Source organism: Thalassovita litoralis (genome assembly GCF_900182725.1).
Lineage (GTDB): Bacteria > Pseudomonadota > Alphaproteobacteria > Rhodobacterales > Rhodobacteraceae > Thalassobius > Thalassobius litoralis.
Genome location: NZ_FXTO01000023.1, coordinates 1 through 53,959, shown reverse-complemented (window position 1 = coordinate 53,959; position 53,959 = coordinate 1). Strand labels below are relative to the sequence as shown.

Here is a 53,959-nt window from a genome sequence, read left to right as displayed (position 1 = left end):
GGCGGCGGGTCGCCACCCGATATGACCGCTGCCCCGAAGTCTTCCTCTCGGCCATCGCTCTCGCCGCAACAGTCATGTTTTGGTTATGAGTCCTGAGCCTAAAGCGTCACGCCTTTAACTGGGCCATCCTGATACACACGGGGTACTCTCGATATTGGAGGGTAGAGTGATCGCTCTACTTTTTTCTTGCACGAGGTAGAGTGATCGCTCTACCACTTGGCAATGACCAATACCAAACTCAGAATCGCCACCGAACTTGACCGCACCTTTGCCGAGGCCGGCTTTGCCGATCAGGGCGTCGAAGCCCTGCGCGCCGAGGCCGATGTCTCGCTGCGCACGCTTTACAAACATTTCCCCAGCCGCGAGGCGATGATCGTAGGGGCGCTGGAACACCGCGACGCCGCGTATTTCGAGTGGCTGGCAGGCGGGCCGAAAGAAGGGGTCGAGTATATTCTGCACCCCCTTGTGCGGCTGTGCGACTGGCTGGCCGAGGTGGCGAATACCGGCTGTCTGTTCCTGAACGCCTGGGCCGAATACCCCGAAAGCAAAGCGATTGCCGCCATCGTCACCGACCACAAAGCGCGGCTTGCTGATGAGTTCCGCCAGCGGCTTGCGCGGGTCGTGCCTGATCGTGACACCGCCGATCTGGCCGAAACGCTGTTTCTCTTGCACGAGGGCGTGACGCAGGCCGCCCGGCTGCAAGGCCGCGAGCGCGCGACCGAGGCCGCCATGCGCGCCGCCCGTGCTGCCCTTGCCGCCGAAGGCATTACCTGAATTCCACCGCAACCATCCAACAGGGCCGATCATGAAGATCACGGAAATTCATCTCTACTCCCACCAGCTTCCGGTCAAAAACGGCCCTTACAAAATGGCCAATGCCGAGGTCTGGTCGCTTGACACCACGCTTGTGCGCATCGTCACCGATACCGGCCTTGTGGGCTGGGGCGAGACCTGCCCGGTTGGCCCGACCTATCAGCCCCAACATGCGCTTGGTGCGCGCGCGGCGCTGATCGAGATGGCGCAAGGGCTGATCGGTGCGAACCCGCTGCACCCGCTTTTGCTGCGCCGTCGCATGGATGGCTTGCTGAACGGCCACCGCTACGCCAAGGCCGCCATCGACATTGCCGCCTATGACCTCTTGGGCAAGGCAACGGGGCTGCGCGTGGCCGATCTTTTGGGCGGCGCGGTCACCGAGCGCGTGCCCTCTTATTACGCCAGCGGCGTGGGCGCCCCCGACGAAATTGCCCGCATTGCCGCCGAGAAGATGGCCGAGGGCTACCCGCGTATGCAAGTCAAAATCGGTGGTCGCCCGGTGGAGGTAGACATCGAAGTGCTGCGCAAGGTCTGGGAGGTGATCCGGGACAGCGGTATGCGTTTGGCGGCCGATGGCAACCGTGGCCTGCCCACCCGCGACGCGCTGCGCCTGTCGCGCGAATGCCCGGATATTCCTTTCATCATGGAGCAGCCCTGCAACACGCTTGAGGAAATCGCCGCGATCCGGTCGCAGGTGCATCACGGCATCTACATGGACGAAAACGGCGAAGATCTGGCCACGGTCATTCGCGCCGTGGGGCAGGGGCTGGTTGATGGCTTTGGCATGAAGGTCACGCGCATTGGCGGATTGCACGCCATGGCCACCTTCCGCGATATTTGCGAGGCGCGCACCCTGCCGCATACCTGCGACGATGCCTGGGGGGGCGACATCATCAACGCCGCCTGCACCCATATCGGTGCCACCGTCTCACCGCGTCTGATGGAGGGCGTCTGGCTCGCCGCGCCTTACGTCGAGGGCAATTACGACAGCAAGAATGGCATCCGCATCGAGGGTGGCCATATCAAACTGCCCGAGGGGCCGGGTCTGGGCGTGGTGCCCGACGAAGGCATCTTCGGCGCGCCCATCGCATCGTTTGGCTGAGGAGACCAACATGAGATTTACAGGAAAAACCGCCCTCGTCACCGGGGCAGCGGGCGGGATTGGTGCGGCCGTTGTGCGGGCGCTCAGGGCCGAAGGCGCGCGCGTGGCGGTGGCGGATCGCGATACATCAGCCATTGAGGCCGAGGCGCATCTGGATGGCAATTTGCTTGATGCGGCCTATGCCGATGGCCTGCCCGCAGCGGCGGCCAAGGCCTTGGGGCGGCTTGATATTGTGGCGAACAACGCGGGCGTTATCACGCGGTTTATTGCATGACCAAGGCGGCGATTGCCTCGCTCACGCAATGCATGGGGATGGATCACGCGCATCAGGGCGTGCGGATCAACGCCGTTGCGCCGAACGAGGTGAACACGCCGATGCTGCGCACGGGCTTTGCCAAACGCGGGTTTGACCCCGATACCGCCGTGGCGGAACTGGGCAAAACCGTGCCTTTGGGGCGCATCGCCGAGCCTGAGGATATTACCGATGTGATCCTGTTCCTCGCCTCGGATGCGGCGCGCTACATGTGCGGTGCGGTGGTTGAGGTGAATGGCGGGAAGCCGGTCAAATGAGCCGCTACGGGGGAAAGGTTGCGCTCGTTACCGGCGGGCGCAGCGGCATCGGGCAGGCGATTGCCACCCGTCTGGCCGCCGAGGGCGCGCGGGTCTTCACCGCGCAACGGGGTGGTGATGCGGCGTTTGAGGGCATCGCGGCGGATTTCACCGATGACCTCGCCCCCGCGCAGGTGGTGGCCGAGGTCATCGCCAAGGCCGGACGGCTGGATTTGTTGGTGAACAACGCGGGCCTGATGCAAGAGGCGCTGGCCGAGGACATGAGCCTTGCCGATTGGGAGCGCACGATGCGGGTGAACCTGACGGCGCCCTTCCTGCTGATCAAGGCCGCTCTCCCGCATCTGCGTGCCACGCAAGGCGCAATCGTCAACATCGGCTCGATCGAGGGGCTGGGGGCGAACCCGCAGCACGCCGCCTATTGCGCCTCCAAGGCCGGACTGCACGGGCTGACGCGGGCGATTGCGGTCGATCACGGTGCCGAGGGTATCCGCTGCAACGCGGTCGCGCCCGGCTGGATTGACACGGAGTTGAACGAAGCGTTCATCGAAAACATGCCCGACCCAAGCGCGTTCCGGCAAAACATCGGCCGTATCCACCCCGTTGGCCGCACCGGAAAACCAGCCGAAGTCGCCGCGCTAGTGGCATGGCTTGGATCGGACGACGCGGGCTTCGTCACCGGACAGGTCTGGACTGTGGACGGCGGGCGCATGGCAAAGCTTAGCCTGCCGTAAAGCGTGATCCGGCTCACCCGAACCAGCGACAGGGTGGGCCAAGTCGTTTCCTGCAACAGAATTTCGCATTCCTACACGTCAAGGGGCCACCAGACAGGCAAATTCCCCCAGACTCAGGAGGAATCGAGATGTCTGATACCAACACACGCGCCCGGTCGCGCAGCGGTGGCCGCAGCGCCCGCCGTACATTGCGCAGCACCCGCGACATCACCATGCTGCCGGGGCTGACCCGCGCCATCCCCTATTGCGAGGTGATGGACGGCTCGCAGGTTGAAAAGATCGACGCCGCGTCGATGGATATTCTGGAAAACGTAGGCGTGCAGTTCCGCGACCCAATCGCGATAGAAGACTGGAAACGCGCCGGGGCCAAGGTTGTTGGCGAAATGGTCTATCTGGATCGCGGTCTGGTACGCGATCTGATTTCCACGATCCCGTCGGATTTCACCTATCACGCCCGCAACCCCGCCAATAACCTGCGTCTGGGTGGGCCGCATTCGGTCTTCGTGCCGATGACCGGCGCGCCGTTTCTGCGCGATCTGGATGACGTGCGGCGCAATCCCACACTGGACGATCTGGCGATGTTCCACAAGCTGTCGCACATGTCGCCCGCGCTGCATTCCACCGCGCATCATATCGTAGAACCCTATGATCACCCGATCAGCCAGCGGCATTTGCGCATCACCTATTCGTCGATGAAACATTCCGACAAGATGTTTATGGGCATGACCACCAGCCCCAAGAACGCCGAGGACGTGATGGACATGTGCGCCATCCTGTTCGGGGAAGATTTCATTGAAACCCACCCCGTCACCACCGGCAACTGTAACGGCAACTCGCCGTTGGTCTGGGATGAAACCATGCTGGGTGCGATGCGGGCGTTTTGCAAACGCAATCAGCCCGTGCTGTGTTCGCCCTTCGTGCTGGGCGGCGCGAATACCCCCGCGTCCGTCCCCGCAACCGTGGCCCAATTGAACGCCGAAGCCCTAAGCGCGTTGGCCTATACGCAGGTGATCCGGCGCGGCGCACCCGCGATTTACGGCCATTACCTGTCCACCGTCAGCATGAAATCCGGCGCACCGATGGCGGGAACGCCTGAAATCAGCCTGATGAATTTCATGATCGGGCAAATGGCGCGGTTCTATGGGGTGCCGTGGCGGACCTCGAACACGTTGGGCGGGGCCAAAACATTCGATGCGCAGGCCGGATATGAATCCGCAACCACCCTGTCTTCGGTGATCCATGCCGGGGCGAACTATATCTGGCATTCCGCTGGCTGGAACGAGGCCGGGATGCACTGTTCTGTCGCCAAGTTCGTGGTGGACGCGGAACAATGTGCGATGGCCTATAAAATGGCCCGCGGCCCGCAATGGCACGATTTCGATCAGGCATTGGCCGCAGTGCCGGATGTTGGCCCCGGCGGTCACTATCTGGGCCATCCGCACACGCAGGATAATTTCCAACAGGCGTTCTTTATGCCGGAACTGTTCGACAATAATTCCATCGAACAATGGATGGCCGAAGGGTCCAAGGAAATCACCCAGCGGGCGTTGGAATATGCCCGGAAAATGCTGGCCGATTACGAAGAACCAAAACTGGACGAGGCCAAAAACGAAGCCTTGCTGGACTACATCGCCCGCCGGGAACGCGAAATCCCCGCCGCGTCGGAACTGAACCAGACGTACTAAGATCATCCCCAACCTGACCCGCCGTTATGGCGGGTCTTTTTTGGTGGTGATGGACATGCAAAAGGGGGCATTGCGCCCCCTTTTCTTTGATATATGGACCTGTCAGCGCGGGATTATTCGTCGCGGGCTTTCCATTCTTTCCAACGCAGGACGGCATTCGCCCCGATTTCCAGAAACGGCTGCGGCGGCAGGCGTTTGGGCCGTGCCTCGGCGGTGAAATGGCGGGTGATCTGGCTGTCCACCCCACAGGCCAGTTCCGCCGCGCCGATCCCGGTCAGGGTGCCGCGTGCCGTTCCCAGCCCGTTTTGCACACAGCCCGCGAACAGCCCGTCGTCCAACTGGCGCATCACGGACACGCTGTTCAGGCTCAGGCACAGATGCCCCGCCCAAGCGTGTTCCATCCGCAGCCCCGACAATTGCGGAAAGCGTTGATCGAATTTCTGCTGCATCACGCGGGCGGCGCGGGCGACATGGCCCTTGGACAGGGCCAGGCCCGGTTTCAGCGTGGCACAGGTGCGGGTGACAATGCGATTACCGCCCTGCCCCGTATCAATCCGCCGCACCGTGGTGCCCATCGGATCGGACGGGGTGATCCCCCAGCGCGGTTGCCCGCCCAGCCGGGCCAGCGCATCGGCATCCAGTTCCGGAGTCATCACCGCATACAGGAACAGTTGCATCAACCGCCCCTCTTCAAAGCCAAAGCTTTCCAGATGGCCGTTGACCGTCAGGATTACGCGCCCGGCGCTGACCTGACCCCCGCGCGTTTCCACCCGCCAGGCATCGCCCTGCCGTTCCAGCGCGGTCACGGCCGAGTTTTCATAAACCCCAACGCCCTGCGCCCGCAGCCCAGCCGCCAGCCCCCGGATATACCCGGCGGGCTGCAACATCACCGTTCCCGGTGTATACAGGCCGGATATGTAATGCGCCGATCCGGTCATATCCTGCATCTGGCGCTGGTCCAGCATTTCACAGCGTTCCCCAAGCGAGGCCAGATGTTGCGCGTAGCTTTCGTTATGCGCCTGCGCGGTGGGACTGACCGCGCCGTTCACCTTACCTGCCTGATCGAAATAATTCGGATCAATCCCGTAATCTTCGACCGCAGCACGCCCAAAGGCCTGCGCCTGCCGGTTCAGTGCGATCACCACCCGGTCATCGCCCGCCCCCGCGTAATCCTCGGAGGTCAGTTCATGCGGCAGGTCGATCATGAAACCGGAATTGCGCCCGGCAGAGCTGTCGGCGATGCGTCCCGCCTCTAGCACCAGAACCCGTGCGGTGGGTTGCAATTGCCGGACCCGCCGCGCGGCGGACAGCCCGGCGAACCCGCCGCCAACGATCACAACGTCGGCGGTTTCCGATCCGGTCAGGTCCGGGGCCGCAGGTTGCGGCCCCAATAGTGTGTTCCACCCAGCCGGTCCCAACAGGGTCGGCAAACGGCGGGCCTGATAGCGTGTCAATCTACGGCCTCGTCGCTGTCATCGCTCAGGTCCACCCAGATGGTTTTCAACTGGGTATACTGATCATGGGCATGAATGCCATTGTCACGCCCGCCAAAGCCCGATTGCTTGAACCCGCCGAAGGGCGTGGAAATGTCGCCTTCGCCAAAGCTGTTGACGGTCACGGTTCCCGCCCGCACGGCACGCGCGCCACGGATCGCCCGTTTGACATTGGCGGTAAAGATCGACGCCGCCAGCCCGTATTCGGTATTGTTGGCCAGCGCGATTGCCTGATCAAAGCTGTCGACCGTCAGCACCGACAGAACCGGGCCAAAGATTTCCTCGCGCGCCTGTTTGGCGTTTTGATCGACTTCCAGAACCGTAGGTTCGACAAAGCCGTTTTCGGCAGCGCCCCCCATCAGGATTTTCGGGCCATCCTCCAGATACGAACAGACCTTGGCGAAATGGGCGGGGCTGACCAAGGCACCCACGCGGTTCACCGGGTCCAGCGGATCACCCATCGGCCATTCGCGGGCATGGGCGATAATCCGGTCAATCAGCGCATCCTTCACGCCCTTTTGCACGATCAGGCGCGACGCGGCGGAACAGTTTTCCCCCATGTTCCAAAACGCCCCGTTGACGATATGCGCGGCAACGCGGTCCAGATTTTCGGCGTCATCCAGAACGATGGCCGGATTTTTACCGCCCATTTCCAGCGTGATTTCCTTGAGGTTCGATTCCCCCGCATAGGACAGGAACCGCCGCCCGGTGGCCGTGGACCCGGTGAACGACACCATATCCACATCCATGTGACGGCCCAGCGGTTCGCCCACATCCGCACCGCCACCGGGCAGCACGTTGAACACGCCTGAGGGAATCCCCGCCTCCATCGCCAGTTCGGCCAGACGCAACGCGGTTAGCGATGTTTCCTGTGCCGGTTTCACGATCACCGAACAGCCAGCCGCCAGTGCCGGGCCGATTTTCCACGCCAGCATCAGCAGCGGGAAATTCCACGGCAGCACCAGACCGACAACGCCAACAGGTTCGCGCACGATCATGGCAATATGATCGTCCGAGGCCGGGGCCACCTGATCGTAAATCTTGTCGATCAGTTCGGCGTGCCACGTCAGGCAGTGGATGGTTTCAGGCACATCTACGGTTTCGCAGTCGTAAATGGTTTTGCCGGAATCAAGGCTTTCCATCACCGCCAGTTCACGCGCGTTACGCTTCATCAGCTTGGCCAGACGGATCAGCGCCTCTTTGCGTTCGGACGGGTGCAGGCGGGACCAGCGACCATCCTCGAACGCATCGCGGGCCTTTTGAACGGCAAAATCCACGTCTGCGCCATCACATGCTGCGATCTGGGCCAGAACCTCGCCGGTGGCGGGGTTGATGCTGTCAAAGGTCGCGCCAGAAATGGCCGGGCGGAATGCGCCGTCAATAAACGCCTGTGTCGGCAGGCTCAGGCCTTTGGCGATGGCCTTGTATTCCTCGGTCGTCAGAAGATCGGTCATGTCGCTTACTCCGCTTCGATTTCGGCCACGGTGCGTTTCAGTACGCGCACCACCTGTTCAAGCTGCCGCTTGTCGTCTTTGTTCAGCCCCTTCAGCGGCGGGCGGGGTGGCCCGGCGTAGTTGCCTGACATCTCACAGCCATGTTTGACGCATTGAATGAACTTGCCGCCCTGTTCCAGAACCCGCATCAGCGGCATCATTGCGGACATGATCCGGCGGCCCTTGTCAAAGTTGCCTTCGACGGCACAGGCCCGCCACAGCGCGATATGTTCGGTCGGCAGGAAATTCGACCCGGCGCAAACCCAGCTCCGCGCACCCCAGGCAAAAAATTCCAGCGCCTGATCGTCCATGCCACAGGACATCTGGATATGCGGATAATCCCGCGCCAGCAGGTGAACCCGGTTGATATCGCCCGAGCTTTCCTTGATCGCACAGAAATTGCGGCTGCGGCCCACGCGGTCCAGAAATTCCTCGCCCATGTTGATGCCCATCCGGCCCGGATAGTTATACAGCATGATCGGCAGATCGGCGGCGCGGTCGATAGCCAGCGCGTTCAGCGCATTTTCGCGTTCCGTCGGCACCGAATAGGGCGGCGAACCCAGAAGGATCGCATCCGCGCCAATCTTGGCGGCATGTTCGGCCATAGCAATCGAATCTTCCAGCCGGATAGCCACGGTGCCCACCATCAGCGGCACCCGATCCCCGATAACGTCCTTGGCGAAACTGGCCATGTCCTGACGTTCCTGCATGGATTGGGCATAATATTCGCCGGTGGACCCGCCGTTGATCAGCCCGTGAACGCCCGATGCAATCAGGTGTTCAATCATCGCGGCAAAGGCGTCGCGGTCGATGCTGCCATCTTCGCCATGCGGCGTGATGACAGGTGTATAGATACCTTCGAACTTCATGAGGCTCCTCTTTGCGTCATGGCGCCTGGCGCGGTGCCAAGCGGAATGGTCATTCCCTGGGGTGTTACGAAACTTTCGATTTCGGCGCGGGACAGTTCCCAATGCGCCACTGCCAGATCAGCGGCACCGTCGGCATTGCCTGCCTCGATCAGCGCAATGAATTGGTCGTGCTGATCGGCGGCCACGTTCCGTTGCGCGGCCAGCGTTTGATTACGCGGGTTATAAAAGGTCATGCCAATGCGCGTGTGGTCGATCAGCAGACGGCGCAGGCTGGGCGTCAGATATTCATTATCCGCCATTTCACCGATGATTTCGTGGAACCGCTGGTTCATCAAAGCGCGTTCTGCGGCGTTGCCATCACGAATCGCCTTGCGGAATAAAAGCTGCGTATCCTTGATTTGCATGATCTGGGCGGGGGTGGCATGTTCCGCCGCCAGCCGGGAAACCGCTGCATAAATCATGGGTGCCGCGACAAAGAAATTGCGCATGGTTTTATGGGTCATCGGGGCCACTTGCGCACCACGATTTTTGTGCAGCGTGATGTAATCCTCGCCCGCCAACTGGTTCAGGACCTCGCGCAGCGGGGTGCGGGAAATTTCATATTTTTCCGCCAGTTGCGCTTCTTCCAGATAGCTGCCCGGCTCGAATTCCTGCGTCAGGATTTTCCGGCGCAGATCTTCCAGGCAAATCGCTTTCTTTGATGTGGGCGCTTCGGTCACGGGGGTCTCCAATTTGAACAAGTTCGATTTCTGACTCGTTCGGTATTTCGTATCTTCTTTGTACTTTCAAAAAATACATGTTGTCTACAATAGAAATTTCTGCATTTTATATCGCCTCAAGGGAGGACCCTATGAACCAAAACACTGACGAGGCCGTGATCCGCTGCGAAGGCGTGTGGAAAATTTTCGGCAAACGCTCCAAAGAAGCGCTGGAAGCGATCAATAAAAACGAACTGACCAAAGAAGAGGTCCGCGACCGCTTTGATTGCGTGGTAGGCGTGCGCGATGCGTCCTTCGAGGTCGCCCGAGGCGAGATTTTCTGCATCATGGGCCTGTCCGGGTCCGGCAAATCGACCCTGATCCGCCATATCAACCGACTGATAGAACCGACCGCTGGCGCGATCTATATCGAAGGCCAGAACATCAACGAGCTTTCGCAAAAAGACCTGCGCGCCCTGCGGGCCGAAAAGATCGGCATGGTGTTTCAGAACATGGCCCTGATGCCGCACCGCACCGTTCTGGAAAACGTGGCCTTCAGCCAGGAAGTGCGCGGGCATGACGTCAAAGAACGCACCGCAAACGCAATGCGCGCCATCGAAGCGGTGGACCTGCAAGGCTGGGAAAGCAAATACCCCGATGAATTGTCGGGCGGGATGCAGCAGCGCGTGGGGCTGGCCCGTGCCATTGCTGCCGATCCGGCGATCCTGCTGATGGATGAACCGTTTTCCGCACTGGACCCGCTGATCCGGCGGCAGTTGCAGGATCAGTTCATGGCCCTGTCGGCGGAAATGCACAAAACCACACTGTTCATCACACACGATCTGGACGAAGCCATCCGCATCGGCGACCGCATCGCGATTATGAAAGACGGGGTTCTGGTGCAGATCGGCACGCCCGAAGAAATCGTGATGAACCCAGCAGATGAGTATGTGGCGGATTTCGTGGCTGGTATTTCAAAACTGGAACTGGTGTCCGCTGGCAAAATCATGGAACCGCTGGACGCCTATACACAACGTCGCGGCCCTGTTGACGTGGAAAACTGGCCCGAAGCCCAGCCCGAACATTCCCTGAACGATCTTGTGGACCTGTCCATCGCCACCCAGCACCCGATTGTCGTCAAGGTCGATGGCAAGCCGAAAGGCATCATCACCAAAAACGCTCTGCTGCGCGGCATCAAGGGCGAAGCCGACGATTCCGGTCAGGCCGCATAAGAAGGATCAAAGACATGGCAGAAGAAAAGACCTTCAATATCCTTGATCCGTTTTCCTCGGTTGATCTGGGAATTGCAGACAGCGCCGATGGCATCAAGCAATGGGCGATCTCCAATCGCGAGGTAATCCAGCCGATCAAGAGCGTCCTGAATGATCTGATCGTCGGCATTGATAAGGGGCTGAATGCGGTCCCGCCGCTGGTGATGCTGGCCCTTCTGGTTCTGATCGCATGGCAGGCCGCCGGACGGCGCACCGCGATTTTGGTGGGGCTGTGCATGTTCGGCCTTGGGTTCCTGTCGCCCCACGCATGGGGCTTGGCGATGACAACGCTGGCGATTGTGGTTTCGGCCGTGATCCTGTGCTTCTTCATCGGTCTGCCGCTTGGCGTGCTGGCGGGCAAGAACGACACGTTCGATAAATCAATCCGCCCCGTGCTGGACACGATGCAAACCATCCCGGCCTTTGTGTATCTGGTGCCGGTGGTGATGCTGGTGGGGATCGGCAACGTATCGGGCGTGATCGTGACCATCATCTTTGCCCTGCCGCCGCTGGTGCGCCTGACATCACTGGGCATTCGCGGCGTGAACCCTTCGGTCGTCGAAGCGGCGCGGGCTTTTGGTGCCAACCCCCGGCAAATCCTGTTCAAGGTGGAAATCCCGCTGGCGACCCCAACCATTCTGGCAGGCGTGAACCAAACCATCATGCTGTCGCTGTCGATGGTGGTAATTGCCTCGATGATTTCGGTCAAGGGGCTGGGCAACGAGGTGCTGCGCGCCATGGGCCGTCTGGATGCAGGCAAGGCCATCGTTGGCGGTCTGGGCATCGTCATTCTGGCCATCGTGCTGGACCGTATCACCCAAGGCATGGGCCAATCCGGCCGCGACCGCGGTCATCGTCATTGGTGGCAGGGCGGACCCGTTGGTCTGGTTCTGCGGCTGGCAGGCAAAAATCCATAACCATTGGAACGACATCTCAACAAGGAGGAACAACCATGAAACATCTGACTCTTGCTTCGGCACTGGCGCTTTCGGTGGCCGCTGGCCCGCTGCTGGCGAACGACACCCCCGGCAAAGGCCACACCGTTCGCCCCGTGATCGGCCTGATTGCCGAAGAATATTTCCAAAGCCGCATCCTGTTCCGTGCTTTGGAAGATCTGGGCTACACCGTCGAAGAACCGCTGGAAGCGGAAATTCAGACGGCGCACCTGGCTGTTGGCACTGGCGATGCAGATTTTTACCCGATCCACTGGGGCACCCTGCAACACGCATTCTTTGAAGAATCGGGCGGTGAGGACGTGTTGGAAAAGGTCGGCCCGTTCGTGGCAGGCACACTTCAGGGCTATCTGATCGACAAAGCCACCTATGACAGCGGCGTGACCAATCTGGGCGACCTGAAAGACCCGGCCATTGCGGCGAAATTCGACTCGGACGGTGACGGCACCGCCGATCTGGCGGGCTGTGTTCCCGGTTGGGGGTGCGAACGTGTGATCGAACATCAACTGACCGAATTCGGCCTGCGTGATACCGTGACCCACAACCAAGGCGCCTATAACGCGATCATGGCGGACACCATCGCCCGCAACGCAACCGGCAAACCAATCCTGTATTACACTTGGACCCCCTATTGGGTTTCCGGTGCATTGGTCCCCGGCAAGGACGTGGAATGGCTTTCGGTTCCTTACACCTCGCTGCCCGATGGCGTGAAAGCTGAAACCGAATTTGGTGGCAAGAATTTGGGCTTCGCGGTCGACAACATCTATATCATGGCAACAGACAGCTTTCTGGCGGACAACCCGGCTGCGGCCAAACTGTTCGAAGTTGCCAAGATTGACGTAAACGACGTTTCTGCTCAGAACAAAAAAATGTCCGACGGCGAGGACAGCTCGGCTGACATCGACCGTCACGTTGATCAGTGGATCGCGGACCACCGCGCAGCCTATGATAGCTGGCTGGCAGCGGCCCGCGCTGTGAAATAATCACCTGCGCAAATGCCGCGCAGGGGTATCTTGCGCGGCATATCCCCGTCGGAGCATGACGTTATGAAATCGAACGACCCGCAGCATTTCGTCTTTGCCCTTGTCGAGGATTTCACCCATCTGGCCTTTGCCTGTGCGGTTGATCCGCTGCGCATTGCCAACCTGATTTCCGGGCGACCGTTATATAAATGGTCCTATGCGTCACTGGACGGTGAAACCGCCACCAGTTCCGATGGCACCGTGATGCAAACCCACCACCGTTTCGATGACCTGCCTGCCTGTGACCGGATGTTTGTCATGTCCGGCATCAATATGCAGCGCAAGGATCATAAAACCCTGATCAACGCCATTCGGCGGCTGGATCGCAACAGCAACACCCGGATCGGCGCGTTGTGTTCCGGGGCCTATGTGCTGGCCAAGGCCGGGCTGATGGACGGGCGCGACATGGCAATTCACTGGGAATACCATGACAGCATCATGGAAGAATTCCCCGAGGTGGTTCTGCTGCGCAATGTGTTTGTCGCCGATGAAAAATACATCACCGCGTCCGGCGGAACCGCAACCGCTGACCTGATGCTGCACCTGATTGAACGCGACCACGGTTATGATCTGTCTGTCGCCGTGGCCGATCAGATGGTTTACAACGCCGTGCGGGAATCCTCGTCCGCGCAAAAGGTATCTCTGCAATCGCGGCATGGGATGCGCAATGCCTATTTGTCACGCGCCATTGACATCATGCGCACCCATCTGGATGATCCTGTCGCGCCTTCGCTTATGGCCCGCGATCTGGGCATTTCCACCCGCCAGCTAGAGCGGCTTTTTGGCAAATACCTGAACACATCACCCAAGAAATACTACATGGAAATGCGGCTGGAGCGGGCGCAACACCTGCTGTTGCAAACCGAGCTTTCCGTGACAGACATCGCTATGGCCTGTGGTTTCCAAAGCCCCGGCCATTTTTCGCGGGTTTATCGCCGTGCTTTCAGCGTTACCCCAATGATGCAACGGGGGCGGCTGAACTGAGTGGACGCGGTGCCGGTTTTCGACTGCGCAGCGTGACCAGTTTGACAGAAGGCCGGATTTCTGCATCTATTTCCCGCCAAATCCTGCAATGGTTTTTCCAACGCAGGGGGGCGGCCTTGGGCCGCTACAGTCAGGGGAATACTCAAAACTCGTGCCGCGGTCCGCTCGTCCTGTATTGCTACGCTCCAAGCTGGAACCCCCGCGGGTTTTTGGCGAAACTCTGGCGCGTCCGCGGTTTTTGACAACCTTTGCCGCCAATGCAATTTCCCGTGTCACCTTGGTTCATGCCCCTGCCGGGTTTGGCAAAACAACATTGCTGCGCGAGGGGTTTCTGTCCCGTGACCCGGAAAATGCAGCGTGGCTGACGCTTGATGCGGCGGATAACGATCCCGGTCGGCTGTTGTTTCATTTGTTGGCCGCCCTTGGCGATGCCGAAACAGAGCACCCCTTGGAAACCGTGGGGCTGGATAAAATCGTCACATCCTCGGACCAGATTTCCCGGCTCAGCGCCGTATTGCGGCGGTTGCGGGATGGGTTTTGCCTGTTTCTGGATGATCTGGACCAGTTGCATGACCCTGCGGCGTTGGGGATCATCAGCCGCATCATGAAAGAAATGCCTAACGGGTGTTCGCTGGTTCTGGGCGGGCGGACCTATCCTGATCTGCCATTCGGACGCCTGCGGATGCACGGGCAGTTTCTGGAACTGGGCGCGGGCGATCTGCGCTTTACCCCAGACGAAGTGGCACAAGTCCTGCGTCAGGAACTGCCGGGGCAGCGGATCGGTAAGCAAACCCTTGAATCGCTGTATTCCAGCACCGAAGGCTGGATCGGGTCCATTCAGATGGCCATTCTTAGCGCCAAGTCCAGCCGTGACATGGACAGCGTCCTGTCCAGCTTCAACGGCACCAATACCGAGCTGGCCGAATATCTGGCCGAGGATCTGTTTGAACGCCAAAGCCCCGGTATCCGCGAATTTCTTCTGGCCAGCGCGCTGCTGGATCAGTTTTCGCCTGAATTATGCGATACGATCCTTGGCCGTGATGACAGCGCCGCGCTGTTGCAGACCCTTGCCCGAAGCAACATGTTTCTGTCCGGCTATGAACAGGAAACCGATTGGTTTCGGTATCACAACCTGTTCCGGTCTTTCCTGTTGTCGCGTGTGGATAGCTTGGGCGCGGATCGGGTCAAACACCTGCGCAGCCGCGCGGCGCATTGGTTTTCCGAACAGGGGCGCCCATCCACGGCAATTTCATATGCGCTGGCGGCGGGGGACATGGATCTTGCCGCGCAGTTGATTGATGCCTCTGCGATGGATTTCTTCGCTGCCGGGCGGCTTTCGACGATTGAACATTGGGTGCGACCATTGCCTGCCCCCCTGCGGGACCAATATCCGCAGATCATGCTGGCCTATGCCTGGAGCCTGATCGCCCAGCAAAAACAGCCCGACACCGCAAAGACGCTGATCGACAGTCTGGAACGGCGCAACGATCTTAGCCGGGAATTGCGCAACGAAATTGCCTATTTGGGGCCGTTCCACGACGCGCTGACCGACAGATTAGAAGGGCTGGCAGACCATTGCGCCGCCGTGATCGCCGCGGATCATGAAATGTCGGCCTTTTCCAAGGGCGTGCTGTGGAACATCGCATCCTACGCCCGGCTTTGCGCACAGGATTATTCCGGCGCGGCGCAAACGGCACAAGCCGCCCGCGTGGAACACGGCAAAAGCGGGTCTTCCTATGGGCTGACCTATGCCGAGGGGTTCCTTAGCCGGTTGGAACTGGCGCAAGGCCGCGTGGAAAGCGCCCGGATGCACGCCGAAACCGTGGTGGCCGTAGCCGAAGAAGCCCATACCGAAACGATGGCCCGGATGGCGGCGGCCATGCTGTCGATGCGGCTTGCCTTTGAAACGGGGCGGGATCAGGACGCGCTGGATTTATGCGCCCCTTGGGCCGGGTTGGTGGAACAGCTTGCCCCGCCATACGAAGTGTTGGATTTTTTCCTGATACAGGCCGAACTGGCCTTTGATGGGGATGATTATGCGGGCGCGTGCCGGTTGTTGGGGCAATTGCGCAAAACCGGGCGGACCCGTGGAAATGGCCGGATCGAAGCCGCAGCTTGGGCCATGCAGGCACAAATGGCAGCGCGACGCGGTGATCTGGGGGCCGCGCAGGATTATCTGGAACGCGCGGGAACTGACGACCGTTTGGCGCATTACGATGGCGCGTTCGTGGCCGAAACCCGCGCCTTGGGGGAAATGATCGGCGGCAGGCAAGACGCCGCGCGCGTGATTTTGGATGCGGCCATAATCGCGGCCCGGAAGGCCGGGAATATTCTGGCGCTGTGCAGGCTGAATGTGCTGCTTGTCGAACTGGAAATGCAGGCGGGCAACACCACCGCCGCCGAAACCACAATGGCCGAGGTGCTGGTGCTGATCCGCCGCGAAGGGCTGACGCGTCCGGTATTACGCGCCCCCGATGCTGTGCGGCGGGCCTTTGTTCAGTGCGCCACCGCGCAACAAATCGACCTGCCCGCCGGGGGGCTGGACCGGCTGGACCCCAGCGGCCCGGCCCGTGATCTGCCCCCCTATCGTCAGCATCTTCCGCTGGAACCGCTAAGCCGCAGGGAACTGGCGGTGTTACAGGAAATGTCTAAGGGATGCAGCAATCAGGCCATTGCCGATGTGCTGTCCATTTCGCTGCCCACGGTGAAAACCCATCTGCGCAATATCAACGGCAAACTGATGGCCGCGAATCGTACCGAAGCCGCGGCAACGGCGCGGCGTCTGGGGCTGATCGGCACCGCCTGAGCGGATATTCATCCCCGCCAGCCCCGAAATTCATCCCTTTTCTCATCCCTTCGGACGAACCCCCCGTTCTGCGGCGGCGCTAATCTGTTTCTCACACGTGGAGGCGTGTGGGAGGAAAATATGGCACACCAAAAGACGATCCTCATCACGGGTGGGGGGTCTGGAATTGGTCGGGAAACGGCCCGGCTTTTTGCATCGAAAAACTGGCTTGTGGGCATTGCCGACGTGAACGGTGCTGCGGCCAAGGCCGCCGCCGACGAAATCGGCCCCAACGCGGTTCCCCTGACGGTGGATGTCCGCAATATCGAAAGCGTGCGCGACATGGTCGCGGCTTTCACAGACAGAACCGGCGGGCGACTGGATGTGCTGTTCAACAGCGCGGGCGTGGTGTTCATGGCACCCAACGAAACCATCCCCCAAGAACAGCAAGACCTGACAATCGACGTCAATATCAAGGGCGTGGTCAACTGCTGCAATGCGGCCTTCAAGGCGCTGAAATCCACACCGGGGGCGCATGTGATTTCGATGTCCTCCACCTCAGCCGAATATGGCACGCCGGATCACGCGATCTATTCGGGGACCAAGTTCTTTGTGCGCGGTTTTACCGAGGCGATGAATATCGAATGGGCACGTCATGACATCAACGTCAGCGCCATTCTGGTCGCCTATGTGCAAACGCCGATGATCCTTGAGGCCACGCAAAAGGCCGCGTCCGTCGACAAGCTGGGCGTCAAGGTCAAACCCACCAAGCTCGCCCAAGCGGTTTGGAAAGCGGCGCACAAGCGCGGCGTGTTGCACCGTGTCGGGCTTGATGCCGTGGCGCTGAATATCATCGTGCGGCTTTTGGGATCGTGGTCGCGCGGCATCTACAAACTTCTGACCGGCTATTGATCCGGCCCTCTCTGAACGAACAATCGAGGACACGATGTATATCAATGTCGATAACGGTGGCACGTTCACCGATTTCTGGGCCTTTGATGCGGAGCGTAAATTCCGCGTAAAAACCCGCACCACACCACACGATCTGTCGGAATGCCTGTTCGAAGGGCTGCGCCTGCTGTCCGAAGACATCTATCGCAAACCCGATATCGGGCGGCTTTTGGCGGATACGAAATATATCCGCTATTCCACCACCCAAGGCACCAATGCGCTGGTACAGCGCAAGGGGCCGCGCATTGGTCTGATCTTGGCCTCCAAAGCCACGGCAACCGAAATGCGCGAGGGCGACAGCGAAACCGCCGAGATGTTTGAAACCCTGATCGGCGACCGGATCGAGGTCATGGACCCCGTTGTTCTGGAAGAGGCCGCACAGGATGACGACCTGATCGGCGCACAGGTGATGGAGGTCGTGAACCGCCTGACCGCACGCGGGGCCAATCGGATCGTGGTCAGCTTTGGTTCGGGCCGGGCTGAAAAGGCGCTGCAACGGCTGGCAGCACGTCGTTTCCCGCAACATCTTCTGGGGACTGTGCCGATCCTGAAAACCTCGGACGTGACGGCAGACCCGGATCGCGCCCGCGCGACATGGACCGCCGTTTTGAACGCGTTCCTGCATCCGGCGATGGAACGGTTCCTGTTCAACACCGACAACCGACTGAAAGCGATGAACTTTTCCGCGCCGCTTTTGGTGTTCCGCAATGACGGGCTGGCCGGGCGCGTGGCGAAAACCCCGGCGATCAAGACCTATGGCTCCGGTCCCGAAGGCGGGGTTTGCGGTGCCGTGGCGCTGGCGGGGGCGCATGGCTATGACCATCTGGTGACGGTCGATGTGGGCGGCACGACCACCGACTTCGGCGTGGTGGACAAGGGGCAGGCGGTGCGCCATGCCTTTGGCAAACTGGAAACTGTCGGCGTGTCGATCCCGATGTCTGATCTGCGCTCGATCGGTGTGGGTGGCGGGTCCGTGATCCGGGCGGACAGCGGCGAAATCAAGGTCGGCCCGCAAAGCGTGGGCGCAGCCCCCGGCCCGGCCTGTTTCGGGTTCGGTGGCACGCAGGCCACCATCACCGATGTGAAACTGCTGAAAGGCGTGATTGATCCCGACCATTACTTCGGCGGGCGGATGCAGCTTGACCGCAAGCGGGCCGAGGCGGCAATCCTGCGCGATATTGCCGAACCTTTGGGGCTGGATCTGGCCGCAGCCGTTGACGCGGCTGAGGATGCCTGGGTCAAAGCCGTGGCCCAACACCTGAGCCGATATATGACACCGGAAACCGTTCTGGGTGCTTTTGGCGGGGCGGGACCGTTTTCGATCTGTGCCGTAGCCGAAGCCGTGGGTGCGAAGCGCATCATCGTGCCATCAATGGCGGCGGTGTTTTCTGCATCCGGCATTGGTGAAAGCGACATCGGCCACCGTTATGATGATCTGCTGACCGGGCCAGACAGCCCCGAAGCGGCACAGGCGCGCATTGCGGCCCTGTTGGCCCGCGCGCGGCAAGATATGTTCGCCGAAGGCTTCGCGCTGGACGATTGCACGCTGGCATGGACCCTCACCACGGGCGACGCCCCGGCGCAAAAAATCGCGGGCGACGACGTGGCCACGACCCTGACCAAACTGGCACCGGGATCATCCGTGCTGGAACTGGTCGCCAGCTATTCACTGGGTCACAACCACCGGACCAACGGCACCACCGCGTCGGAACCAATCAAACCGCGCGGCAAGCGCACGGTGCGGTTCAGCGGCGGCAAGGATGACACCGTACCGCTGTATCTGGTGGATGACCTGCGCGCAGGCATGACCGCCAGCGGCCCCGCAATCATCGAAGACGCCTATTTCACCCTGCCCGTTTTGCCCGGCTGGACCTTTGCGGTCACTCCGGCGGGCGACATTGAACTGACTTACAGGTGAGGGAAACAACCATGAAAATCCAGGTCACCGAATATCTGGTCATCGACCTTCAACATGAGCATTGGGAATGCAAATGCTGCGGGCACAAGCTGATCTCGGCGCATGAGAACTACAAAAAGGGCACTCTGATCCATGCCCGCGACCCGCGCGAGGTGCATCGCCCGCTGATCGACGACAAAAGCTTCGATTACACCTTCGCACCCGATCCTGAACTGTGCGTGATCTATGAATTCTACTGCCCCGGCTGCGGCACGATGATCGAAACCGAATATCAGGTGCCGGGCCATATGCCGGTGCATGACATCGAACTCGATATCGACGCGCTCAAGGCACAATGGGCCAAACGTGGCCCGCAGGTGTTGGACCGTGGATCAGACGCCGATTTCCCATCTGACCGCCCGCAATTCTGATAGGCCCGGAGGTATCACATGAACCGTATTGCAGTAGACATCGGCGGCACCTTCACCGATTGCCTTGTCATCCACAACAGCCAGATCGTGCAGTCCAAGGCCCTGACCACGCATTTCAACCTTGCGCTTGGCTTTAACGAGGCGGTGAAAAACGCCTGTGAAACGCTGAATATCGCGCCCGACACGCTGTATCGCAATGTTGACTCGATCCGTTATGCCACCACGCTTGGCACCAACGCGATTATCGAACGCACGGGACCGAAGATGGGCCTGCTTGTCACCCACGGGTTCGAGGCGACAACTGCCATTTCACGCGGGCGCGGCTATGGCGAAGGGCTGGATCTGGAAACCGTCCGCGACCTGACCAACGCCGACCGCCCCGAAGCACTGATCCCGCTGTCGCTGGTGCGCGGTGTGAACGAACGTATGGACGCCTCGGGCCACGTCATTCAGGCATTTGACGAAGACCGCCTGCGCCATCAGCTCAAGGATTTGATGGACGAGGGCATTCAGGTGCTTGTGGTGTGTCTGGCCCATGCCACATCCAACCCCGCGCATGAATTGCGGGTTCAGGAAATCGTGGCCGAAGAATACCCCTCGCATCTTTTGGGGGCGATCCCGGTGATCCTGTCGCATCAGGTTTCGGGGCGCAAAGGCGAATATGTCCGCGCATCGTCCACCATCATGGACGCTTATCTGCACGGCATCATGTATCACGCGATGGCCGATCTTGAGGTCAACCTGGGCGAGCAGGGCTATACCAAGCCGATGCTGCTGGTTCACAACACTGGCGGCATGGCCCAGCTTAATTCCACCGACGCGCTACAAACCGTGCATTCGGGGCCGGTGGCGGGCATTCATGCCTCTGAACACCTGTCGAAAACTTCGGAGCTGGGGAATGTGATAGCCACCGATATGGGCGGCACGTCCTTTGACATTGGCCTGATCACCGAAGGCGGGGTGAAGCATTACGACTTTCAGCCGGTCATTGGCCGCTGGCTGGTGACAACGCCGATGGTGCATCTTGTCACGCTGGGATCGGGGGGTGGGTCCATCGCCAGCTACGATCCGGTCTATAAGGCGATCAAGGTCGGCCCGAAATCCGCAGGCTCGCAGCCCGGCCCCGCCTGTTACGACCGGGGCGGCCTGAACCCCACGGTGACGGACGCCGACCTGCTGCTGGGCTATCTGGACGTGGATAACTATGCCTCGGGCAAGATCCCGCTGCGGCGGGTGCGGTCCCTGATGGCGATGGAGGACATCGCCGACGATATGGACATTGATGAGATCGAGGCAGCCAAGCTGATTAAATCCACCGCCGACCGCGACATGGCCACCGGGGTGCAGCGCGAATTGCGCACCAAGGGCTATCTGCCGCAGGATTTCACCATGCTGGCCTATGGCGGCAACGGTCCATTGCACGCCTGCGGCATTGCGCGGGTGGCCGGGATCGACAAGGTTCTGGTGCCGCCCTATTCGTCGGTGTTTTCCGCAGCGGGCGGCGCATCCATGAGCCCGCTGCATTTCCATGAACACACCCAGATGATCCCGATCTGCAACCTGCGCAAGATCGGTACCAAGCCCAAGAAAATGGTGTTCTGGCAGGACTTCGACGCGCTGAATAAGATCGTCGAAAAGCTGGAAACCCGTGGCCGGGATGAACTGGCGCGGCAGGGGATCGGTGCAGACAAAGCCCGCCATCGGCTTGAGGTCGACATGCGCTATGGCAGCCAAAAAATGGAAGCCGCCGTTATCGTCGACAAAAGCCGGTTTGAAGGTATTCGCGATCTGCTGGATCTGGTGGGCAAGCTGGCCACCAATTTTGAACAGCGGTTCGGCAAAGGCACCCCTGCCCCCGAAAGCGGTGTCTGGATCGTCAATTTCCGGGTCGCCACCTTTGTTGATGATGACGGCGTGGACATGGGCAACGTGATCCCGCCGCACAAGAAAATCGCCGCGCCAAAGCCGGTGAACATGCGCACCTGCCATTTTGTCGGCACCGAAGGCGCGGTTGAAACGCCCTGTTTCGACGGGCAGGCGCTGACCCCCGGCACGGTCATTCAAGGCCCGGCAATCATCAACCCCGGCAATACCACATATCTGGTTGAACCCGGCTGGCGCATGGAGGCCGCCGCCAATGGCGCGGTCTGGCTGATGCGCAATCATGGGCAAGGGTAAGGGAGGAAACACCAATGACACTTGATTTGCAAACCGGGCTGAATGGGGCCTTTGCGGATGAAAATGACTTTGGCTTCAACGCCGAAGAACAAAAACTGTTCGATGACTTCCTGACCACCAATTCAGGTTTCGTCGGGCCGGATTCGGACATCCTGTATGACCACCGCCTTGGCCCGCGCAGCGCACGGGAAGAGCGGGTTCTGTCTGGCGATATTGACCTGAACCTGTTTCAGGAAATCCGCGCGCGGCTGACTTCGGTTCTGGATGAAAATTTCGAAATCGCGGAACAGACCGTGGCCGCGCCTGCGGCCAAGGTCGCGGACCTGTCCACCGCTTATATGACGTCGATTGGCGATGTGGCGCTATTGGCGAACCGGGGCGTGGCGGCCTTTGCCGTGGTCATGCACTATCCGGTGCGCCACATCCTGAAGTACTGGCAAAACGATCCCACCGTCAGCATCCGCCCCGGCGATGCCTTCATCATGAACGACGCACGGTTTGGTGGCATTCATAACCCCGATCAGTCGATGGTCATGCCGCATTTTGTGGATGGCGAGCTAGTGTCATGGACCGTCTGCGCCATGCACGAAGGCGAAATCGGCGCCCGTGCGCCCGGTGGCATGGGGCCGTCCATCGAAAGCCCCTACGAGGAAGGCTTCCGCGGTTCACCCATCAAGATTGCCGAGAATTATCAACTTAAATCCGATCTGGTCACGCTGCTTCAAAACTCGGTCCGCGAAAAAGAGGTGATGCTGGTCGACCTGCGCGCCCGGTTGGCAACCTGTGTGCGACTGGCCGAAGAATACGACAAGGCGGTCGCCGATTACGGGCTGGACGCGGTCGTTGGCACCATGCGTCACACGATGGAACTGGTGGCCGACGAAACCAAGCGCCGTATTGCTGAACTGCCGCGCGGCACGGTGCGCAGCCAGTTTTATATCGATTCAACCTCGCGCGAAACGGCGATGCTAAAGGTCAACTTTGCCATCACCGTGACCCCGGATAACCGGATCGTGGTTGATCTGCGCGGCTCCTCGCCCGAATTGCACAACCGTTCGATCAACGCCACGATTGTCACCGCCAAACTGGGCACGATGGTGCCGCTGATGAACTTCTTTTGGCCGGACCTGCCCAAATCCCCGGCGATCATCGAACATGTGGAATTTGTCACCGATCCCAAAAGCCTGCTGGATTGTTCCTATGACGTGCCAAACTCACAAAACGTATCCACCGGGTTCAAGCTGATCACAGCGACCGAACTGGCGCTGACCAAGCTGATGTTTCAGGTGCCGCAGAAACACGCGACGATCAAGGCACCGTGGTATAACCAGCCCGCAGGCATGATGTACGGCGGCACAACCCAGCACGGCAACGAGGTGGGTAATGTCTGCGCCGACCTGAACGGCATGGCGGGCGGCGCGCGCTGGAACCGGGATGGTGAACATTCGATCTGTGCCAACTTTGCCCAGATGAACGACGTGGGCGAAACCGAACAGACCGAAGAAGACCTGCCGATCGTCATGTTTTCGTCGAAAAAGTTTAACCGTGACCTGTCCACATTCGGCAAATACCGCGGTGGCGCCGGGTATCAGACGATGCACGCACGCTATGGCAAATCGACGTTCGGCTTTCAGGCGATCACCAACGGGTCGCGTTTTCCGTCAACCTTTGGGATTTTTGGCGGCTATGGATCGCCTTGCTATCCGATCACGAAAATCAAAGGCTTAAACGTCTTCGAGGCCTTGGCCGAAGGCACCGCAGGATATGATGCGGATGTCGTTGATCTGCTGAACAAACGTCCCTTCAAAGGGGCCAGTTACGAAACCTGCGCCGGGGCGCTGGAATTTGAACTGGCGTTCGAGGGGGAACTATACGTCATCCATCAGGGTGCCGCCGGGGCCTATGGCGATTGTCTGGAACGCGAACCTGCGGCGATCATCAAGGATCTGCGCGAAGGGCTGATTTCCGACTGGACCGCCAGCCATATCTATCACATCGCCTATGACCCCAAAACGATGCTGGTAGACGAGGCAAAGACCCAAGAGGCCCGCCGCGCTGAACGCATGGCCCGCATCAAACGCGGTAAAACATGGGATCAGTTTGTTGCGGATCACGTCAAACCCTCGCCGCCCGTGGGGCTGCTGTATTTCGGGCGATGGAATGATGACCCGGAAATCTATGGCGGCATGTACAAGGAAATGCCCGGCGAATTCCCGCGTGAAATCATGCTACCCGACCCCAAAATGGTGTACGAGGCAGTCCTGAACCGCCGCGTGGTGTCGGGCGTTTCGACAGATGACGAGATCGAATACGATCCCATCGCCGAGGAAATGAAAAAACCGTGGACGCTGTCTTCGTTCCGCAAGTTCCTGCGCGTGCAAGGGCTTCTGGGGTGGATGCTGACGAAAGTCGCGGCGTCGGGGGCTACCTCGCTTCTGGCCAAGCGCGGCACCCGCATGGGGCGCTGGCAAGATAAAATCGGTAAGCATCTGGTCAGCTATCTGGTGGCCTGTGGCCCCACCTTTGTGAAGCTGGGGCAGGTGCTTTCGACCCGGCCAGACCTGTTGGGTGTGCGGGTGGCAGAACAGTTGCGCAACCTTCAGGACAACGTGCCGCCAATGAAACACGGGCTTGCCCGTCAGATCATCGAACGCAGCCTTGGCCGCAAGGTCGAGGAGATTTTCGACGACTTCCCAGATGCGCCTATCGCCTCGGCCTCGGTCGCGCAGGTGCATAAGGCACGGCTGAAAGACGGGCGCGAAGTGGCCGTGAAGGTCAAGCGCCCCAATCTGGAAGCAGGTGTGACCGACGACCTGAAGGCGCTTGGCACCATGACTGGCGTTCTGAGCGCCATCGTTCCGGGCTTCAAGGGCATGAACCCCCGCGAAATGCTGAGCGAACTGGGCGCGGCCGTGCGCGGGCAGATGGATTTCCGGCTGGAGATCGACAACAACCGCCGCTTTGCCCGCGACTTCGCCGAAAAGGACTGGCTGCGTCTGCCGGACGTCTATGACGCGTTTTCATCGGGCGAAGTGATCACGATGGAATTCATCAATGGCGACAAGGCGTTGGATTACGTGCGCAAGCGCGGCAAGCATGACCCGGACCTGGCCCGGAACATCTATTCGATGTATTTCGACATGGCCTTTTCCAACAAGTTCTTCCACGCCGATCTGCACTCGGGCAACATCCTGATCGAGGGCGAGGGCAAGGCGGTGCTGTTGGATACCGGGCTGGCCCATGAATTCCCCAACTATTACATCAAACGCCAGTTGCGCGCCTATCTGTGCGTGGCGGCTGTGGATGGCTGGTTACAGGGCGACAACTATCTTGGGGACCGTCCGTGGATGGCGGATGAAAAAACCAAGGAAGCCCTAAGCCACGATCTGCACAAGATGTATCAGCGTTGGGACAAAAACCGCGCCAAGGGCCACACCAAAGACCTGACCACACTCTGGCTCCAGATCATGATGAACCTGCGCAAACACCGTGTCCCGCTGGATCGTGAACTGGTGATGCTAATGGTGGGCGACATCACGATTTCCGGCCTCGTCCATGAAATCGACCCGGAATTTGATGTGGTGGAATACACACGGCACGAACTGCCGCGGCTGATTTTCCGCGATGGCAAGCTACCACTGAACGATCCCTTCCTGCTGGCGGCGTCGCGGCGCGACCTGCTGCGCGAAATCCGCCGCACGCTTGGGGTGGATGTGGATGACAGCGAATATGTTTGAGGGCAACACAATGACACGCGACCTGACCGAAAAATTCCCCGGATTGGAAAGCCCGCTGGTATGGCTGGACTTCTGGGACTACGCCCAAACCCTGTTCCTGAAAGGCGGCGAAGCCCCTTGGCTGACCCCCGGCGAATTTGATGGGTTTTACCGCCAAATTCTGGGCCTGCTGGACCCGGCGATTGCACCGATTGATCTGGACCGGGTGATTGCGGCCTATCTGCACCGCAACCCGCATATGAAGGATAAAATGACCTATCGGGCGCGGTCCAGCTATCCGCTCAAAACGCTGATGGGGGATCCCGGCCTGCGGGCATTGGTATCGGGGCTGTGTAATGTTACGGCAGATGCCCGCAAATCAAAGCCGCTGGCCTTGTCGGTGTCGTCGCCGCTGCGACTGCTGAATATGGCGCATGAATTCGCCTATGGCACCCCCCTGCCGCAGATTGGCGAAGACGATTGCGAACGTGCGGCGGTCTACCTGACCGATTTCCTTGGGTCGCTGGGGCAACCCGCCGGGGCGTTTATCATGATCGTTGATCCCGATGGCGAAGCGGCGGATGCGAATTACAAATGGGCGCTGAACCCGCTGTCAAACCTTGCCAGTCACATGCGCTGGCATCTGGCACTGGCAACGCAGGCGGATATCACAAGCCCCATGAGCGCCGACATCGTATTCACCCCCAAGGGGTTGGATGGCGTTTGGGCCGCGAACGGATTGCAGGCCGATCCGGTTGCTCAGGCGATCTATGCGACCATCCCCGCCGATGCGGAACCCGAAACAGTATTGGCCCGTTTGCGCCTGCATCGTGGCCTGTGAAGGAGAGACTGAAATGAACCTGATCGAACATTTTGACCGTGGCGTTCTGGCCAACCCCGATAAACCCGTCTTTATCTTTGACGGCACCGAAACCACCTATGCCCAGGCAGCCGACCAAAACAGCCGCATCGCCAACGCGCTGCGCAATAACGGGTTCGGGCTGGGCGACAAATGCGCGGTGATGAGCGATAACAACCCGCTGGCCTTTAACGCCTGTCTTGGCATCCTGCGGGCGGGCTGTATCTGGTTGCCGGTCAACGCCAAGAACGCGGTGCAGGCGCATTGCGATTTTCTGGGGCTGGTCGAAGCGCAGGTTCTGTTCTTTACCAAAGCGTACGAGGGCATTCTGGATCGCATCAAAGCCGAAGTGCCAAGCCTGAAACTGTTGGTCTGTCTGGACGACAACAGCGATCACGGCCCCACCCTTGCGGAATTCATCAAGGACGCAGGCACCGATCCCATCGCACTGCCGTGGGATGATGAACGCGCGCAGGTGATTGCAGGCACCGGCGGCACGACGGGCAAACCCAAGGGCGTGGTCATGCCGTGTCGGTCATGGGATTGCTTTATCGCCAATATGCTGTCGACGCTGACCTTTGACGCCGACACCGTGTATCTGGCCGCCGCACCGATGACCCACGCCGCAGGCGCCTACGCCTTTCCGGTGATGACGATGGGCGGCACGATCCTGTTCCACGACGGCATCAACCCACAGCTTTTCATCTCGGATATTGCGAAATACGGGGTGACGGAAACCTTCCTGCCGCCCACCGCCACGCTCGCGATCATGGCCCAGCCGAACGTGGCCGAAGCTGATTTTTCGTCGCTGCGCAGCTTCATTTCCACCGGCGCGCCGATGGCCCCCGACCGTGCCCGCGAAGTGGCCGAATTGCTTGGCCCGGTCTGGGTGCAGCTTTATGGCCAGACCGAGGCGCTGGCGATCCTGACGGTGCTGACCCCTGCCGATTGCTATGACGCGAATGGCACCTTGCGCGCGGATCGGATGGATACCGTGGGCCGCGCCTCGCCCTTTGCCAAGGTGGCGATCATGGACGAAGACGGGAACATCCTGCCCGCCGGGGAAAAGGGCGAGATCGTCTGCCGCTCGGCGCTGGTGATGTCTGAATATTACCAAAACCCCGAAGCCACCGCCGAAGTATCCACCCACGGCTGGCACCATACCGGCGATGTCGGCACGCTGGACGACCACGGATACCTGCGCATTCTGGACCGCACCAAGGACATGATCATCACCGGCGGGCTGAACGTGTTCCCGTCGGAAATCGAAAACTGGCTGATGCAGCACCCCGCAGTCCACGAAGCCGCCGTGATTGGTGTGCCGGATGACAAATGGGGCGAGGCGGTCAAAGCCGTGGTACAACTGAAAGCCGGGGCCGAGATCAGCGCGGATGATCTGATCGCCTATTGCAAAGGCGAACTGGGCAGCGTCAAATCCCCCAAAACGGTGGATTTCGTAGACACCCTGCCCAAAAGCCCGGTCGGCAAGCTGCTGAAAAAAGACCTGCGCCAACAATACTGGGAAGGCGCCGGGCGTCAGATTTAACATCTGGCGCCGCAAGGCCAAAAAAGGGAGGGATAACACATGACCAAGGTGGTTTTTGTCACCGGGGCGGCAACAGGTATCGGGCGGGCAACGGTTGAACGGCTGCACCGTAAGGGCTGCAAGCTGGCGCTGTTTGATATCAACAAACCGGAACTGGATGCTTTAGCCGCTCAATTAGGCGGCGACATTCTGACGATCGAAGGATCGGTGCGCGACATGGCCGGGCTTCAGGCCGCCGCCGACAAGACCGCGGCCCACTTCGGGCGGATTGATGTGGTTTGGGCCAACGCCGGAATCGCGCGGGCCAAGCCCCTGATGCTGGCCGAAGAGGACGAATGGCTTCAGGTGATCGACATCAACCTGAACGGCGTGTTTCGCACACTCAGGGCGACAGCCACCTATCTGCGCGACAGCGCCGGGTATGTGTTGATCACGTCCTCCATCAGTTCAACAGTGGCACTGCCTTTTGCTGGCTCCTATGTTGCCTCCAAAGCGGCGGTGCTGAATTTGGCGGAATCCTTTCGCGGCGAAATGTATGGCTGGGGGGTCGAGGTCGGCACGATCCACCCCACCTTTATCCGCACCCCACTGATTGACGGCGCGATCTACGAAGATACCTATGGCGGGCTGATCCAGTCGACTTCGAAACTGTTGTTCTTTGAATTCCCGCTGTCGTGGGCGGCATGGACGGCAGAACGCATGATCATGGGCCGCAAACGCCGCAACACGGTTCCGGCATGGACGCATATGCCGTTCATCTGGTTCCCACGTTTCGGCAACTGGTTCGCGCAGGTCTGGGGTTTTCGCCGCAAGGCCATGCGCCGGGTCATGGAAGCCGCAATCCGGCATCACGAAGGCCGGGGCTAAGGCATCCAAAATTGCGGTGGCGGGGCAGTTATGCCCCGCCGCATTCATTCAGGCGCGTTGATACAGCGTGACCACACAAGCCCCGCCAAGGCCCAGATTGTGCTGTAGCGCCACTTTGGCGCCTTCAACCTGCCGCTGCCCGGCGGTGCCGCGCAATTGACCTGTCAGTTCATAACACTGTGCCAGCCCGGTCGCGCCCAGCGGGTGCCCCTTGCTCAGCAGCCCGCCCGATGGGTTCGTCACATATTTCCCGCCATAGGTGTTGTCGCCATCGGCAATGAACTTCTGCGCCCCACCTTCGGGACACAGGCCCAGCCCTTCGTAGGTGATCAATTCGTTATGGGCGAAACAGTCATGCAGTTCGACCACATCCACATCCTCGGCCCCGATCCCGGCGGCTTCGTAAACCTGACGGGCGGCATCGGCAGTCATGTCGTAGCCAACCAATTGCATCATGTCCCGCGCGTCAAAGGTGGCGGGGGTGTCCGTGGTCATCGCCTGCGCGGTGATCTGAACCCGGCTGTCGATCCCGTGTTTGCGTGCGAAATCTTCGGAACACAGGATCGCCGCCGCGCCGCCACAGGTGGGCGGGCAGGCCATCAGGCGCGTCATCACGCCGGGCCACATCACCGGCGCCTGCATCACATCCTCGACCGAGACTTCCTTATCGAACAGCGCCAGCGGGTTGCGGGTGGCATGGCGGCTGGCCTTGGCGCGGATGCGGGCGAAATCTTCCAGCGTGGTGCCGTATTTGTCCATGTGGCTTTTGCCTGCGCCCCCGAAATAGCGCAACGCCAGCGGAATATCGGCATTGTCGACCAGCGCATCACAGGTGGTATCGAAATCCGCGAACGGGCTGGGCCGGTCAGTAAAGACCGATGCCAACGCGCCGGGCTGCATCTGTTCAAACCCTACAGCCAGCACGCAATCGGCAATCCCGTATTCAATCGCCTGTCGCGCCAGAAACAGCGCCGTCGATCCGGTGGAGCAGTTATTGTTCACATTGACCACCGGAATCCCGGTCATGCCAACGCGATAAATCGCTTTTTGCCCACAGGTGCTGTCGCCATAAACATACCCGGCATAGGCCTGTTGAATATCTTCGAACCCGATCCCGGCGTCCTTCAATGCCTGACGGATCGCATCCTCGGCCATCACGTCATAGGTTTCGGATGCGCCGGGTTTGGCGAATTTGGTCATGCCGACACCGGCAACAATAGTCTTGGTCATCGTGGCTCCTCCGTCTGGTGCGGGCGAATTCTGCGCTTGACCGATCAATTCAACAAATAGAATTTTGTCCAAAGATATCTAAGTTTGGAATAGCGCATGAATTTCACCAAGCTGAAATATGTTGTCGCGGTGGATCGCGCGCAATCGGTTTCGGTCGCTGCTAAAACGCTGAACATCAGCCAATCCGCGGTGACAAAGGCCGTTGCGGATATTGAAACCGAACTGGGCCTGACCCTGTTTGACCGTCGCGCCCGTGGGGTTGATACCACGCCGGATGGTCGTGCCTTTATCGACCGCGCCGCCCGTATCCTGTCTGATGTGGAAACGCTGGGCGCGGACATGGCCGCCGCCCGCCAGAAACGCGAGGCGCTGTTGCGCGTGGCTGTCACACCGGCGTCGCTTGAGGGGCTGATGAACCGGGCGGTGCTGGATGTGATCGCTTCGGACCCAGATTTGCGATTGCATCTGTTTGCCATGCCGCTGGATGTGTCGCTGCAACAGCTTCGGCAGGGGGATGTCGATGCCGTTGTCGGCCCCCGCCGCGTGCTGGACGAAGACCCCCGCACGGTTTGCACCCCCCTGCCCGATCTGAAACCGCTGCTTTATGTCCGCAAGGGCCACCCGCTGACGACACGGGGCGGGCTAAGCGTGGATGACATAACCCGCTATCCCATTGTCGCACCGGATACCCAAAACCCGATTGTCCCCCCATTGCTGGAGGTTCTGGCATCGCTTGGGGGTGATCCGATGCGACGATTGCATATCATTGGCAGCTATCAAATCGCCTCGCGGCTGGTTGAAACGGGTGACGCCATCGGCATTGTCCAAGACAATTTCGCGCGGACACAGGGGTTCAATCAACGGTTCGTGGCGCTGAATTTCAAACTAGGCACCCCGATCCCAATGGCCGTGGCGGTTCAGAAATCGCTGCGCAACACTGCCATCATGCGCAGGCTGGTGGCCGCGCTGATCCGGTTCCCACCCACAGGATGACAGCCGGTTGCCGGACATTATCAGATCGTAGTGACAAGGGTGCCGCTAGCGTTCCGTCGGGTTTGCAAAAGCACCAGAAGGAATATCCTGTGGCTGGATCGTCAGATAAGCCCGCCGTTCCGGCGGGACCAGATGATACAGCACCTCAAGGAAATGACGGATCGCAGTTTCGCCAACCTCGGCAAAGGCCTTGTCCAGCGTCGCCTTTTGCTCTGCAAAGGCGATGTCCAAAACTTTTATCGCTTTGTCAGTAACATAGTGATGGCGAAACCGCCGATCCTCGTTATCTGTGACCTGCTCAATCATGCCATCGCGAACCAGTTCCTTCATCACGCGATTCAGGCTGGCGGCGTTGATCATCAACAGTTCTTGCAGTTCGTTCGTGCGGATACCGCCGCGAAACCGCACGAAATACATCACGCGAAAATGCGACCGCGTCAGCCCCATTTCGGCCAGCTTTTCATTCGCGGCAACCATCGCAAAACGCGGCCCCCAGAACGCAAGTTCCGAAGCGCAAATATGCACGGCATCCGGGAGTTCGTGAAAATCTGTCATGTCGCGCATCAAGTTGTTTCCTGTTCCATCCGTTTTGCCGCGCCGCCGCATAAATAGCAACAATGCAGTACATAGTATATATGTCTTGCATATATATTCTGCAATGGATAGCTTTCTTGTGAGCTGCCAGATTCGGCGCCCGAACTCTTCAGGAGGAGTAAGAGACATGAAAACCGCACTGCTAATCGGCAGCGTTGCTGCCACGCTGACCGCAACCACCCTGTCCGCGCAGGATGTGAAATGGCGGGTGACATCGGACTATCCGTCGAAATCCCATGTCGGGGCGTCGTTCACCGCAATGGCCGAAGAACTGTCGCGTCTGACCGACGGCGGCTTTACCCTTGAACTGAACCTTGACGGTTCATTGGGCTTCAAAGCCGCAGACAATTTCGAAGTTGTGCGCGATGGTGTGGTCGAAGTGGCCGAAACCGGGGCAGCGGCGCTGATCGGGTATGAGCAGGTGTTCGGCGTTGTCGGTCTGCCCTTTGTCGCGCCGACGAATGACGATGTGCAGCGCATGATGGCCATCGTGACCCCTGAATTTCAGGCGGCGTTTGAAAATCACGATCAGATCATGATCGGCTGGGGGACGTTCCCCGCCGTCGGCATTTTCGGCAAGCACAAGATGACCAGCGTCGAGGATTTCGCCGGAGTGAAAATCCGCACCTACGATTCATTTTCCGCCAATGCCTTTAGCGAGGTTGGCGCGACCCCCGTGCAACTGGCCTGGAGCGATGTTGTACCTTCGCTGTCCTCGGGTGTCATTGACGCGGTTCTGACCTCGTCAGTTGGCGGCGCAACGATCAAGGCATGGGATCTGGGCATTACCGATTTCAGCGATATCGGGTATTCCACCCCTGTCACCCTGCTGCATGTGTCGCGGGATGCGTTTGACGATCTGCCTGAAAAATATCAGGACGCTCTGATTCAGGCCGGGAAGGTCTACACCGAAACCAACTGGACCGCAGCACAGGCCGCGATTGAAACCTTCAAGGCCGCGTTCCGTGAAAACGGGATCACCATCCACGAAACCGCAGATGATGCGCTGAAAGCCCGGTTCGGGGAAATTTCGCGCCAGTCGGCGGCGGAATGGGTGAAGCAGGCTGGCCCCAAAGGCGAAGCCCTGTTCAACCAGATCCAGAACAAATAATTCCCCGATCTTTCGACAACCGTTCGAAAACATCCGCAGGCGGCCCAACAGGCTGGCCGCCTGCCGCATTCCCTTTGCCCGGAGAATGACATGGCTTTTGTTCGACGCCTTTCCAACAGTATTTGTGCAATTTGCATGATCGGCGCGGCGACCGCAGTCGCCGGTCTGGTGATCCTGATCCTGACTGAGATCGTCCTGCGGTCCGTCTTTAGCAGTTCATTGCTCGTGACCGAGGAAGTCGCGGGGTATCTGGTGTCCGCAGCGATCCTTCTTGCGCTGGCCCCGACGTTCAAAGACGGGGCCATGATCCGGCTGACCCTGGTCAGCGACCGGCTGGGCAAACGCCAGCAACGGGCGCTGGAACTGTGCATGACGCTGGTTGCTCTTGGCTTTGCCCTGTTTTGGGCGCGCTACATCCTGCGCGCCACGCTGAAGCTGTTCGATCGGGGTGCCACATCTTATGGGGTGGTCCCCTTTCCGCTGTGGTTGCCCGAAGCGGTTGCCCTGTTCGGGGTTTCAGCATTGGCGCTGATCCTGCTGTTTCACGGGCTAAGCCTGCTGCTGCCCACCCCAAGCACCACCAAAGGGGCATCCGATCATGGAATTTGAAATCGCACTTATCCTGTTTGTCATCTTTATCGGCGGGCTGGCGCTGGGGCTTTGGGCCTTTGCCACACTGTTCGTCGTCGCCACGCTGATCATGGTGCTGGGCGGAGATTTTAGTTTTGACAAAGCGGGGATTCTGGCGGCCAAGGTATCTGTACGCGCATCCCGGTCATGGGAAATGTCAGCCATTCCGCTGTTTTTGCTGATGGGGGAAATGCTGTTTCGGGCCGATCTGTCCAAACGTCTGTTCGAGGGGCTGGTGCCGATATTCCGGCATTTTCCGGGCGGGTTGCTGCATGTGAACGTGGCGGGCTGCACCACCTTTGCCGCTGTGTCCGGGTCGTCTGCGGCGACAACGGCCACCATCGGGCGGATCAGTGTGCCGGAATTGCTGGGGCGTGGGTATGATCGCCGCCTTGTGTTGGGATCGCTGGCCGGGGCTGGGTCTTTTGGACTGCTGATCCCACCGTCGATTGCCATGATCGTGTACGGCGTAATCGGGGATGTTTCCATCCTGCGCCTGTTCGCGGCGGGGCTGGTGCCCGGTCTGGTGCTGGCGCTGATGTATTCCGCCTATATCGCCCTGCGCGGCGGCAAGGCCACGGTCGATCCCAAACCCGCGAATATGCGGGCGCTGTTCGGTCTGTTGCCGATCCTTGCGCTGGTGGTGGCCGTGCTGGGCAGTATCTACGGCGGTATCGCATCCCCGACCGAAGCGGCAGCCGTAGGCGTTGCCGGGGCGGCTGTGCTGATCCTGATCGAACGGCGCATGACGTGGGAACTGATCCGTGACTCGCTCATTGCAGCCACGCGGCTGACCTGTGTCATGGGGGCTGTGGTGATCGCGGCGTCCTTCATGTCCGCTGCGGCTGGGATCGTGGGCATCCCACAAGCCTTGGTGAACTGGGTCCTCAGCCTGAACCTGAGCATGACCATGCTGCTGATTGCCATTGCGATATTCTATATCTTTCTGGGTCTGTTTCTGGATGGCATTTCGATCATGGTGGTCTCTTTGCCGCTGGTCATGCCGATCATCATGGCCGCCGGAATTGATCCGATCTGGTTCGGCGTTTTCCTTGTGCTGATGATTGAACTGGGGCTGATGACGCCGCCGGTGGGGTTCAACCTGTTCATCGTGCAATCCATCTCGAATGCACCCATCGGGGAAATCGCCCGCGCCACTTTTCCCTTCTTCCTGATCATGTTGGGGGCGGTCGTCCTTTTCACGGTCTTTCCGCAAATCGTGCTTTGGCTGCCGGGGATGCTTTTCTAACCCCCCCCGCCGCCAAGGGCGCACCAACCATTCAACAGGAGCATACCCATGAAAGACGTTTACATCATCGGCGTCGGCATGACGAAGTTTGGCCGCCACCTGACCCGAAGCGTGAAATCACTGACCCAAGAAGCCGTCACCGACGCCCTGCAAGACGCGGGTGCAACGGTTGACGATATACAGGCCGCCTATTTCGGCAACACCGCACAAGGCATCATGGAGGGGCAATATATCATCCCCGGTCAGATCGCGCTGGGGGCGATGGGCATTCACAGCATTCCAGTGGTCAATGTCGAAAACGCCTGTGCCACCGCCAGCACCGCGCTGCATATGGCCGTCAATCATGTGCGCAGCGGCGCTGCCGATGTGGTGCTGGCCGTTGGCGCGGAAAAACTGCTGTCCGAGGACAAGGCCAAAAGCTTTGGGATTTTCAGCGCGGGCTGGGATGTTCACACGCCAGAGCAGAATATCGAAACCCTGATCGGTGGCTATTTCACCCCCGACACCCCGCCGGGTGCGGCGCAGAAACGTTCCATGTTTATGGATCTCTACAACCACATGGCGCGGCACCACATGGACGCCTTCGGCACCACGCAGCGCCAGATGGCCGCCGTGTCATCGAAAAACCATTTCCATTCCACGATGAACCCGAAATCCCAGTATCAGAAAGACATGAGCATCGAAGAGGTGCTGGCCGCGCCGGTCGTCACCGGGCCGCTGACAGTGCCAATGTGTTCCCCGGTCAGCGATGGGGCGGCGGCAGCCGTGGTTGTCAGCGCGGATATGCTGCCCCGGTTCACAGGTCAGCCCGTGAAAATTCTGGCCGCAATCATGCGGTCCAGCACGGTACGCGACCCACGCGATTACGCCAACCACATCACTGCGCTGGCCGCGAAAGCCGCCTATGAACAGGCCGGTGTCGGCCCGCAAGACATGAGCGTGGCCGAAGTTCACGATGCCGCCGCCTTTGGTGAGATCATCCAGTCCGAATGTCTGGGCTTCGCCCCCATCGGCGAAGGCGGTGCCTTGGCGGAAAGCGGCGCAACCCGGTTGGGCGGGCGCATCCCGATCAACCCGTCGGGCGGATTGGAAAGCAAGGGCCACCCGATCGGCGCAACGGGTTTGGGCCAGATTTATGAACTGACACATCAGCTACGCGGACAGGCCGGGGCGCGGCAGGTGGAAAACGCACGTTTCGGCATTGCCGAAAACGGCGGCGGCCTGCTGGGCGTGGAAGAGGCCAGCGCCTGCGTAACAATTCTTGGAACCAACTGAGGGGTAAGACAATGGACGCGATTTCTGCATTTGAAAAAGGTTTGGCAAACCACCCGGATCGGGCCTGCTTTATCTTTGGCGACCAAAGCTGGACCTACCAAGAGGTTGGCCGCCTGATCAACCGTATCGCCAACAAGCTGAACGCTTGTGGGTATCAGGATGGCGTACAAGGTGCGGTCCTCAGCCCCAATGACGCCATCGCCTTTACCTGTGTGTTTGGCATTCTGAAGGCGGGCATGACATGGGTGCCGCTGAACGCCAAGAACACACCGGACAACAACCGTTACCTGTGTGATGCGTTTGATGCGCAGGTGTTGTTCTATCACTCCAGCATGGCCGCCACGGTACAGGACATTCGCGATGGCCTGCCCAAAGTGGAAATCTTCGTGTGTGTGGATCAACCAATGAACGGGGACCCCAGTCTTGAAAACTGGCTGGGTGATGTTTCTGACATTGCCGCCCCCGCACAACAAGACCCCCACAGCTTGTCTATGATCCTGCCTACGGGTGGGACCACGGGTATGCCCAAGGGGGCCATGCTCAGCCGCCACAGCATCGCCGTCTTTTGCCGCACGGTCGTAGAACTTTGCCCGCATGATGAACCGCCCGTCTATCTGGCGGCAGCACCCTTGACCCATGCGGCGGGGCTGATCTGCTTTCCGATCATGGCGCAGGGGGGAACGACGGTGATCACCACCTCGCCCGATCCGCTGAACCTGATGCAGTTGATTGCGCGTCACCGCGTCACCGATCTGTTCCTGCCGCCGACCGTGATTTACATGATGCTGGCCCATCCGCAGGTCAGCCAGTTCGATTACAGTTCCCTGCGGTATTTCCTGTATGGCGCCGCCCCGATGTCTGTTGCCAAGCTGAAAGAGGCGATCACGGTCTTTGGCCCCGTCATGACCCAGTTCTTCGGTCAGTCCGAGGCCCCCTGTACCTGCACCCATTTGTCGCCCGCCGAACATATCCCCAACGGCGTTCCCGCCTCTGACTCGGTTCTGTCAAGCTGCGGAAAGGCCACGCCCTATGTGGAGCTGGCCATTCTGGACGGAGGTGGCAATCCTGTTCCCGATGGGGAACGGGGGGAACTGGCCGTGCGGTCCGATCTGGTGATGATGGGCTATTACAAAAACCCCGAGGCCACCGCAGCGGCAACCGTCAATGGCTGGCATCTGACCGGGGATATCGCGTTCAAGGATGCGGATGGCTACTACCACCTTGTTGACCGTATGAAAGACATGATCATCACCGGCGGGTTCAACGTGTTTTCCACCGAAGTGGAACAGGCGATGCTGTCACACCCCGCCGTTCAGGATTGCGCCGTGATCGGCGTTCCCGATGACAAATGGGGCGAGGCCGTCAAGGCCGTGGTGCAGCTACGCGGTGGTCAAACCACGACCGAAGCGACGCTGATTGACCACGCCAAGGCCCTGCTGGGCAGCGTCAAAGCCCCCAAAACGGTGGAAATCTGGGACGATCTGCCCCGCAGCACCGTTGGCAAAGTGCTGAAACGCGATATTCGCAGCAAGTTCTGGGAAAACCGCGACCGCGCGATCAACTGACCCTTATGAAATATGGCAGGCCGTTAGGTGCGGCCTGCCACAGGTGTGACGGCCCTGCCGTTAATCCGGGCGGGTGTCCTGCATCGACGCCCGCTTGGAAAAATCACCGAACCACCCGGACAGCGCAGGGCGGCCAGTGCGCCAATCGTGATCCGGGAACCGGAAATCCAGATACCCTAAAGCGCAGGCAATCGCGATCAGCCCGGCATCGACCCCCTGAAACCCTGCGGCTTCGGATTCCATCTGATCCAGCGAACTTTCGATCTTGTCCATCTGCCCGGTCAGCCATTCCTGCCACAGCATTTCCGCCGGACGCATGGCCGTTTCATAGCGCGCCAACAAAGCGGCATCCAGCAATCCGTCGGCCACAGCTTCGCGCCGCAAGACCGTCCAAAGCGCATCCCCATCCGGGTACATACGCGGGCCATCGTGCTGCGCATCCAGCCAACGGGTGATAACCCGGCTGTCATACAATGCGCTGCCATCATCCAGAATGGCGGTGGGGACTTTGCCCGTGGGATTTTTGGCCACGATCGTCTGGTCGCGTTGGATCGGGCTGGCGGCGGAATCCAGTTTTTCAACCGTTTGCCCGGTTTCAGCGGCCACCATCATGACCTTGCGCACATAGGGCGAAAAGGGCGAAAAATACACTTTCATTGGACAAGCTCCGTTGTTGAGGCTGAAACATCGGGCGCGGTTATGATCCGCCCGGTTTCGATACATTGCGCCAGATATTCCCCGGCGAAATTCACATGTTCCCGCATCAGATAATCCGCGCGGATCGGATCGCGGCGCTTCAGCGCCTCCAGTATCCGGTGATGGTCGTCATGGGTGCGATACATGATGTCAAAATCCTGCCAGACGATCATCCGGTTTGACGCAAAAGGGATCAATTGCGTTTGCCGCACCAGTTCAGAGATCCAGCGATTATCGGCACGCGCGATGATTTCATCATGGAAACAGACATTCATCCGTCGATAGGCATCAATGTCTTTTGGATCCAATTTTCCTTTTGCCAAAGCGGTGTCGCCAATGTCCAGCCAGCGTTCCATTTTCTCTAGCGTGCTAAAATCAATCCCCGCAGTGGCCACGCTGGAGGCGGCCAGACCTTCCAGAACGGCACGCGCGGCGTAGCCGTCAATAATGTCCTTACGGTCGAACGCCCGCACGGTATAACCGCGGTTCGCCTCGTATTGCAAAAGCCCTTCGTTCGCCAGATTCGCCAGCGCCGTGCGCAGCGGTGTGCGGGAAACCCCCAAGGCCCGCGCAAGCCGTTCTTGCTGCAATCGTTCGCCCGGATGTATCTGCCCGCACATGATATGTTCGCGCAAAATATTCGTGACTTCTTCGGTACTTGTTGCAGACATGTGGCCTGTTCCTCCTGTGGTTCGAAGGCGCTTGATACAACTTACAGACAATTTTTCCGAGCGCAAGATTTTATCCAATCTAGAACACATCTTAATTTTTTTGTTGACATATTAACGATTCGACACCCTTTTTGGATACAATTTTACGAGCGAGCAGAAGGAGGGGCCGGTGACTCGACGTATCTTGATAACGGGTGGCGCCCGTGGAATCGGATTAGGAATTGCGGCCAGACTGGCAGCCAGCGGCGACAGCATCGTAATCGCCGATCTGGACGCCGAACAGGCCCAGACAGCAGCGGCCACGTTGCCCGGACAGGGCCATATCGGCATTGCAATGGACGTGCGCCACGAAACAGACGTCACCGCTGGGTTCGATGCCGCCGAAGCGGACGGGCCACTGACCGCCGTTGTGTGCAACGCCGGTATCCTGCTGTTCGGACCAGACGGTGATCGCACCCCGATTATCGACATGGATATGGACGACTGGCAGCGCACGCATACCGTCAACCTGACCGGCACATTCCTGACGATCCGGGAATTTCTGCGGCGGCGGAAATCCAATCCTGTATCCAATGCCCGGATTGTGACCTTTACCTCCAGTGCCGCGCAACTGGGCGGGTTCCGCAGTTCGGCATCCTATATTTCATCCAAATCCGGCGTTATCGGCCTGACCAAGGCCACCGCCCGCGAAGCCGCGCCAATGGGTATCACCTGCAATGCCGTCGCGCCCGGCCTGATCGACGCCCCCATGCTGCGCCTGTCACTGGCCGAAGGTGACGAAGCCGCCGCCGCCAGCAACATCCCGCTGGGCCGGATCGGTCAGCCGCAGGACGTGGCTGCCGCCGTCGAATACCTGATTTCCAAAGATGCGTCTTATGTCACCGGCGGCGTGATTGACGTCAATGGCGGATACCGGATGCAATGACCACCCAACCGCGCCCAAATATTCTGGACTGGCTGTCCAATCGTTTGCTGGAAATCGGCGGGCTGTTGCTGTTGGTCATGATGCTGCATGTCACGCTGGACGTGGGCATGAAATACCTGTTCAACCAGCCCGTTCCCGGCACGCTAGAGGTCGTGTCCTATTACTACATGGTCGGGGCCGTCTTCCTGCCGATCGCCTTTGTGGAAATGACACGCGGATCGGTGGCGGTTGACCTGTTTTATGACAAGTTTTCCCGCCCCTTCCAAATCCTGTGCATGGGGCTGGTGCTGGCGCTTTGCACGGCGGTTTATGCCGGGTTGGGCTGGATCACCTATGGCGATGCCATCCGGTCCTTTAACAGTGGCGAGGTGGTGATGGGGCCTGTGACCGTTGTTGTCTGGCCCAGCCGTTTCGTGCTGCCGATCAGCTTTGCGCTGGGGGCGCTGGCCTGCGCCTATCATCTGATCCTGCTTATCACCAACGCCGATGCGCGCCGCCGCATTCTGGGCAATCATACGGACGGAGGAACGGTCTGATGGATCGTCTTGAAATCGGTTTTATCGGCATCGGTGCGGTGCTGACCCTGATCGGGCTGCGTATGCCCATTGGTGTCGTTCTTGCCCTTGTCAGCTTCGGCGGTATCTGGGCCAGCACGAACCTGACTGCCGCCTGGGGTCTGGTGCGCGCGGTTCCCTATCAATTCATCGCAACATGGTCTTTCAGCGCGGTGCCGATGTTTCTGCTGATGGGCTATATCGCCAGCCACGCGGGGCTGACCAACGGATTGTTCCGCGCCATGCGGGTGATGCTGGCGCGGGTGCCGGGCGGATTGGCCTGTTCTACCGTTGGCGCCTGCGCATTGTTTGCCGCCGCTTCGGGGTCATCCGTTGCCACGTCAGCCGCAATGGCCCGGATTGCCGTGCCGGAAATGATCAAATCCGGCTATGACAAGGCCTTGGCCACCGGCTGCGTTGCGGCGTCCGGGACGCTGGGATCGCTGATCCCGCCCTCGATCCTGATGGTGCTGTATGGCGTATTTACCCAGCAATCGGTGGGCCAGTTATTCATGGCGGGTTTCCTGCCCGGCGTGCTGTCGGCGGCGATCTATATGGGCATGATCGTGGCTCGGGTAAAATTCACCCCGTCGCTGGCCCCGCCAACCGACGTGCGGATTGAACCCGGTGAACTAAAGGCCGCATTGCGTGAAATCTGGCCGCTGCCCCTGCTGATTTTCGGCGTGCTTGGCGGTATCTTTCTGGGGATCATGACCCCAACCGAGGCCGGGGCTGTCGGTGCCTTCATCGCGGTGGGGATCGCCGCCATGCGCCGCACGCTGAACCTGCAAATGATGCGCAGCGCGCTGAAAGATGCAGCGGCGGGAACCTCGGTTATCTTCATCATTGCGATGGGGGCCAGCATGTTCACCAGCTTCATGGGGCTGACCGGCGTGCCAAAGGTGGTTGCCAACGCCATGCTAAGCGTTGGGGATGACCCGCTGACGCTGATCCTGATGATTGCCATCATTTATATCGTCATGGGCATGTTCATCGATTCAATCGGCCTGATGCTGCTGACCCTGCCGATCCTGATGCCACTGCTGAATGCTGCCGATGTGAACATGATCTGGTTCGGCATCATCGTCATCAAGCTGCTGGAAATCGGCCTGATCACGCCGCCGGTGGGGTTGAATGTCTATGTCATCAATTCCGCGCTGCGCGGACAGGTGGCGCTGCCCACGATCTTTCGCGGGGCGCTGTGGTTTATGGCGATGGATGTTCTGACCATCGCGATACTTGTGGCCTTTCCGGCCATCGTTCTGTGGCTTCCCGCCCAGATGCAATGAATCCAAACAAGGAGGAGACGTAAAATGAAACCTATGAAGACACTGGCGCTGGCGCTGACCAGTTCGGCCATCCTGACACTGGGCAGCCAGATCGCCAGCGCACAGCAAATGCTGTCCACATGGCTGGAACCCAATCACATCATCACGCTGGAAGCCCACCAAGGCTGGGCCAATCTGGTCAAAGAAGCCACCAAAGGCGAAATTGATTTCGAGGTCTTCGTGGGCGGCGCGCTGATCCCGGCGAAATCCACCATGCAAGGCACCGCTGACGGGCTGGCACAGGTCGGGTTCCATACCGCAACCTATACCCCGTCGGACCTGCCGGTCTCGAATGCGCTGGCCGACATGGGGTTTGAAACCCCCGATGCCTATGTCATGTCGCTGGCCTTTGGCGATTTCATGATGAACGACGCCGAAGGCTATAATGACTGGCGCAAAAACGGCGTGATCTTTGGCGGCAGCTATTCCACCCCGATCTATTATTTCATCTGCCGCGAACCCGTCAAAACGCTGGCTGACGTCAAAGGCAAACGCGTGCGGATGCCCGGCGGCGGTTGGGCGCGGTTCGGTCAGGAAATCGGCGTGGTTGGTGTGAACGTACCATCCTCGGAAATCTATACCGCATTTGAGCGTGGCTCTGTTGATTGCACCGCCTCGGACCCGACACACCTGACATCCGGCGCGACGCTGATGGAAGTGGCGAAATCCGTCACCCTGCTGAAGATGAGCCCCTTCTATGCCGGTGTGACCTATGCCTATAACCCAACCTTCTGGAAAGGCCTGACAGACGAACAGCGCCGGACCCTGTTCGATCAATCCGCCCGCGCGATGGCCCGGATGCAAATCCATTACGACAAAGAAGCCCAGGACGCGCTGGAAAAAGCCAAGGCCGCTGGCGTTACCCTGATCGAACCGGACGCAACCCTGCAAAAGGCCTATGACGATTGGGCCGCTGGCGGCGTGGGCGGCATGGCCGAGATTGCCAAATCCACCCACGGCATTGCAGACCCCGAAGCACTGTATGCCCGCTTCCGCCCCTATGTTGCCAAATGGCAGGGCCTGTTTGCGAATGTGGATCGGCACGACGAAGAAGCCGTGACCAAGGTGATCAAAGAAAACCTGTTCGATCAGATCAACGTGTCCACCTACGGCATGGAATAAGGCAAATCTGCACCGCCTGACCTTCCGTGGGCGGCTGCAAAACGGGCTGCGGGCAATTGGGTCCGCAGCCCACTGACGCAAGAGGCAAACATGACAGCAAGCAACGGAAAAACCGCAATCGTCACCGGCGCTGCCGGGGGTATGGGGCGGGCCATTTCAGCCCGCTTGGCCGAGGACGGATTTCACGTCCTGATGACAGATATGAACGAAGCGGCACTGGCCGAAGCGGCAGCAGGGATTTCCGGCTCGGTCGAGTATTTCACCGCCAATCTGGGCGATGCCGACGCCCGCACCGCCCTGATTGATCGCGCTGGGGATCTGTTCGCGCTGGTCAACAACGCCGGAATTTTCAACCCTGCCCCGATTGCCGACCTGACTGGCGCTGATTTTTCGCGCATGTATGACATCAACACGATCGCCCTGTTTGAGCTTAGCAAACTGGCGATGCAGCGGATGGCGCAATCGGGCGGGCGGATCGTGAATATCGCATCCCGCGCCTATCTGGGATCGCCCAACGTGGCGCATTATGCGGCATCCAAGGGTGCGGTCGTGTCCCTGACCCGCTGCATGGCGCTGGAACTGGCCCCGGACAATATCCTTGTGAACGCCATTGCGCCCGGTGTGATCGAAACCCCCATTCTGGCAGGTTGGAGCGACGAAGAGCGCGCGAAGCTTGCCTCGTATCAACCACTGGGCCGGATCGGGCAGCCCAAGGACGTGGCAAATGTGGCGTCCATGCTGGCCAGCCCGCGCACCGATTACATCACCGGACAAGTGATCATCGTAGACGGTGGCCGTTCTGTTGGGGGTGGCAATGTCTGATCGGATCACAGGGATTGCCGTTGTAACCGGCGCGGCCAGCGGCATTGGGCTGGCCACCGCCACGCTGCTATCCGAACGCGGGGCGCGGGTGTTGTTGGTTGACCGCGACGCGGCGGCATTGGATGCGCTGCCTGACAACCGTTTCAAAACCCCGCTGGCCGGGCGTCTGGCCTGTGACATCGCGGCCCCCGACAGCCCCGCCCGCATTGCGGATGCCGTGGCCGCAACCGGGCTGAACTGGGCGGTTCTGGTGAATAACGCAGGGGTTGCCGCCTCGCCGCCGATCATCACCACAACGGATGACGATCTGGCCCGGTTTCTGGACATCAACATCGCTGGCACCTTCCGTCTGTGTCGTACCGCGCTGCCGGTGATGGCAGCGCAGGGGCGCGGGGCGATTGTCAATGTCGCTTCTGTCTTTGGGCTGACGGGGGTCGGTGGCACCTCGGCTTATTCCATGTCCAAGGGCGCAGTGGCGGCCCTGACCACGCAACTGGCCTGTGAATTTGGCCGCGATGGGGTACGCATCAACGCCGTGGCGCCCGGCCTGATCCATACCCCGCTCACCGATGGCAGGATCAAATCCGGCGCATGGACACAGCGCGTCATGCTGGAAGGCACCCCGCTTGGCCGCACCGGTCAACCCGAAGAAGTCGCTGACGCCATTGCATTTTTGGCCTCGGATCGGGCCGGGTTCATCACCGGCGAAATCCTGAAGGTCGATGGCGGTTGGATGACGGGCCGTCTGGCCCCTGCCCCAAAGGAACCCGCGCAATGACCCAGCTTCCCACGCAGGCCGATGCCATCGTCGTCGGCACCGGCGCCGCCGGTATGAGCGCCGCAATCCGTCTGAAAAAACTGGGGCTGTCCCCGATCCTGTTGGAAAAAACCGATGCGTTTGGCGGTTCGACCGCTGTTTCGGGCGGGGCGGTCTGGATTCCCTGTAACCCCCATTCCGCCGAAGTGGGCCACGCCGACGACAGCAAAGAGGCGGCGCTCACCTATCTGTCCGCCGAAATGGGCAACCGCATGAACGCGCCGCTGGTCAATGCCTTTCTGGACACCGGCCCCGAAGTGGTGCGCTTTCTGGAAACCGAAACCGAAGCCCGCTTTGCCGCGCGGGCGCTTGGCCCGGATTATCACCCCGATTTGCCCGGAGGAACATTGGGCGGGCGGGTGATGGACCCGCTGGATTACGATGCCCGGAAACTGGGTTCGGCCCTGTCGCGCCTGCGCAAACCGATCCCCGAATTTACCGTGCTAAAGGGCATGATGGTGGGGCGCACCGATTTGGGGCAACTGCCGAATATGCACCGCTCGCTGTCGTCCTTCGTGTATACCACGCGCGTTGTGCTGCGGCATTTGAACGATTTGCTGCGGTTCGGGCGCGGCACCCGGTCGGTGATGGGCAACGCGCTGGCCGCCCGTCTGGGCAAAACTGTGCATGATCTGGGCATCCCGATTTACTATGAATCCGCCTTGGCCGGGTTGGAACAGGACGAAACAGGCCGTGTGCAGGGGGTCACTGTAGAACAAGGCGGGCAAACCCATCGCATTGCCACGCGCCATGGGGTGATCCTTGCCTCGGGCGGGTTTCCGCAATCCGACAGCCTGCGCCAGCAGGTCATGGATCACGCCCGCAACGGCGGGGAACATCATTCCATGTCACCCATGGGCAATACGGGTGACGGGCTGACCGCCGCCGAAGCCGCAGGCGCAATCCGTGGGCAAAATAACCTGAACGCTGCGTTCTGGACCCCGGTTTCCAAACTGCGCCGCCCGGATGGGACCAAGGTTCCCTTCCCGCATCTGTTTCTGGACCGTGCCAAGCCGGGACTGATTGCCGTGACTGCCGACGGCCAGCGGTTCGTGAACGAAAGCGCCTCGTACCACGATTTCGTGTCGGGGATGTTACGGGCGATGGAAACCGGGGCCAAGGATTTCTTCCTGATCTGTGACCACCGTTTTATCCGCCGCTACGGGCTGGGTGCGGTGCGTCCGTTCCCCGGTCGCCTGTCGCCGTTCATCCGCAACGGCTATGTCACGCAGGCGGCCTCGCTGGCCGATCTGGGTGGGGCGCTGTCGCTTCCGGCGGATACGTTCGCCCAAACCGTAACGCGCTATAACACCGATGCCGCCACCGGCACGGACACGGCCTTTGACAAGGGCGGCAGCGCCTATAACCGTTATTTGGGCGATCCGCAGAATACCCCCAACCCCTGCCTGCGCCCGATTGATCAGGGGCCGTTTTATGCGTTGCGGATTTATCCCGGCGATATTGGCACCAGTATCGGGATCGTGACCAATGAAAACGCGCAGGTTCTGGATGCCAACGGCACCCCGATCAGCGGGCTATATGCCGCCGGAAATGACATGAATTCGATTATGGCAGGCAGCTACCCCGGCCCCGGTATCACGCTTGGCCCGGCGCTGACCTTTGGCTATATCGCCGCGTCGCATCTGGCGCGGAACGCCTGATCCCCGGCGGGTAGGGCACGGATACCCGCATCTGTGCCTTACCCCGCGCCCCCAGTTTAGATATGCGACTTGTCCCGATACCGCAGCGCATCCAGCAGTCGGGCGAAAGCCGGTGAACCCAATTGCCGGTTGGGGTAATACAGGTGATACCCTTGCACCAGCGCGGACCAGTCGTTCAGAACGCTTTGCAGCCGTCCGGCTTGGATATGAGGCTGCGCCAGATCCTCTGGAATGAAGGCAAGGCCCAGCCCATCCAGCGCGGCCTGAACCACCAACATGATACTGTCATAGGCAAGCTGGCCACCAACCCGGACCTCTAATGCTCGCGCATCTTTTTCAAACTCCCACGCATACAGATGACCCGCCGCAGCCATGCGCAGGTTGATGCACTGGTGGTTGGTAAGATCCCGCGGATGTTCAGGGGCCGAGCGGCGGGCAAAATAGGACGGTGTACCGACAACAAGAAACCGAAAGTCCGGCCCGATCCGCACGGCGATCATGTCTTTGCTAACGGATTCCCCCAGCCGAACACCGGCATCGAAATGGTCGCGCACAATATCAACGAAACCATCATTGATGGACACCTCCACATTGATGTCCTGATAGCGCGGCAGGAATTCCGCCAATCTGGGTTGCAGGATCGTTTGCGCCGCATGTATCCCCGAACTGATCCGCAGCGAACCGGACGGTTTGTCCCGTAATTCGCTTAGCGCATCCAGTTCAGCATGAATCTGCTCGAAATGCGGTGCAATCGCGTGGAACAGACGCTCACCCGCCTCGGTCGTAGAGACCGAACGCGTCGTGCGTAACAACAGCCGCAATCCAAGCCGCTCTTCCAGCCTCCGGATCGTGTGGCTGAGCGCAGAAGCAGAAACCCCAAGCCGTGTCGCAGCCTTTGCAAAGCCTCGTTCCTGCACAACGGCGATGAATGCACGTAATTCGCTGAATTGATCACGCGCCATTACTGAATCCAACTCAATAGATCATGTCGATTATCGCATCTAATTGCATAGATGAATCTCCACTAAATTGCCAGCAGATGCAGCGAAACAGGAAAGGATATTCCATGGAAATTATCCGCTCGGAAAAACGGCCAACCATGCCCGGACCGACAGACTGGTTTACAGGCGCGGTGCAGGTCGAGATGCTTTTCAACGCCTTTGACAAGGAACGGGTGCAAGGCGCCAATGTAACGTTCGAGCCGGGGGCGCGCACCGCATGGCACACCCATCCGCTTGGACAGACCTTGGTTGTCATGGCCGGTACGGGCCGCGTGCAGCGTTGGGGCGGTCCAATCGAGGAAATCCGCACAGGTGACGTGGTCTGGTTCGCCCCCGGTGAAAAGCACTGGCACGGTGCCGCCCCCGACAGCGCGATGACCCACATGGCGATTCAGGAAGTACTCGATGGCAAGGCCGTTGATTGGATGGAGAAAGTCCCGGACGAAACCTACAACCGCTAACCCAATCCCCCATAGGGCAAACCCGCCCCCAACGATACCGAACCAATTTCAAAATACCGGAGACAGCAATGATCCTCGATGAAACCTATACCCTATCCAACGGCGTCGAAATCCCAAAGCTGGGGCTTGGCACTTGGATGATCCCCGACGACGACGCGGCACAGGCTGTCCGCGCCGCCGCCAAGATCGGTTATCGCCACATCGACACCGCCCAAGCCTATGGCAACGAACGTGGCGTCGGAGAAGGCGTGCGCACCTGCGGCGTTCCGCGCGGCGAAATCTTCGTCACCACCAAGCTTGACGCTGGCATCAAGGACTATGAAGGCGCGAAAGCAGCCATTGATGCCTCGCTTGCCGCGATGCAGCTTGACTACATAGATCTGATGATCATCCACAGCCCGACCCCTTGGCAGAACTTCCACGACGCGGATCGGTTTTTCGCAGGCAACCTTGCAGCGTGGAAAGCCCTTGAAGACGCTTATGACGCAGGAAAGCTGCGCGCCATCGGCGTTTCAAACTTCCTGCAAGCCGATCTCGACAATCTTATCGACAATGCCGCGGTCGCCCCAATGCTGAACCAGATCCTAGCGCATATCTCGAACACGCCGTTCGATCTGATCGACTATTCAAAAGCTAAGGGGTTGCTGGTCGAAGCCTATTCCCCGGTCGGCCACGGCGAGCTTTTGAAAAATGCCCAGATCGCAGCAATCGCCGAAAGCTACGGCGTGTCCGTGCCTCAGCTGGGTATCCGCTATTGTCTGCAACTGGGTCTTTTGCCCCTTCCGAAAACGGCCAACCCGGATCACATGCGCAACAATGCTGCGCTGGATTTCCAGATATCGGACACGGATATGGAAACGCTGAAATCAGTGGACCGCATCAAGGATTATGGCGAGGCCAGCATGTTCCCCGTCTATGGCGGACGTATTTGATAAACTTATGGATCGGGGACGACGGTTCCCCGGTCCTACCCCGTCTGTCATCCTCCAAGGGCAGTCTTGGGTTGCGCCGAATGTTTTGGCAAGACGGGCTTCGTTCGGGTGTTGTCAGGCTCTTAGCCGCTCAGGCTGCCAAGCCTCTTGGCCGTTTCGGGCATCCGTTTCAGTGAATTTGCAATGTGTTCACGCCAGCGTGGGCCAACCCCGATTGCCGTTTCATATGCTTCGGTCAGATCATCGGGGCGATCTTCGGCCAGCGCTTCGATCAAAAAGGCAGCCTGTTCCCGATCTTTGGATGCTTTCAGGGTTCCGTCCCCGTCCCGGCGGCGGTCTGCGACAATCAGCTTATGAATCGCGTACCGCTCGGGGCGGGGGATTTGCACCAGAACGCCCGACCGATAGAGCGCCGCCGCATAAATCGGGTCTGCTATCAGAAAATTCAGGAAATTCAGCGCCTGCGCATTCACCCCCAGCGCGGGCAAATCGCGGATGGTTTCTTCACCAAAGGCCGGTGTCAGAAATTCAACCAACTGGCCGCTTCCGCCCTGCGACCAGCGCCAGGTTTGTCGAGGGTTCAGGCCGGGAACAGGTTCAAACTTCAGCGCTGAAAAGGCGGCCGCCAGACTGGGTTCGACCTGATCCTCCAGCGCGACGCTCAGTTTTTCAAACTGTGCAATATCAATATCCCCGGTATTTGCCATCCCGCCCAAGGGCAGCCGAAGACCAAGCTCGCCCTCGTACAGGCGAAAGGCATTCGTTCCGACAATCGTGCCGCCCAAACGAAACGTACCCGCATCCGCCATTGCCGACAGGATCGCGCCGGTGGCCCGGTCGGTGGGCGTCATCCCCTCGGCGCGCAGTAACCGGACCAATCGGGATCGTTCGGACTGCCGGGCTTTGGCGGTGGCGCGCAATTCCTCGATCCGGTTAATCCGCGCCTGCGTTTCATCCGTATCTTCCCCGATATAGAAGAATTTCATTTCGGACCCGACCCGGCGCGCGGCGTACCAATACCCCCGTTTCCCACGCTGTTTCAGGATGGGTTTGCCCTTGATACCGGCTGCGGCCTCGTCCCGCAAAAGCCGGACCAGATCGGTATAGGCGCTCATCGCGATGCTGCTCAGGGGGATCATGCCTATCAATTTCCATTAATGCTTGGCACAACTATGCCTATCAAAAATATATATTGCTAGGCAAAACTGGATCGCCCCTCAATCATATCCCCGATGGCGCCGGTCTACTGCCCGAACCCCACGCAAAGGGCAACCATGCCACCAGACCGGTCATCATCAAGACCAGCCCGCCCAAAACCGGAACCACAGATTTGGGGGAGCCGCCGAGCAACACATCAAGGCGGCACGCGATTCAGGCGCTTTCTTCGCGCATGTCGCGGTCCAACAACTGTCCCGGTTTCTTTTGCGCCAGCAAGGCGCGGGCCTTGGCATACTCGGGGTCATTCCAGAACATCAGGCACCCGTTGCAGCCACGCCCACAGCAGCCTTCGGCCCCCTTGCGCGATGTGCGGGCACGTTTTTCCATTGTTTCGTCGCCGATCGCTTCTTGCAGCAAGCGAGTCTGTCGGCGATAGGCCGTTTCGCGCCCCACCTGCCCCAGTTCGATCTTCTGCGCGGTCTTATCCAGCTTCAGGCGACGCCATTCGTCTTCGGCCAGCAGGGATTCCTTGCGCACGATGGTATAGGGCGGGAACCGACGGCGCACGGAATCCGGTGTTTCGCGGTCAAAAGCGCTATAGGGAATAAACACCCGGTCCTGACGACTGCCAAAGGCCGCGTCGCGCTGTTCACCACCAATCTGGAACGCATACAGGCGCAGCAGCACCGGCTCGGCCAAGGGATCGGGCGGCAGGAATTCCAGCACCTCGCCTGCCTCTAGCTGGTTTTTCACCGCCAGCACCAACCCGTCCTCGTGCGTTTCTTCGATGATACCCGCGAATTCCCACGGGGCCATCGCCTTGGTGTGTTCATACCCGTGCGCGAAATTCTGCAACCGCCCCTGATGAAAGGCAATCGTATAGCCCCGGTTCGTGGCCGCATCCAATTCCTGCATATAGGTCGTGGCATCCCAGCCTTCGGGATCGGCATACCACGCGTCAATCGCCCGCCGATAGGCCCGCGCCACCGTCGCCACATAATAGGGGCTTTTGTTGCGGCCTTCGACCTTCAGGCTGTCGATACCCGCACGCAGCAGATCATCCAGTTTCGGCATCAGGCACATATCCTTGGAATTCAGGATATACGACCCGCGCATGTCTTCTTCGATGGGCATGAATTCACCGGGGCGCACGCCTTCCTCCAGCACGAATTCAAACAGTTCGGCGTTTTCTTCGGACAGGGGAAGTTCCTTGATCGTGCCGTCCTTCAGTTTCATGTGGACCTTGTATTGCCAGCGGCAAGAGTTAGCACAATTGCCCTGATTGGCCCCGCGTTCGGCCAGAAAGTTCGACAACAGGCAGCGCCCCGAATAGGTCATGCACATGGCCCCGTGAACAAAGCTTTCCAGCCGTATATCGGGGCATTTTTCGCGGATTTCCTGCATTTCCGGGAATGTCACCTCACGCGCCAGAACCACCAGTTCGGCCCCCTGATCGGCCCAGAAATCCACCGTCAGCCAAGAACAGACATTCGCCTGCGTGGATACATGCAGCGGCAATTCCGGCGCGTGTTTACGCAGGTAATGGAACACGCCGGGATCGGCCACGATCACCCCATCGGGACCAATTTCGCGCAGCGTCCCCAGATAGGCGTCCAGCTTTGGGACGTCCTTGTTATGGGTAAACAGGTTCAGCGTCAGATACACCCGCACCCCATGCGCATGGGCAAAAGCAACGCCTTCCTTGATATCCTCCAGCGAGAATTTGGATTTCGTCCGCAGCGACATGTCCGGCGTGCCCAGATACACCGCATCCGCCCCATACAACACCGCCACCTTTAGCCGTTCAAGGGAACCGGCAGGCATCAGCAATTCGGATTTACGGGGATTGGGATCAACAGCAGGCATCGGGCAGCACGCACTAAATAGCAAGGAAGGCTATCTTCTACATCGCAACACCGCCCCTGACCAGAGCCATCGCCGCAGGCGTCCGCAATCGAAAGGATGGGGTGGCAGGCAATTGCTGCGGCGGATCGGGTGAATCCGAAAAGCATTCACCCGACACAGCCCACGATCACAAACACTCTGCTCAGGCGTATCCCAGCTCTATCCTGATTTCGCGTTTCATGATCTTGCCATTCGCATTTCGCGGCAAAGGCGTTTCCTGCAAGGTAAAGCTTTCCGGGCATTTGTAATCCGAAAGCCGTTCAGCGCAGTGCTGGTTCAGCCCTTCTTCGTCGATCCCGCCTGCGGCCACGGACAGCACAGCATGAACGCGTTCCCCAAGGATCGGGCAGGGCTTGGCCACGACTGCGGCCTCGAACACACCGGGATAGGCGGTCAGGACGCTTTCCACTTCGGACGAGAAAATCTTGTGACCACCTCGGTTCACCATATCCTTTTTGCGGTCCTGAACGTGGACGAAACCCTGTTGGTCGATCATGCCCATATCCCCGGATTTCCAGAACCCGGCAACGAATTCGCGTTCGGTGGCTTCGGGGTTGTTCCAATACCCCGGCACCGTCATGGCCCCCCTGATCCACAGTTCGCCGGTTTCACCGGCAGGCAACTCGCGCCCGTCGTTGTCCATCACGCAAATTTCGGCCCCCGGCACGGGCAACCCGACCGACAGCCGCCGTTGCGCCGTTTCTGACACAGGCATCGCCGTCGCGGGCGAGCTAAGCTCTGTCGCGCCGTAGACATTCATCAGCCCCAGCCCCGGCAGGGCATCCGCCATGCGTTCGATCGTGGCCGCAGGCATGGGCGCACCGCCATACCCACCGATCCGCCACGCGGACAGATCGTAATCCGAAAGGGTCGCGCGATGCAGGCACAGGTTATACATGGCCGGAACCAGAACGCTGAACGTCAGCCCCTCGCGCGCGGCGGTTTCAAGGAAAGGCTGAACCGCGAATTCACGCATCACCACCAGCGTTCCCGCAGCCCGAAGGATCGTCAAAATCCCCGCCACCAGCCCCGTCACATGGTTCATCGGAACCACAAGGATCGTGCAATCATCCGGCCCCAGATCCATGATCTGAATAAAGTTCGTCGCGGAATGCACCACCCCAAGGCCCGTCAGCATGGCCCCCTTGGGAACCCCTGTCGTTCCCGATGTGTACAGGATAAAAGCCGGGTCTTCCTCTGCCACTTCTGCCACGCCAATCATGGGCTGCGCGGCAAGCAAGGCCTGATATTCCTCGAACCCGTCGGCGCCGCCAACAGACAGACGGATCACCAGATCGGGGGCATCGGCGGCATCCGGCACCAGATGGGTAAATTCATCGTCGGTGACAATCGCTTTGGCTCCCGAATTGGTCAGCGCATGAAGCAGCCCCGGACGCTGGTCGCGGGTGCTAAGCGGGACCGCCACCGCGCCGATCTGCGCCGCTGCATAAACCACCACCACAAAGGGAATCCCGTTGCCCAGCAGCAGCGCAATCCTGTCCCCCTGCCCCAGCCCGCGCGCGGCCAGCCCGGCGGCCACGCGGGCCACCTGATCGGACAGCATGGCATAGGTCAGCCTTTGATCCCCGAAAACGATCGCTGTGTTGTCGGGACATTTGGCAACGGCCTGCGCGAACATCGCATACACATTCGCCGGTCGGTCAGGATAGCACGCGACAACCCGGTTCCCATAATGACGTTCCCGCCGCAGCGGTGCCTCCCAACGCAAATTTTGATCTGTCAATTCCCCAACTCCCTTGTCCTCTCGGAACACCATCCACGATTTCAATCGGCGTCTTCAAGGGCATCTAATGCAGATTTTCACCCACCCACTTTTTGCTGAAAAACAACGGCCCGGATAAATCCGCGTAATGCACGGAAAACATGTTATTTATGCCCTCGCACCCCGCCAGATAATTTGGCGTCAGTACTGTTGTGCCTTGACGGCGAAACCATACGCCGCGCCGCAAACATGGCGTTCCGCAGGATCGTTCCCACCGGAAATGCCAGCCTGACCTGCACCGCATCTATCTCGGTTAGGCATTTTAATGTATTCTCAATTCATGATTTGGCCTTCAACAGAGGGATGAGTTATCGTGATGACTTATTTCAATCTCGGTTCGTTTGGGCGCCCGTTGAACAATACCTCTGCCGAAGCGCAAGTCTGGTTCGATAGGGGATTAGTTTGGCAATACGGTTTCAATCACGAGGAAGCGATTACCTGCTTCGAACGCGTGCTGACCCTAGGCTCAGGACTCATAACCAAAACATGACTGTTGCGGCGAGAGCGATGGCCGAGAGGAAGACTTCGGGGCAGCGGTCATATCGGGTGGCGACCCGCCGCC

General features: G+C 59.7%; 46 protein-coding genes and 2 pseudogenes. 35 read left to right on the top strand and 13 right to left on the bottom strand.

Translation table 11 applies throughout. From position 1 onward, the window contains the following. The 7 genes and pseudogenes from FN828_RS14905 to FN828_RS14880 all read left to right on the top strand — a co-directional run. Positions 1 to 89 (top strand): annotated as a pseudogene (locus FN828_RS14905) (IS5/IS1182 family transposase); the annotation flags it as partial. 133 nt (positions 90 to 222) lie between these two features. Further along, complete coding sequence (locus tag FN828_RS14900; RefSeq protein WP_142494273.1) at positions 223 to 774, top strand: TetR/AcrR family transcriptional regulator; 552 nt, start codon at positions 223 to 225, stop codon at positions 772 to 774. A gap of 31 nt (positions 775 to 805) precedes the next feature. Further along, complete coding sequence (locus FN828_RS14895; protein WP_142494272.1) at positions 806 to 1,915, top strand: mandelate racemase/muconate lactonizing enzyme family protein; 1,110 nt, start codon at positions 806 to 808, stop codon at positions 1,913 to 1,915. Positions 1,916 to 1,925: 10 nt separating this feature from the next. Continuing rightward, positions 1,926 to 2,189, top strand: a complete 264-nt coding sequence (locus tag FN828_RS20760) for an SDR family NAD(P)-dependent oxidoreductase (protein WP_221930557.1) — start codon at positions 1,926 to 1,928, stop codon at positions 2,187 to 2,189. Beyond that, positions 2,186 to 2,485, top strand: a complete 300-nt coding sequence (locus FN828_RS20755; RefSeq protein WP_235891495.1) for an SDR family oxidoreductase — start codon at positions 2,186 to 2,188, stop codon at positions 2,483 to 2,485. Before FN828_RS20760 ends, FN828_RS20755 begins: the two co-directional genes overlap by 4 nt. Continuing rightward, on the top strand, positions 2,482 to 3,216 hold the full coding sequence (locus FN828_RS14885) for an SDR family NAD(P)-dependent oxidoreductase (protein WP_142494271.1): 735 nt from the start codon (positions 2,482 to 2,484) through the stop codon (positions 3,214 to 3,216). The genes FN828_RS20755 and FN828_RS14885 overlap by 4 nt, the downstream gene beginning before the upstream one ends. Before the next feature lie 128 nt (positions 3,217 to 3,344). Then, on the top strand, positions 3,345 to 4,901 hold the full coding sequence (locus FN828_RS14880; RefSeq protein WP_142494270.1) for a trimethylamine methyltransferase family protein: 1,557 nt from the start codon (positions 3,345 to 3,347) through the stop codon (positions 4,899 to 4,901). Positions 4,902 to 5,014: 113 nt separating this feature from the next. Here the strand turns inward: FN828_RS14880 and FN828_RS14875 are convergent, their stop codons facing one another. Genes FN828_RS14875 through FN828_RS14860 form a run of 4 tightly spaced genes read right to left on the bottom strand, consistent with a single transcriptional unit; the run spans position 5,015 to position 9,475 of the window. Continuing rightward, the gene (locus FN828_RS14875) at positions 5,015 to 6,355 is read right to left on the bottom strand and encodes an NAD(P)/FAD-dependent oxidoreductase (protein WP_142494269.1); all 1,341 of its coding nucleotides are present in this window, start codon (positions 6,353 to 6,355) and stop codon (positions 5,015 to 5,017) included. Further along, positions 6,352 to 7,848: an aldehyde dehydrogenase gene (locus FN828_RS14870; protein ID WP_142494268.1), complete on the bottom strand. Its 1,497-nt coding sequence runs from the start codon at positions 7,846 to 7,848 to the stop codon at positions 6,352 to 6,354. Before FN828_RS14870 ends, FN828_RS14875 begins: the two co-directional genes overlap by 4 nt. Before the next feature lie 5 nt (positions 7,849 to 7,853). Beyond that, positions 7,854 to 8,756 carry a dihydrodipicolinate synthase family protein gene (locus FN828_RS14865; RefSeq protein ID WP_142494267.1) on the bottom strand — a complete coding sequence of 301 codons (903 nt, stop codon included), beginning with the start codon at positions 8,754 to 8,756 and terminating at the stop codon, positions 7,854 to 7,856. Beyond that, positions 8,753 to 9,475 carry a GntR family transcriptional regulator gene (locus tag FN828_RS14860; protein ID WP_142494266.1) on the bottom strand — a complete coding sequence of 241 codons (723 nt, stop codon included), beginning with the start codon at positions 9,473 to 9,475 and terminating at the stop codon, positions 8,753 to 8,755. Before FN828_RS14860 ends, FN828_RS14865 begins: the two co-directional genes overlap by 4 nt. 131 nt (positions 9,476 to 9,606) lie before the next feature. Here FN828_RS14860 and FN828_RS14855 point away from each other — a divergent pair, with 131 nt between their 5' ends. The 13 genes from FN828_RS14855 to FN828_RS14800 all read left to right on the top strand — a co-directional run bounded on the left by FN828_RS14855 (position 9,607) and on the right by FN828_RS14800 (position 28,914). Next, the gene (locus FN828_RS14855) at positions 9,607 to 10,686 is read left to right on the top strand and encodes a quaternary amine ABC transporter ATP-binding protein (protein WP_142494265.1); all 1,080 of its coding nucleotides are present in this window, start codon (positions 9,607 to 9,609) and stop codon (positions 10,684 to 10,686) included. A gap of 14 nt (positions 10,687 to 10,700) precedes the next feature. Beyond that, positions 10,701 to 11,642: an ABC transporter permease gene (locus FN828_RS14850; RefSeq protein ID WP_142494264.1), complete on the top strand. Its 942-nt coding sequence runs from the start codon at positions 10,701 to 10,703 to the stop codon at positions 11,640 to 11,642. 35 nt (positions 11,643 to 11,677) lie between these two features. Beyond that, positions 11,678 to 12,661 (top strand): glycine betaine/L-proline ABC transporter substrate-binding protein ProX, encoded by a 984-nt coding sequence (gene proX, locus FN828_RS14845; RefSeq protein WP_142494263.1) that lies wholly within the window; start codon positions 11,678 to 11,680, stop codon positions 12,659 to 12,661. Positions 12,662 to 12,724: 63 nt separating this feature from the next. Next, positions 12,725 to 13,684, top strand: coding sequence for a GlxA family transcriptional regulator (locus tag FN828_RS14840; protein WP_142494262.1), 960 nt, complete (start codon positions 12,725 to 12,727; stop codon positions 13,682 to 13,684). 151 nt (positions 13,685 to 13,835) lie between these two features. Next, the gene (locus FN828_RS14835; protein ID WP_185959039.1) at positions 13,836 to 16,490 is read left to right on the top strand and encodes a LuxR C-terminal-related transcriptional regulator; all 2,655 of its coding nucleotides are present in this window, start codon (positions 13,836 to 13,838) and stop codon (positions 16,488 to 16,490) included. Positions 16,491 to 16,610: 120 nt separating this feature from the next. After that, complete coding sequence (locus FN828_RS14830) at positions 16,611 to 17,381, top strand: SDR family oxidoreductase (protein WP_142494260.1); 771 nt, start codon at positions 16,611 to 16,613, stop codon at positions 17,379 to 17,381. Between the two features lie 34 nt (positions 17,382 to 17,415). Continuing rightward, positions 17,416 to 19,338: a hydantoinase/oxoprolinase family protein gene (locus FN828_RS14825; RefSeq protein WP_142494259.1), complete on the top strand. Its 1,923-nt coding sequence runs from the start codon at positions 17,416 to 17,418 to the stop codon at positions 19,336 to 19,338. A gap of 11 nt (positions 19,339 to 19,349) precedes the next feature. After that, positions 19,350 to 19,748, top strand: coding sequence for an acetone carboxylase subunit gamma (locus FN828_RS14820; protein ID WP_142494258.1), 399 nt, complete (start codon positions 19,350 to 19,352; stop codon positions 19,746 to 19,748). Between the two features lie 18 nt (positions 19,749 to 19,766). After that, positions 19,767 to 21,926, top strand: coding sequence for a hydantoinase/oxoprolinase family protein (locus FN828_RS14815; RefSeq protein WP_142494257.1), 2,160 nt, complete (start codon positions 19,767 to 19,769; stop codon positions 21,924 to 21,926). Positions 21,927 to 21,940: 14 nt separating this feature from the next. Next, positions 21,941 to 25,663 (top strand): hydantoinase B/oxoprolinase family protein, encoded by a 3,723-nt coding sequence (locus tag FN828_RS14810; RefSeq protein WP_142494256.1) that lies wholly within the window; start codon positions 21,941 to 21,943, stop codon positions 25,661 to 25,663. A 10-nt stretch (positions 25,664 to 25,673) separates the two neighbouring features. After that, positions 25,674 to 26,483 carry a hypothetical protein gene (locus tag FN828_RS20590; RefSeq protein ID WP_185959038.1) on the top strand — a complete coding sequence of 270 codons (810 nt, stop codon included), beginning with the start codon at positions 25,674 to 25,676 and terminating at the stop codon, positions 26,481 to 26,483. 13 nt (positions 26,484 to 26,496) lie between these two features. Further along, a complete protein-coding gene (locus FN828_RS14805; RefSeq protein WP_185959037.1) occupies positions 26,497 to 28,047 on the top strand; it encodes a class I adenylate-forming enzyme family protein in 1,551 nt (516 codons plus the stop codon). Positions 28,048 to 28,086: 39 nt separating this feature from the next. Continuing rightward, positions 28,087 to 28,914, top strand: coding sequence for an SDR family oxidoreductase (locus tag FN828_RS14800; protein WP_142494254.1), 828 nt, complete (start codon positions 28,087 to 28,089; stop codon positions 28,912 to 28,914). 48 nt (positions 28,915 to 28,962) lie between these two features. Here FN828_RS14800 and FN828_RS14795 read toward each other — a convergent pair whose 3' ends face one another. Next, entirely contained in the window at positions 28,963 to 30,144 is a 1,182-nt protein-coding gene (locus FN828_RS14795; protein WP_142494253.1) for a lipid-transfer protein, read from the bottom strand. Between the two features lie 96 nt (positions 30,145 to 30,240). Here FN828_RS14795 and FN828_RS14790 point away from each other — a divergent pair, with 96 nt between their 5' ends. Beyond that, positions 30,241 to 31,137 (top strand): LysR family transcriptional regulator, encoded by an 897-nt coding sequence (locus FN828_RS14790; protein ID WP_142494252.1) that lies wholly within the window; start codon positions 30,241 to 30,243, stop codon positions 31,135 to 31,137. A 45-nt stretch (positions 31,138 to 31,182) separates the two neighbouring features. Here the strand turns inward: FN828_RS14790 and FN828_RS14785 are convergent, their stop codons facing one another. After that, a complete protein-coding gene (locus FN828_RS14785; protein ID WP_185959036.1) occupies positions 31,183 to 31,701 on the bottom strand; it encodes a MarR family winged helix-turn-helix transcriptional regulator in 519 nt (172 codons plus the stop codon). A 157-nt stretch (positions 31,702 to 31,858) separates the two neighbouring features. Here FN828_RS14785 and dctP point away from each other — a divergent pair, with 157 nt between their 5' ends. The 5 genes from dctP to FN828_RS14760 all read left to right on the top strand — a co-directional run bounded on the left by dctP (position 31,859) and on the right by FN828_RS14760 (position 37,561). Then, positions 31,859 to 32,842: a TRAP transporter substrate-binding protein DctP gene (gene dctP, locus FN828_RS14780; RefSeq protein ID WP_185959035.1), complete on the top strand. Its 984-nt coding sequence runs from the start codon at positions 31,859 to 31,861 to the stop codon at positions 32,840 to 32,842. Between the two features lie 90 nt (positions 32,843 to 32,932). Beyond that, positions 32,933 to 33,451, top strand: a complete 519-nt coding sequence (locus FN828_RS14775) for a TRAP transporter small permease (RefSeq protein WP_142494249.1) — start codon at positions 32,933 to 32,935, stop codon at positions 33,449 to 33,451. Beyond that, a complete protein-coding gene (locus FN828_RS14770) occupies positions 33,441 to 34,721 on the top strand; it encodes a TRAP transporter large permease (RefSeq protein WP_142494248.1) in 1,281 nt (426 codons plus the stop codon). Before FN828_RS14775 ends, FN828_RS14770 begins: the two co-directional genes overlap by 11 nt. Positions 34,722 to 34,769: 48 nt before the next feature. Beyond that, positions 34,770 to 35,996: a thiolase family protein gene (locus FN828_RS14765; protein ID WP_142494247.1), complete on the top strand. Its 1,227-nt coding sequence runs from the start codon at positions 34,770 to 34,772 to the stop codon at positions 35,994 to 35,996. A gap of 11 nt (positions 35,997 to 36,007) precedes the next feature. Next, the gene (locus FN828_RS14760) at positions 36,008 to 37,561 is read left to right on the top strand and encodes an AMP-binding protein (RefSeq protein ID WP_142494246.1); all 1,554 of its coding nucleotides are present in this window, start codon (positions 36,008 to 36,010) and stop codon (positions 37,559 to 37,561) included. Between the two features lie 60 nt (positions 37,562 to 37,621). Here FN828_RS14760 and FN828_RS14755 read toward each other — a convergent pair whose 3' ends face one another. Together FN828_RS14755 and FN828_RS14750 are read right to left on the bottom strand one after the other, a co-directional pair. Beyond that, positions 37,622 to 38,218, bottom strand: a complete 597-nt coding sequence (locus FN828_RS14755; RefSeq protein WP_142494245.1) for a glutathione S-transferase family protein — start codon at positions 38,216 to 38,218, stop codon at positions 37,622 to 37,624. Continuing rightward, positions 38,215 to 38,928, bottom strand: coding sequence for a GntR family transcriptional regulator (locus tag FN828_RS14750; RefSeq protein ID WP_185959034.1), 714 nt, complete (start codon positions 38,926 to 38,928; stop codon positions 38,215 to 38,217). Before FN828_RS14750 ends, FN828_RS14755 begins: the two co-directional genes overlap by 4 nt. 169 nt (positions 38,929 to 39,097) lie before the next feature. Between FN828_RS14750 and FN828_RS14745 the strand changes: the two genes are divergently transcribed. The 7 genes from FN828_RS14745 to FN828_RS14715 all read left to right on the top strand — a co-directional run bounded on the left by FN828_RS14745 (position 39,098) and on the right by FN828_RS14715 (position 46,157). Further along, entirely contained in the window at positions 39,098 to 39,853 is a 756-nt protein-coding gene (locus FN828_RS14745) for an SDR family NAD(P)-dependent oxidoreductase (protein ID WP_142494243.1), read from the top strand. Beyond that, the gene (locus FN828_RS14740; protein WP_142494242.1) at positions 39,850 to 40,389 is read left to right on the top strand and encodes a TRAP transporter small permease subunit; all 540 of its coding nucleotides are present in this window, start codon (positions 39,850 to 39,852) and stop codon (positions 40,387 to 40,389) included. The genes FN828_RS14745 and FN828_RS14740 overlap by 4 nt, the downstream gene beginning before the upstream one ends. Continuing rightward, a complete protein-coding gene (locus tag FN828_RS14735) occupies positions 40,389 to 41,696 on the top strand; it encodes a TRAP transporter large permease (RefSeq protein ID WP_142494241.1) in 1,308 nt (435 codons plus the stop codon). The genes FN828_RS14740 and FN828_RS14735 overlap by 1 nt, the downstream gene beginning before the upstream one ends. 24 nt (positions 41,697 to 41,720) lie before the next feature. Beyond that, a complete protein-coding gene (locus FN828_RS14730; protein WP_142494240.1) occupies positions 41,721 to 42,857 on the top strand; it encodes a C4-dicarboxylate TRAP transporter substrate-binding protein in 1,137 nt (378 codons plus the stop codon). 90 nt (positions 42,858 to 42,947) lie between these two features. Then, on the top strand, positions 42,948 to 43,679 hold the full coding sequence (locus FN828_RS14725; RefSeq protein ID WP_142494239.1) for an SDR family NAD(P)-dependent oxidoreductase: 732 nt from the start codon (positions 42,948 to 42,950) through the stop codon (positions 43,677 to 43,679). Continuing rightward, a complete protein-coding gene (locus FN828_RS14720) occupies positions 43,672 to 44,457 on the top strand; it encodes an SDR family NAD(P)-dependent oxidoreductase (protein WP_142494238.1) in 786 nt (261 codons plus the stop codon). Before FN828_RS14725 ends, FN828_RS14720 begins: the two co-directional genes overlap by 8 nt. Then, positions 44,454 to 46,157 (top strand): FAD-dependent oxidoreductase, encoded by a 1,704-nt coding sequence (locus FN828_RS14715; protein ID WP_142494237.1) that lies wholly within the window; start codon positions 44,454 to 44,456, stop codon positions 46,155 to 46,157. Before FN828_RS14720 ends, FN828_RS14715 begins: the two co-directional genes overlap by 4 nt. Positions 46,158 to 46,213: 56 nt before the next feature. Here FN828_RS14715 and FN828_RS14710 read toward each other — a convergent pair whose 3' ends face one another. Then, the gene (locus FN828_RS14710) at positions 46,214 to 47,119 is read right to left on the bottom strand and encodes a LysR family transcriptional regulator (RefSeq protein WP_142494236.1); all 906 of its coding nucleotides are present in this window, start codon (positions 47,117 to 47,119) and stop codon (positions 46,214 to 46,216) included. 104 nt (positions 47,120 to 47,223) lie between these two features. Here FN828_RS14710 and FN828_RS14705 point away from each other — a divergent pair, with 104 nt between their 5' ends. Together FN828_RS14705 and FN828_RS14700 are read left to right on the top strand one after the other, a co-directional pair. Next, the gene (locus tag FN828_RS14705; protein WP_142494235.1) at positions 47,224 to 47,619 is read left to right on the top strand and encodes a (R)-mandelonitrile lyase; all 396 of its coding nucleotides are present in this window, start codon (positions 47,224 to 47,226) and stop codon (positions 47,617 to 47,619) included. 68 nt (positions 47,620 to 47,687) lie between these two features. Further along, positions 47,688 to 48,551, top strand: a complete 864-nt coding sequence (locus tag FN828_RS14700; RefSeq protein ID WP_142494234.1) for an aldo/keto reductase — start codon at positions 47,688 to 47,690, stop codon at positions 48,549 to 48,551. Positions 48,552 to 48,673: 122 nt separating this feature from the next. On the opposite strand, the gene FN828_RS14695 is transcribed toward FN828_RS14700, so the two are convergent. The 4 genes and pseudogenes from FN828_RS14695 to FN828_RS14675 all read right to left on the bottom strand — a co-directional run. Continuing rightward, positions 48,674 to 49,690, bottom strand: coding sequence for a nucleotidyltransferase family protein (locus FN828_RS14695; RefSeq protein ID WP_185959033.1), 1,017 nt, complete (start codon positions 49,688 to 49,690; stop codon positions 48,674 to 48,676). Between the two features lie 232 nt (positions 49,691 to 49,922). Further along, positions 49,923 to 51,575 carry a U32 family peptidase gene (locus FN828_RS14690; RefSeq protein WP_142494232.1) on the bottom strand — a complete coding sequence of 551 codons (1,653 nt, stop codon included), beginning with the start codon at positions 51,573 to 51,575 and terminating at the stop codon, positions 49,923 to 49,925. Between the two features lie 181 nt (positions 51,576 to 51,756). Next, entirely contained in the window at positions 51,757 to 53,358 is a 1,602-nt protein-coding gene (locus FN828_RS14685; RefSeq protein WP_235891494.1) for a class I adenylate-forming enzyme family protein, read from the bottom strand. 512 nt (positions 53,359 to 53,870) lie between these two features. Beyond that, a pseudogene (locus FN828_RS14675) lies at positions 53,871 to 53,959 on the bottom strand (IS5/IS1182 family transposase); the annotation flags it as partial.

Bases quoted from the DNA above. Each gene is read 5' to 3' on its own strand.
- FN828_RS14900 (WP_142494273.1), top strand. From the start codon at position 223: ATGACCAATACCAAACTCAGAATCGCCACCGAACTTGACCGCACCTTT.
- FN828_RS14895 (WP_142494272.1), top strand. From the start codon at position 806: ATGAAGATCACGGAAATTCATCTCTACTCCCACCAGCTTCCGGTCAAA.
- FN828_RS20760 (WP_221930557.1), top strand. From the start codon at position 1,926: ATGAGATTTACAGGAAAAACCGCCCTCGTCACCGGGGCAGCGGGCGGG.
- FN828_RS20755 (WP_235891495.1), top strand. From the start codon at position 2,186: ATGACCAAGGCGGCGATTGCCTCGCTCACGCAATGCATGGGGATGGAT.
- FN828_RS14885 (WP_142494271.1), top strand. From the start codon at position 2,482: ATGAGCCGCTACGGGGGAAAGGTTGCGCTCGTTACCGGCGGGCGCAGC.
- FN828_RS14880 (WP_142494270.1), top strand. From the start codon at position 3,345: ATGTCTGATACCAACACACGCGCCCGGTCGCGCAGCGGTGGCCGCAGC.
- FN828_RS14870 (WP_142494268.1), bottom strand. From the start codon at position 7,848: ATGACCGATCTTCTGACGACCGAGGAATACAAGGCCATCGCCAAAGGC.
- FN828_RS14865 (WP_142494267.1), bottom strand. From the start codon at position 8,756: ATGAAGTTCGAAGGTATCTATACACCTGTCATCACGCCGCATGGCGAA.
- FN828_RS14855 (WP_142494265.1), top strand. From the start codon at position 9,607: ATGAACCAAAACACTGACGAGGCCGTGATCCGCTGCGAAGGCGTGTGG.
- FN828_RS14850 (WP_142494264.1), top strand. From the start codon at position 10,701: ATGGCAGAAGAAAAGACCTTCAATATCCTTGATCCGTTTTCCTCGGTT.
- proX (WP_142494263.1), top strand. From the start codon at position 11,678: ATGAAACATCTGACTCTTGCTTCGGCACTGGCGCTTTCGGTGGCCGCT.
- FN828_RS14840 (WP_142494262.1), top strand. From the start codon at position 12,725: ATGAAATCGAACGACCCGCAGCATTTCGTCTTTGCCCTTGTCGAGGAT.
- FN828_RS14830 (WP_142494260.1), top strand. From the start codon at position 16,611: ATGGCACACCAAAAGACGATCCTCATCACGGGTGGGGGGTCTGGAATT.
- FN828_RS14825 (WP_142494259.1), top strand. From the start codon at position 17,416: ATGTATATCAATGTCGATAACGGTGGCACGTTCACCGATTTCTGGGCC.
- FN828_RS14820 (WP_142494258.1), top strand. From the start codon at position 19,350: ATGAAAATCCAGGTCACCGAATATCTGGTCATCGACCTTCAACATGAG.
- FN828_RS14815 (WP_142494257.1), top strand. From the start codon at position 19,767: ATGAACCGTATTGCAGTAGACATCGGCGGCACCTTCACCGATTGCCTT.
- FN828_RS14810 (WP_142494256.1), top strand. From the start codon at position 21,941: ATGACACTTGATTTGCAAACCGGGCTGAATGGGGCCTTTGCGGATGAA.
- FN828_RS20590 (WP_185959038.1), top strand. From the start codon at position 25,674: ATGACACGCGACCTGACCGAAAAATTCCCCGGATTGGAAAGCCCGCTG.
- FN828_RS14805 (WP_185959037.1), top strand. From the start codon at position 26,497: ATGAACCTGATCGAACATTTTGACCGTGGCGTTCTGGCCAACCCCGAT.
- FN828_RS14800 (WP_142494254.1), top strand. From the start codon at position 28,087: ATGACCAAGGTGGTTTTTGTCACCGGGGCGGCAACAGGTATCGGGCGG.
- FN828_RS14795 (WP_142494253.1), bottom strand. From the start codon at position 30,144: ATGACCAAGACTATTGTTGCCGGTGTCGGCATGACCAAATTCGCCAAA.
- FN828_RS14790 (WP_142494252.1), top strand. From the start codon at position 30,241: ATGAATTTCACCAAGCTGAAATATGTTGTCGCGGTGGATCGCGCGCAA.
- FN828_RS14785 (WP_185959036.1), bottom strand. From the start codon at position 31,701: ATGCGCGACATGACAGATTTTCACGAACTCCCGGATGCCGTGCATATT.
- dctP (WP_185959035.1), top strand. From the start codon at position 31,859: ATGAAAACCGCACTGCTAATCGGCAGCGTTGCTGCCACGCTGACCGCA.
- FN828_RS14775 (WP_142494249.1), top strand. From the start codon at position 32,933: ATGGCTTTTGTTCGACGCCTTTCCAACAGTATTTGTGCAATTTGCATG.
- FN828_RS14770 (WP_142494248.1), top strand. From the start codon at position 33,441: ATGGAATTTGAAATCGCACTTATCCTGTTTGTCATCTTTATCGGCGGG.
- FN828_RS14765 (WP_142494247.1), top strand. From the start codon at position 34,770: ATGAAAGACGTTTACATCATCGGCGTCGGCATGACGAAGTTTGGCCGC.
- FN828_RS14760 (WP_142494246.1), top strand. From the start codon at position 36,008: ATGGACGCGATTTCTGCATTTGAAAAAGGTTTGGCAAACCACCCGGAT.
- FN828_RS14755 (WP_142494245.1), bottom strand. From the start codon at position 38,218: ATGAAAGTGTATTTTTCGCCCTTTTCGCCCTATGTGCGCAAGGTCATG.
- FN828_RS14750 (WP_185959034.1), bottom strand. From the start codon at position 38,928: ATGTCTGCAACAAGTACCGAAGAAGTCACGAATATTTTGCGCGAACAT.
- FN828_RS14740 (WP_142494242.1), top strand. From the start codon at position 39,850: ATGACCACCCAACCGCGCCCAAATATTCTGGACTGGCTGTCCAATCGT.
- FN828_RS14735 (WP_142494241.1), top strand. From the start codon at position 40,389: ATGGATCGTCTTGAAATCGGTTTTATCGGCATCGGTGCGGTGCTGACC.
- FN828_RS14730 (WP_142494240.1), top strand. From the start codon at position 41,721: ATGAAACCTATGAAGACACTGGCGCTGGCGCTGACCAGTTCGGCCATC.
- FN828_RS14725 (WP_142494239.1), top strand. From the start codon at position 42,948: ATGACAGCAAGCAACGGAAAAACCGCAATCGTCACCGGCGCTGCCGGG.
- FN828_RS14720 (WP_142494238.1), top strand. From the start codon at position 43,672: ATGTCTGATCGGATCACAGGGATTGCCGTTGTAACCGGCGCGGCCAGC.
- FN828_RS14715 (WP_142494237.1), top strand. From the start codon at position 44,454: ATGACCCAGCTTCCCACGCAGGCCGATGCCATCGTCGTCGGCACCGGC.
- FN828_RS14710 (WP_142494236.1), bottom strand. From the start codon at position 47,119: ATGGCGCGTGATCAATTCAGCGAATTACGTGCATTCATCGCCGTTGTG.
- FN828_RS14705 (WP_142494235.1), top strand. From the start codon at position 47,224: ATGGAAATTATCCGCTCGGAAAAACGGCCAACCATGCCCGGACCGACA.
- FN828_RS14700 (WP_142494234.1), top strand. From the start codon at position 47,688: ATGATCCTCGATGAAACCTATACCCTATCCAACGGCGTCGAAATCCCA.
- FN828_RS14695 (WP_185959033.1), bottom strand. From the start codon at position 49,690: ATGATCCCCCTGAGCAGCATCGCGATGAGCGCCTATACCGATCTGGTC.
- FN828_RS14690 (WP_142494232.1), bottom strand. From the start codon at position 51,575: ATGCCTGCTGTTGATCCCAATCCCCGTAAATCCGAATTGCTGATGCCT.